The 44,642-nt window shown below is 59.8% G+C and carries 39 protein-coding genes, 1 other RNA gene and 2 pseudogenes (1 of these 42 cut by a window edge); 27 read left to right on the forward strand and 15 right to left on the reverse strand.

The genetic code is table 11. The features are described from left to right. The 7 genes and pseudogenes from cyoA to GWQ29_RS18760 all read left to right on the forward strand — a co-directional run. Positions 1-172 carry the 3' portion of a cytochrome o ubiquinol oxidase subunit II gene (cyoA, locus tag GWQ29_RS18730; protein WP_080937866.1) on the forward strand. It extends 854 nt beyond the left edge of the window, so the window shows 172 of its 1,026 coding nt (coding positions 855-1,026); the start codon falls outside the window, past its left edge; the stop codon is at positions 170-172. A 3-nt stretch (positions 173-175) separates the two neighbouring features. Next, on the forward strand, positions 176-2,152 hold the full coding sequence (gene cyoB, locus GWQ29_RS18735) for a cytochrome o ubiquinol oxidase subunit I (protein WP_113720184.1): 1,977 nt from the start codon (positions 176-178) through the stop codon (positions 2,150-2,152). A 4-nt stretch (positions 2,153-2,156) separates the two neighbouring features. Beyond that, positions 2,157-2,771 carry a cytochrome o ubiquinol oxidase subunit III gene (locus GWQ29_RS18740; RefSeq protein WP_005312702.1) on the forward strand — a complete coding sequence of 205 codons (615 nt, stop codon included), beginning with the start codon at positions 2,157-2,159 and terminating at the stop codon, positions 2,769-2,771. Further along, on the forward strand, positions 2,772-3,104 hold the full coding sequence (locus GWQ29_RS18745) for a cytochrome o ubiquinol oxidase subunit IV (protein ID WP_005312705.1): 333 nt from the start codon (positions 2,772-2,774) through the stop codon (positions 3,102-3,104). 11 nt (positions 3,105-3,115) lie between these two features. After that, a complete protein-coding gene (gene cyoE, locus GWQ29_RS18750; protein WP_219597586.1) occupies positions 3,116-4,009 on the forward strand; it encodes a heme o synthase in 894 nt (297 codons plus the stop codon). Positions 4,010-4,022: 13 nt separating this feature from the next. Then, positions 4,023-4,124: pseudogene (locus GWQ29_RS18755) on the forward strand (protoheme IX farnesyltransferase); the annotation flags it as partial. 166 nt (positions 4,125-4,290) lie between these two features. After that, positions 4,291-5,652 carry an MFS transporter gene (locus tag GWQ29_RS18760; RefSeq protein WP_058394266.1) on the forward strand — a complete coding sequence of 454 codons (1,362 nt, stop codon included), beginning with the start codon at positions 4,291-4,293 and terminating at the stop codon, positions 5,650-5,652. 78 nt (positions 5,653-5,730) lie between these two features. Here GWQ29_RS18760 and GWQ29_RS18765 read toward each other — a convergent pair whose 3' ends face one another. From GWQ29_RS18765 to GWQ29_RS18780, 4 genes are all read right to left on the reverse strand, one after another. Then, the gene (locus tag GWQ29_RS18765) at positions 5,731-7,449 is read right to left on the reverse strand and encodes an alpha/beta fold hydrolase (protein ID WP_275920056.1); all 1,719 of its coding nucleotides are present in this window, start codon (positions 7,447-7,449) and stop codon (positions 5,731-5,733) included. A gap of 480 nt (positions 7,450-7,929) precedes the next feature. Further along, positions 7,930-9,033 carry a YdcF family protein gene (locus GWQ29_RS18770; RefSeq protein ID WP_096118830.1) on the reverse strand — a complete coding sequence of 368 codons (1,104 nt, stop codon included), beginning with the start codon at positions 9,031-9,033 and terminating at the stop codon, positions 7,930-7,932. Positions 9,034-9,318: 285 nt separating this feature from the next. Next, positions 9,319-10,539, reverse strand: coding sequence for an alpha/beta hydrolase (locus GWQ29_RS18775; protein ID WP_275920057.1), 1,221 nt, complete (start codon positions 10,537-10,539; stop codon positions 9,319-9,321). Positions 10,540-11,023: 484 nt separating this feature from the next. Further along, on the reverse strand, positions 11,024-12,931 hold the full coding sequence (locus GWQ29_RS18780; RefSeq protein WP_275920058.1) for a PTS fructose transporter subunit EIIC: 1,908 nt from the start codon (positions 12,929-12,931) through the stop codon (positions 11,024-11,026). Positions 12,932-13,639: 708 nt separating this feature from the next. Here GWQ29_RS18780 and GWQ29_RS18785 point away from each other — a divergent pair. Further along, positions 13,640-13,789, forward strand: a complete 150-nt coding sequence (locus GWQ29_RS18785; RefSeq protein ID WP_021138017.1) for a hypothetical protein — start codon at positions 13,640-13,642, stop codon at positions 13,787-13,789. Positions 13,790-14,018: 229 nt separating this feature from the next. Here the strand turns inward: GWQ29_RS18785 and manA are convergent, their stop codons facing one another. Continuing rightward, on the reverse strand, positions 14,019-15,218 hold the full coding sequence (gene manA, locus GWQ29_RS18790; RefSeq protein ID WP_275920059.1) for a mannose-6-phosphate isomerase, class I: 1,200 nt from the start codon (positions 15,216-15,218) through the stop codon (positions 14,019-14,021). 132 nt (positions 15,219-15,350) lie between these two features. On the opposite strand from manA, the gene GWQ29_RS18795 reads away from it, so the two are divergent. Further along, complete coding sequence (locus GWQ29_RS18795) at positions 15,351-16,226, forward strand: AraC family transcriptional regulator (RefSeq protein WP_275907336.1); 876 nt, start codon at positions 15,351-15,353, stop codon at positions 16,224-16,226. Positions 16,227-16,427: 201 nt separating this feature from the next. Next, entirely contained in the window at positions 16,428-17,681 is a 1,254-nt protein-coding gene (icd, locus tag GWQ29_RS18800; RefSeq protein WP_005312750.1) for an NADP-dependent isocitrate dehydrogenase, read from the forward strand. Positions 17,682-17,749: 68 nt separating this feature from the next. On the opposite strand, the gene GWQ29_RS18805 is transcribed toward icd, so the two are convergent. The 3 genes from GWQ29_RS18805 to dsdX all read right to left on the reverse strand — a co-directional run bounded on the left by GWQ29_RS18805 (position 17,750) and on the right by dsdX (position 20,953). Then, positions 17,750-17,926, reverse strand: a complete 177-nt coding sequence (locus GWQ29_RS18805; protein WP_005312753.1) for a hypothetical protein — start codon at positions 17,924-17,926, stop codon at positions 17,750-17,752. Between the two features lie 340 nt (positions 17,927-18,266). Beyond that, positions 18,267-19,598 carry a D-serine ammonia-lyase gene (locus tag GWQ29_RS18810; RefSeq protein ID WP_275920060.1) on the reverse strand — a complete coding sequence of 444 codons (1,332 nt, stop codon included), beginning with the start codon at positions 19,596-19,598 and terminating at the stop codon, positions 18,267-18,269. Positions 19,599-19,615: 17 nt separating this feature from the next. Further along, positions 19,616-20,953 (reverse strand): D-serine transporter DsdX, encoded by a 1,338-nt coding sequence (gene dsdX / locus GWQ29_RS18815; protein WP_275920061.1) that lies wholly within the window; start codon positions 20,951-20,953, stop codon positions 19,616-19,618. A 226-nt stretch (positions 20,954-21,179) separates the two neighbouring features. Between dsdX and dsdC the strand changes: the two genes are divergently transcribed. Further along, positions 21,180-22,124 (forward strand): DNA-binding transcriptional regulator DsdC, encoded by a 945-nt coding sequence (gene dsdC, locus GWQ29_RS18820; RefSeq protein WP_113722040.1) that lies wholly within the window; start codon positions 21,180-21,182, stop codon positions 22,122-22,124. A 235-nt stretch (positions 22,125-22,359) separates the two neighbouring features. On the opposite strand, the gene ssrA is transcribed toward dsdC, so the two are convergent. Both ssrA and smpB read right to left on the reverse strand, forming a co-directional pair. After that, positions 22,360-22,719: a transfer-messenger RNA gene (gene ssrA / locus GWQ29_RS18825) on the reverse strand. Between the two features lie 122 nt (positions 22,720-22,841). Beyond that, positions 22,842-23,330, reverse strand: a complete 489-nt coding sequence (gene smpB / locus GWQ29_RS18830) for an SsrA-binding protein SmpB (RefSeq protein ID WP_005312834.1) — start codon at positions 23,328-23,330, stop codon at positions 22,842-22,844. Positions 23,331-23,669: 339 nt separating this feature from the next. On the opposite strand from smpB, the gene GWQ29_RS18835 reads away from it, so the two are divergent. The 3 genes from GWQ29_RS18835 (at position 23,670) to GWQ29_RS18845 (ending at position 28,330) form a co-directional block, all read left to right on the forward strand. Beyond that, entirely contained in the window at positions 23,670-24,104 is a 435-nt protein-coding gene (locus GWQ29_RS18835; RefSeq protein ID WP_005312837.1) for an SRPBCC family protein, read from the forward strand. Beyond that, complete coding sequence (locus GWQ29_RS18840; RefSeq protein ID WP_275920062.1) at positions 24,097-24,444, forward strand: RnfH family protein; 348 nt, start codon at positions 24,097-24,099, stop codon at positions 24,442-24,444. Before GWQ29_RS18835 ends, GWQ29_RS18840 begins: the two co-directional genes overlap by 8 nt. 91 nt (positions 24,445-24,535) lie before the next feature. Further along, complete coding sequence (locus GWQ29_RS18845; protein ID WP_275920063.1) at positions 24,536-28,330, forward strand: DEAD/DEAH box helicase; 3,795 nt, start codon at positions 24,536-24,538, stop codon at positions 28,328-28,330. A 44-nt stretch (positions 28,331-28,374) separates the two neighbouring features. Here GWQ29_RS18845 and GWQ29_RS18850 read toward each other — a convergent pair whose 3' ends face one another. The 4 genes from GWQ29_RS18850 to GWQ29_RS18865 all read right to left on the reverse strand — a co-directional run bounded on the left by GWQ29_RS18850 (position 28,375) and on the right by GWQ29_RS18865 (position 33,301). Beyond that, positions 28,375-29,010, reverse strand: a complete 636-nt coding sequence (locus GWQ29_RS18850) for an NAD(P)H-binding protein (protein WP_275920064.1) — start codon at positions 29,008-29,010, stop codon at positions 28,375-28,377. A 61-nt stretch (positions 29,011-29,071) separates the two neighbouring features. After that, the gene (locus GWQ29_RS18855) at positions 29,072-29,410 is read right to left on the reverse strand and encodes an outer membrane protein assembly factor BamE (protein WP_011898937.1); all 339 of its coding nucleotides are present in this window, start codon (positions 29,408-29,410) and stop codon (positions 29,072-29,074) included. A gap of 218 nt (positions 29,411-29,628) precedes the next feature. Further along, on the reverse strand, positions 29,629-30,252 hold the full coding sequence (locus GWQ29_RS18860) for a DUF1566 domain-containing protein (protein WP_275920065.1): 624 nt from the start codon (positions 30,250-30,252) through the stop codon (positions 29,629-29,631). A 1-nt stretch (position 30,253) separates the two neighbouring features. After that, complete coding sequence (locus tag GWQ29_RS18865; protein WP_275920066.1) at positions 30,254-33,301, reverse strand: DUF1566 domain-containing protein; 3,048 nt, start codon at positions 33,299-33,301, stop codon at positions 30,254-30,256. 221 nt (positions 33,302-33,522) lie between these two features. On the opposite strand from GWQ29_RS18865, the gene GWQ29_RS18870 reads away from it, so the two are divergent. The 13 genes from GWQ29_RS18870 to GWQ29_RS18930 are packed head-to-tail and all read left to right on the forward strand — an operon-like array spanning position 33,523 to position 44,368. Beyond that, positions 33,523-33,726: a Flp family type IVb pilin gene (locus tag GWQ29_RS18870; protein WP_005312855.1), complete on the forward strand. Its 204-nt coding sequence runs from the start codon at positions 33,523-33,525 to the stop codon at positions 33,724-33,726. Next, a complete protein-coding gene (locus GWQ29_RS18875; protein ID WP_275920067.1) occupies positions 33,723-34,139 on the forward strand; it encodes a prepilin peptidase in 417 nt (138 codons plus the stop codon). Before GWQ29_RS18870 ends, GWQ29_RS18875 begins: the two co-directional genes overlap by 4 nt. Positions 34,140-34,147: 8 nt before the next feature. Continuing rightward, positions 34,148-35,038: a Flp pilus assembly protein CpaB gene (cpaB, locus tag GWQ29_RS18880; RefSeq protein WP_275920068.1), complete on the forward strand. Its 891-nt coding sequence runs from the start codon at positions 34,148-34,150 to the stop codon at positions 35,036-35,038. Positions 35,039-35,057: 19 nt separating this feature from the next. Then, complete coding sequence (gene flpC / locus GWQ29_RS18885; protein ID WP_275920069.1) at positions 35,058-36,455, forward strand: type 4 pilus assembly secretin FlpC; 1,398 nt, start codon at positions 35,058-35,060, stop codon at positions 36,453-36,455. Positions 36,456-36,466: 11 nt separating this feature from the next. Further along, entirely contained in the window at positions 36,467-37,015 is a 549-nt protein-coding gene (locus tag GWQ29_RS18890) for a pilus assembly protein FlpD (protein ID WP_159165922.1), read from the forward strand. Positions 37,016-37,018: 3 nt separating this feature from the next. Next, positions 37,019-38,143: a P-loop NTPase gene (locus GWQ29_RS18895; protein ID WP_275920070.1), complete on the forward strand. Its 1,125-nt coding sequence runs from the start codon at positions 37,019-37,021 to the stop codon at positions 38,141-38,143. Next, positions 38,143-39,456: a CpaF family protein gene (locus GWQ29_RS18900; protein WP_275920071.1), complete on the forward strand. Its 1,314-nt coding sequence runs from the start codon at positions 38,143-38,145 to the stop codon at positions 39,454-39,456. The genes GWQ29_RS18895 and GWQ29_RS18900 overlap by 1 nt, the downstream gene beginning before the upstream one ends. Continuing rightward, positions 39,453-40,334, forward strand: a complete 882-nt coding sequence (locus tag GWQ29_RS18905) for a type II secretion system F family protein (RefSeq protein ID WP_275920072.1) — start codon at positions 39,453-39,455, stop codon at positions 40,332-40,334. The genes GWQ29_RS18900 and GWQ29_RS18905 overlap by 4 nt, the downstream gene beginning before the upstream one ends. Before the next feature lie 3 nt (positions 40,335-40,337). After that, on the forward strand, positions 40,338-41,222 hold the full coding sequence (locus GWQ29_RS18910) for a type II secretion system F family protein (RefSeq protein ID WP_275920073.1): 885 nt from the start codon (positions 40,338-40,340) through the stop codon (positions 41,220-41,222). 19 nt (positions 41,223-41,241) lie between these two features. Further along, entirely contained in the window at positions 41,242-42,006 is a 765-nt protein-coding gene (locus tag GWQ29_RS18915; protein WP_275920074.1) for a tetratricopeptide repeat protein, read from the forward strand. Beyond that, entirely contained in the window at positions 42,003-42,476 is a 474-nt protein-coding gene (locus GWQ29_RS18920; RefSeq protein ID WP_275920075.1) for a TadE/TadG family type IV pilus assembly protein, read from the forward strand. Before GWQ29_RS18915 ends, GWQ29_RS18920 begins: the two co-directional genes overlap by 4 nt. Further along, entirely contained in the window at positions 42,473-42,985 is a 513-nt protein-coding gene (locus GWQ29_RS18925; RefSeq protein WP_275908626.1) for a pilus assembly protein FlpK, read from the forward strand. Before GWQ29_RS18920 ends, GWQ29_RS18925 begins: the two co-directional genes overlap by 4 nt. After that, positions 42,986-44,368, forward strand: coding sequence for a VWA domain-containing protein (locus GWQ29_RS18930; RefSeq protein ID WP_275920076.1), 1,383 nt, complete (start codon positions 42,986-42,988; stop codon positions 44,366-44,368). 38 nt (positions 44,369-44,406) lie between these two features. Here the strand turns inward: GWQ29_RS18930 and GWQ29_RS18935 are convergent. Continuing rightward, a pseudogene (locus tag GWQ29_RS18935) lies at positions 44,407-44,642 on the reverse strand (IS4 family transposase); the annotation flags it as partial.

Below are 44,642 nucleotides of genomic sequence, written 5' to 3' on the forward strand. Positions count from 1 at the left end.
GGGCCACGGAGAGCATAAAGGGATGACGCACGGCGAGACCATGGATCACACCACCATGGATCAGCAAACAATGAACCATGACGCCATGGCGCATGACGCACAAATGGATCATGCCGGGCATATGACGATGCCGACGGATGACAACTCTGTGAAAGCGGGATCCGAGGAATAACTGATGTTTGGAAAATTAACGCTCGATGCCATTCCGTACCATGAACCCATCATCATGGTGACTGTGGCCGGTATCATTCTGGGTGGCCTCGGCATTGCCGGGCTGATCACCTATTTCGGCAAGTGGCAGTATCTGTGGAAAGAGTGGTTCACCTCGGTCGACCACAAGCGTCTGGGGGTCATGTATCTGATCCTCGGCATGATCATGCTGCTGCGCGGCTTTGCCGATGCGGTGATGATGCGTACCCAGCAGGTGATGGCCTCGGCCGGTGGCGATGGCATTTTGCCACCCCACCACTACGACCAGATCTTCACCGCTCACGGTGTCATCATGATCTTCTTCGTGGCCATGCCGCTGGTAATAGGTCTGATGAACATAGTGGTGCCGCTGCAGATCGGTGCCCGTGATGTGGCCTTCCCCTTCCTCAACAACATCAGCTTCTGGTTCACCGCCGCCGCCGTTGTGTTGATCAACGTCTCCCTGGCGGTCGGCGAGTTTGCCCAGACCGGCTGGCTGGCGTATCCGCCACTCTCTGGTCTGGAATACAGCCCGGGTGTCGGGGTGGATTACTGGATCTGGAGTCTGCAGATCTCGGGACTGGGTACCTTGCTGACCGGCGTCAACTTCTTCGCCACCATCATCAAGATGCGTGCCCCCGGCATGACCATGATGCGTCTGCCGGTGTTCACCTGGACTGCCTTGTGCGCCAACATTTTGATCATCGCTTCCTTCCCGATCCTGACCGTCACTGTGGCACTGCTCACCGCTGACCGTTATCTCGGCACCCATTTCTTTACCAATGATATGGGTGGCAACATGATGATGTACATCAACCTCATCTGGGCCTGGGGCCATCCCGAGGTATATATCCTGGTACTGCCAGTGTTCGGGATCTTCTCGGAAGTGGTGGCCACCTTCTGCAAGAAGAAGTTGTTCGGTTACACCTCGCTGGTGTGGGCGACCATCGCCATTACCGTGCTCTCCTTCATCGTCTGGTTGCACCACTTCTTTACCATGGGGTCCGGCGCCAACGTGAATGCCTTCTTCGGCATCACCACCATGATCATCTCCATCCCGACCGGGGTGAAGATCTTCAACTGGCTGTTCACCATGTACCGTGGTCGCATCGAGTTCACCTCGCCCATGCTATGGACCATAGGGTTCATCATCACCTTCACCATAGGTGGCATGACGGGGGTACTGCTGTCAGTACCGGCTGCGAACTTCGTGCTGCATAACAGCCTGTTCCTGATCGCCCACTTCCACAACGTCATCATCGGCGGCGTGGTGTTTGGCTGCTTCGCCGGTATCACCTACTGGTTCCCCAAGGCGTTCGGCTTCACCCTGGACGAAACCTGGGGCAAGCGCTCCTTCTGGTTCTGGATTGTCGGCTTCTTCGTGGCCTTCATGCCGCTCTACGTGCTGGGCTTCATGGGCATGACCCGTCGGGTCAGCCAGCAGCTGGATCCGGCCTTCCACCCCTGGCTAGTCGTGGCCGCCGTGGGTGCCGGCCTTATTGCCATTGGCGTCTTGTGCCAGGTGATCCAGGTGGTGGTCAGTATCCGTGACCGCGAGAAGAATCGCGATCTGACTGGCGATCCCTGGGGTGGCCGTACCCTGGAGTGGGCGACCTCTTCACCGCCGCCCTTCTACAACTTCGCCATCGAGCCGACCATCACAGGTCTGGATGCATTCTGGGAAGCCAAGCAAAACGGCACCGCCTATCAGCAGCCCAAGCAGTATGCGCCGATCCACATGCCCAGGAACACAGGGGCGGGTGTCATCATCGCAGGCTTCAGTGCCCTGTTCGGCTTTGCCATGATCTGGCACATCTGGTGGATGGCGATTGCCGCCTTCGTCGCCATGATTGCCACCTGGATCATCCACAGCTTCAACGATGATGTGGACTACTACGTGCAGGTTGACGAGATCGAACGGATCGAAGGTCAGCATTTTGCCAACATCAACAAGGGGGCGTGACGCCATGGCGACCGACGTTCTACATCACACTCACGAGGGTGCCCATGACCATGGGCACCATGATGCCGGAGCCAACAAGGTATTCGGTTTCTGGATCTACCTGATGAGTGACTGCATCCTGTTTGCATGTCTGTTTGCAACCTATGCAGTCCTGGTCAACGGCACCGCCGGCGGCCCCAGTGGCAAGGATATTTTCGAACTGCCGTTCGTGTTTGCCGAAACCATGCTGCTGCTGTTTAGCAGCATCACCTTCGGCTTTGCCATGCTGGCCATGAACAAGGGCCGTGCCGCTGCCGTCAATGGCTGGCTGCTGGTGACCTTTGTGCTGGGCGCCGGCTTCATCGCGATGGAAATCTACGAATTCCATCACCTGATTGCCGAGGGTTATGGCCCGGATCGCAGTGCCTTCCTCTCCGCCTTCTTTACCCTGGTTGGCACTCACGGCATCCACGTGACCAGCGGCCTCATCTGGCTGATCGTCATGATGGTGCTGGTAGCCAAGAAGGGGCTGACTGATCGCACCCGTTCCCGTCTGATGTGCCTGAGCCTGTTCTGGCACTTCCTGGACGTGGTGTGGATCTGCGTGTTTACCGTTGTCTATCTGATGGGAGCAATGTAAATGAGCACTCATAGCGTTGACAATCATGGCGCCAGCCACGGCAGTGCCAAGAGCTATCTGATCGGCTTCGTGCTGTCAGTCATACTGACCGCCATCCCGTTCTGGATGGTGATGGACGGGGGCTTCACCCACCAGACCATGCTGATCACAGTGGTGGCCATGGCGGTGGTGCAGATCTTCGTGCATCTGGTTTACTTCCTGCACATGAACACCTCGTCCGAGGAGCGCTGGAACCTGGTGGCACTGGTGTTTACCGTGCTCATCATCGCCATCGTGGTCGTGGGTTCCCTGTGGATCATGTACAACCTCAACATCAACATGATGGTTCACTGAGCAGGTTGGCAATGATGATGAAGCAATACCTGCAAGTGACCAAGCCGGGCATCATCTTCGGTAACCTCATCTCGGTTATCGGCGGATTCCTGCTGGCGTCCAAGGGGAGCCTGGATGTGCCCCTGTTCATCCTGACCATGGCCGGTGTCTCACTGGTGGTGGCCTCCGGTTGTGTGTTCAACAACTACATAGACAGGGACATCGACTGCATCATGGAGCGTACCAAAAACCGCGCTCTGGTGAGGGGGCTTATCGCCCCCGGCGTCTCGCTCTGGTATGCGAGCGCGCTCGGTGTTGCGGGCATTGCACTGCTCTACTGGGCGGCCAATCCGTTGGCCGCCTTGCTGGCGGTGCTGGGCTTCATTGTCTATGTGGGGGTCTACAGCCTCTACATGAAGCGCCATTCTGTCTATGGCACCCTGGTTGGCAGCCTTTCGGGTGCCGCGCCACCCGTCATCGGCTACTGCGCCGTGAGCGGTCAGTTCGACTCGGGGGCCCTGATACTGCTGGCGATCTTCAGCCTGTGGCAGATGCCGCACTCCTATGCGATTGCCATCTTCCGCTTCAAGGATTATCAGGCGGCCAACATTCCGGTACTGCCGGTGGTGAAGGGCATTTCGGTGGCCAAGCACCACATCACCCTCTACATCCTGGCCTTCATGGTGCCGACCCTGATGCTGTTCCTCGGCGGCTACGCCGGTTACAAGTATCTGATCGTGGCCACTGCGGTCAGCGTCTGGTGGCTGGGCATGGCGCTGTCGGGTTACAAGCAGGCGGTCGATGACTCCCTCTGGGCGCGCAAGCTGTTCATGTTCTCCATCGTCACCATTACTTGCCTGAGTGTGATGATGTCGGTGGACTTCCAGCCGGACGCGACGCCGGTATTGGTGAGCATGCTGCCGTGATCCTGACGCGGACATGTTCTCCATCGTCGTCATCATCTTCACTTGCCTGAGCGTGATGATGTCGGTCGACTTCCAGCCGGACGCCGCGCCCGTGCTGGTGAGCATGCTGCCCTGATAGTGTGAACTGCACCCCTAAATGCATGAAATCCAGAGCCGGGAACCTTCCCGGCTCTGTTATTATGAGGCCCGCCCTCTGGGGCACATTGTCGGCTTTTTCGGGTGTGGCGTGCCTTGTCATCCGCCCCTTTTCTCTTCTCTCTCTTTGACCTATCGAGGCCATCATGAATGATTTCACCATGACGAGGGGCGAGCGCCGCGCCACCTGGGCGCTCGGCTCCGTCTTCTCTTTGCGCATGCTCGGCATGTTTATGGTGCTGCCGGTGCTGACTACCTATGGCATGTCACTGGCCGGCGCCTCCGAAGCCCTGATTGGTCTGGCCATCGGCATCTACGGCATGACCCAGGCGTTGTTCCAGATCCCGTTCGGCCTGCTCTCTGATCGCATCGGCAGAAAGCCCTTGATCGTCGGCGGCCTGCTGATGTTTGCGTTGGGCAGCGTGATCGCGGCACTGACTCACTCCATCTGGGGCGTCATCCTCGGCCGCGCCTTGCAGGGCAGCGGTGCCATCTCGGCCGCCGTCATGGCGCTGCTGTCAGATCTCACCCGTGAGCAGAACCGCACCAAGGCGATGGCTTTTATCGGGGTGAGCTTTGGCATCACCTTCGCCATTGCCATGGTGACGGGCCCCCTGATTACCCATGCGCTGGGGCTCTCCGGCCTGTTCTGGCTGATAGCCTTGCTGGCCCTTGGGGGCATTGGCATCACCCTCTGGCTGGTGCCGACCCCGACCAGTCATCTGCTCAACCGCGAGTCCAGCATGGTCAGGGGAGGGATGCGCACCGTGCTCACCAACCCGCGCCTGCTCAAACTCAACCTCGGCATTTTGTGCGTCCATACCCTGCTGATGTCGAGCTTCGTGGCGTTGCCGCCACTGCTGGAGCAGGCCGGTCTGCCCCGCGACAGTCAGTGGCAGGCCTATCTGTTCACCATGCTGGTCGCCTTTGTGAGCGTGGTGCCGTTCATCATCTATGCCGAGAAGCACCGCCAGATGAAGCGGGTATTCCAGATCTGCGTGCTGGTGATGCTGATCGCCGAAGTGGTGCTGTGGCAGGCCGGGTTGCAGCTGTGGGGCCTGCTCGCCGGGTTGCAGCTCTTCTTTATCGGTTTCAACGTAATGGAGGCGCTGTTGCCATCCCTCATCAGCAAGGAGTCCCCCCCCGGTTACAAGGGCACCGCCATGGGGGTCTACTCCACCAGCCAGTTTATTGGCGTGGCTCTCGGTGGCAGCCTGGGCGGGCTCTTTTATAGCCTGGGAGGCGGTGCACTGGTGTTTGGTTGCTGCGCCCTGCTGGCCCTTATCTGGCTCGGTGTGAGCCTGACCATGCAGGAGCCCCCCTATGTGAGCAGCCTGCGCATCGTGCTGCCGGAAGGTGTGGAGGCGAGTCCGGCGCTGGAGCAGAAGATCCGCGCCTGCGATGGGGTGAGCGATGTGATGCTGGCCAGTGCAGAGCGCTCTGTGTACGTGAAAATCGATGCCAAGCGCCTCACTCGCCAGGATCTGGAGCAGTTGATCGCCGCCTGATCTCTTTGTGCCATCAATAAAGAAGCCCGCCAATTCGGCGGGCTTCTTGTTTGGTTTTTTGTGGGTCAGGGCAAGTGCTCAATCAGCCTTGCAGCTTTGCTCCCGCACCAGTGTTTGCCTGTCGCCCAGCAGCAGGGTGCTGAGGGCCTGATTGGCACATTGGACACTGCCCAGCTGAACATGGAAGTTGCTCTGCTCGACTCTGACCAGACGGGCCACCTGCCCAAAGGCGGCCTGCATCTGGCGCGTATTGCTGAAAGGGGTTATAGGGTCATACTCTGCCCCCAGTACCAGTGCCAATGATCCAGCTGGGAGCGCAATCTCTCCGGCGTCCACAGTGGGAACTGGCTTGCGGGGATAGGGCCAATCTGCACAGGCATGGAAGCTGTTATCCAGCATAAAAGTCCCCGCACCCTGGAAGCTGGCATCTTCCGGATCCAGATCCTGCCAGCGGTAAGATTGGCCGTTGTCGGTGCAGTGAATGGCGGAGAAGAAGGGACCGCCCATGATCTCCTCGTAGGGATTGTTCCCCTCTTGCTCTTTGGCGAGACGAGCCAGCAGTTCGCTGGCATCGTCCTGCAGCCAGAACGCCAGCTGGTCGTAGCCCTCTTGCCCGGTGAGCGCATCTCCCATGACCGCCTCCCACTGCTTGTGATCCAGAGTATTGCCTTGGTTATCGACATACTGGCCCTTGTCGCGCACCTGCCGGGTCACCTCCACGCTGCGTTGCAGCGCCTGGGCGCCAAAGCGCCAGTTGAAGACTCGGCCCGCATTGGCGGCATCCTCCCGGAAGATGGCCGGATAGCGATCCTCGCTCGGAGACATGGAAGAGTCGACGATCACATCGGCCACGTGGTTCGGGTAGCGCTGGGCGTAGAGAGCTGCGAGGCGGGTGCCGTAGGAGAAGGTGAGGGGGGTGATCTTGTCATGCCCCAGGTGTTGGCGCAGGCGATCCATGTCCTGCACTATGGCCTGGGAGCCCAGATGGGGTGCATAACGACGAAATGGCTCGTCGCAGCGCTCCTGTATCAGTTTGCTGAGAGCCTTGCCGTGATCGCCGCTATTGTTCAGTGCCGGCAGGGCGCCCTTGTCCCGTTCAATGAATAATCTGGCGAGCTCGCTTGGGGTCATGTCAGGTTTGACGCCGTTTTTGTCTTTTAGCAGGCAGCTTCTGAGCTCGTGTCCGAGTGCACTGTAACCAGCCCCTCTGGGGTCCATGGTGACGATATCGTAATGTCTGAGAATGTCAGGATCGGCACTGCGCAGCATGTCGAGCAGGGTACCAAGATCCGGGGTGGCCGAGGTGGGGCCGCCCGGGTTGAAAAAGAGGGTGCCGCGATAGTCGCCGCTGGCGCGGTAGTGCACATAGAAGAGATCGATAGTGTCACCCTTGACCTTGCGGGTCTCCTGCTTGACCTGACCCAGGTTGGTGCCGTTTGACCAGGAGGGCGTCGAGAACCGGGTTGTGCTATCTGACCAGGAAGGGGATGAGAAGCGAGTCGTGTTGCCGGAGAGGAAGGAGCTTGCTGTGGTGGGCGCAGGGCGCTTCTCCCATTTGGTCTGTTTGACATCGACCCACTCCTTGTCGTAATCCAGCGGTACTGTCAGGTAGTGGCAACTGAGCTGACTGGCGATGTCATCTTGCTGCCACTCTTGCTGCAATTGGCGACAGATGACACCTGTGTCATAAGCGGCGGTGATATGTTGCCCCTTGAAGGGAGGCTCCTCTTTCTTTTCCAGTTCGCAGCCCGCCAACAGGGTGGGTGCCAGTAGAGAGATCATCAGCGTGTATTTCATCGTTTGTTTCCATCGTATTGCCTGAACAAGCGGATGGTAAGCGAATGAACAAGATGAAATGCAGTGATTAATTGTGTGAAAATATTGCTGTTGTTTATATCAAAAGTAAATGAAAGGCATTAAATAAGAATATAGATAGTAACTGTTGTGTGCGGAACCATTATTTTCAATTTTATCACCCCTGCGCTATTAATTTAAAATGTGTAATTAAACAACAACTTAGGTTATTTTTTTTGGGTTTAGTTACCTTGTCTGCCAGGTTGCCAATATAGTTTTCAATATAGGCGACTTGATGATAGCCGCTATCTGCGGCTGCTGTTGCAGCCTGTATTTTGGTTGCCTTTTCGCCACGCTGGCGGCTTCTTGCTTTGGATGATAAATAATATAATAGTGAGCTGTCGCCATCCGGGCGAGAGCGGACCAAATAACAATGCCCACTCATGAAGTGGGCATGTTTATTTTCTGGCCGAGTGCTGGCTATTAGCGCTCCAGCAGGGGGGCGGAGCGGTAACTCCAGAGGCCATAGGTGCGCAGCGCATCGCGGTAGATGCCGAGCAGTTCGCTGTCGCTCACCTTGGCCAGTGCCGAGAGCGGCTTGTCCGGGTAGCTGACGCTGTCTATCTGGATCCCGGCGGGACCGCTCTGCCAGCAGGCGATCTCCAGCAGGGTCTGGCCGCGGCGAACGTGGCTGGCCGAGCTCACCAGGGTCGCATACTGGATCTGGTGACGGGCCAGGGCATAGCCGCTGTAGAGGGCATTTTCCACCGTGCTGGTGGCGTAGTTCTCCTCAATGATGCGCGAGCGATCTACCCCTTTCTTTACCAGCCAGTCGGCCATCAGCTTGCCTTCGGTCTGGCGGTTCTGGGGCACGCCACCTGTCAGTATGATCAGCGCAGACGGATTGGCCTGGGCCAGGGAGCGGGTGGTCTCCAGCCTGCCCAGCAGGATCTCGTGCATGCTGCCATCCGGGTTGAGGGCATACCCCAGGGTGACGATGGCTTGCCGCCCCTTTTTCTTTTCCCGGCCCTGACGCTCCTTGAGCGGAGTGGCATTGACTCTGTCTATGGTGTCAAAGATGCGTTTCAGATCGGCGGCGCGGCCGCTGTTGAGCTCGCTCACCCGCTTGAAATAGTCATCAGCCTTGCCCTGATTGCCTTTGAATCGCTGCCAGGTGGCGAGATAGGTGTTCAGATCCAGATCGTCCGGCGCCGTGCTGAGACCCTGCTCGAACAGTGTGATGGCCTTGTCCACGTTGCCGTTGTAAATCTGGGCGTTGGCTGCCGAGATCAACAGGTCGGTGCGGTAGGGTTCGAGCTGATAGGCCTGCAGCAGCAGTTCTGTGACCTGCTCCATGTTGCTCGGCATCTTGGCGGTGAACCCGGCAGTGGAGATGCGAGCCGGCGACTTGAAGACCTGCCAGGCATCCGCCAGCAGTTGATCAACCACCTGGCGCTTGCTGATGTACTGATCGTAATTTTGCTCCTTTTGCAGGGAGCGCACAGGGGCCGCCCAGGCATCGGAGGGGATAAACACTGGCAGCGCCAACAGGCTGGCCAGAGTCAGGGCAATCGCATTTTTCTTCATCATGGCGTTCCACCGAGGGTTAAGGGCACCAAGCCATTCCATCACCCGTAGGGGCTTTTTCAATAAAAACATCAACTTGGTGATTGCTTACTCTACTCCCTTTCAGATGAAAAAAACGTGAACCGCTTCGGTTATCGGGGGATGGGCTGTGGTGGTGCGGTCAAAGAGAGCAGCAAGGTCTGTGATGCAGAGCAAGAACCAATACCCATGCAGATACCGGGGCAGGGTGTGCTTGTCACCTGCCCCCCGACGTTTTGCCGGGGGGACGTGCTGTCGGTGCCGAGGTCACTCCGGCTTCGCGACCTTGTCGAACCAGGCTTTCCACTGGGGGACTGCGGTGGCGAAGGTGCCGCGATGGGTGGTCGGGCCGGTCGAGATGGCCTCGACGTTCTGGTTGCCCGATCCCATGGATTGGGCATACATCATCGCCATGCGACCGACTCCCGGTGTGATTGCCTCATCGGTTTCCCCGTAGTAGTTGCGTACCGGCGACTGTATGACCCAGCGGTAGGCGTGTGCTGAGCCGATCAGCTTGCCGAACGCCGAGTTGGCAAAATAGTGAGGGTCGAAATAGGCAGGGCGGATCAGCTTGTGCAGATCCGTGGTGATGTCGGACGGATTGAAGGGCTCTCTGTCATAAGCCTTCTTGGCAATGTCGTAATACTCGTCGGTCAGCAAGGAGCGGGCGAGCCCGGGTATGCCGTAGTAATGCTCGTAGGCAAAGGATGAGAGGATCATGATGCTGTTGAGCCAGACGGCATCGAACTTGCGCGGGTAGACCAGAAAACCCTGCATCAAGGCGTATACATCCAGCGGTGCGCTGGCGGTGGCGGCGCCGTCGACCTTGACCCCGGCCGCTTCGAGTTTCTCGAGGAAGGCCATGGTCACGAAGCCCCCCTGTGACCAGCCCGCCAGAAACAGCTTGTCGCTGACGATCTGCATGTGGGCGAGCACGGCGCGGCTGGCCATCAGCAGATCAAATGTGGCCTGTTGATGGCTGCCCTTGACCATATAGCCTTCAGGCTCGGTCGAGGTGCCGAGGCCAAAGTAGTCGGCACCGATGAGCAGGTACCCCTGACCCGCGAACTGCGCGATCATCAACTGGGTTTCCGGTGACTGATCGGCAAAGGAGGGCACCTCATTGTGACCATAGACGGTGCCGTGCTGATAGGAGACGGTCGGAAAGTCCTGGCCACCGGTGTCAGGCACAGCCAGCAGGCCAGAGGCCACTGTGGGTTTGTTGCCCATCTCGGGGATGACGGAGTGGTAGCTGATGCGATAGAGGCGCACGGCATTGCGTGCGGGTGTATACGAGACAGTGATGCCGGCAAAGGCCGGTGTGTCACGGGTCAGGATCTTGTTCAGCTGATCTTGATCCCAGCGTGCAATCAACTGGTATTGGATGCCTGACGTTACCTGAACCGGCTCGCTCTGTTGGGCGAACGCCGGTGATACGCCTATGTGCAAAAGCAGGGTAAAAATACCGAGACGAATCCAATTTCTCATCCTGAAGACTCCATTTTCCAGTAAAGATACGCAATGTGGCGCTGTTCATTGCCCGGCTTTCTGCGTCTGCAGGGCCTGGGTGTGCCAGCGTGAACACAAGGCAGAGACAGAGCCTGACCACCGTCAGTTTATTCCTGTTAGCCAGCCCAGTGTGATCCATCCGCGCCATGGATGCGACCCCCTTGAGGCTTGATTGCTCACTGCTCATGTCAAGGGCGAAGCCCGAAAGGGACAGCTGCGCGTGGTGATAATCGGTTCCCGATCATCCAATGGCCTGTTTGTTGATGGCACCCGGCATCTGGAGGGGGGGCGACTCACAATACAAGGCGAGGCCTGCCTGGTCAGGCTGATGCACGCTTCTGCAGATGGGGGCGATGATATGGCGGTTGGCGCTTCACTCCTGCGTTGCATTGAAAATGTAGGGATTGAAATAAACGGAGGGGCCCTCGGCCCCTCCTGTTGCACACCAGATAAGGGGGCCTCGTCAGGCCACTTTGCTGCCTGCCAGGGTGCGGGCCAGCAGCCCTTCCGGGTTGTGGATGGCCTCTCTGGTCTTCACATCGATAACCTCGATATTGGCGAAGCGCTCCCGGTTCTTGATGGCCACATCGTGGGCCAGGATGACACAGCGAGCGTTGGCTACGTCCTTGGCGCTAATGCGGTTGATGATGCCGTTGGCGCCCTGGGTCTCTACTTTCAGCTTGATACCTGCCTTGGCGGCCGCCTTTTGCAGGCTCTTGGCGGCGAGGAAGGTGTGGGCCACGCCGGACGGGCAGGCGGTGATGGCGAGCACGTCCGCTTCCCCTTCCGCTTCGATGATCTGATAGCCGCTATCGTCGGCTGTCACTGTCTCATCCTCGGTGACCGGCTTTTTCAGCAGGTTGACGATAAGGGCCGTGGTCAGGGCGCCGAGCACGGTTCCCAGGATATAACCCATCTTGCCTTCCACCACTGGTAGCACTATCCAGCCGCCCCAGGGGGCATGGTTGATGCTGTGCATCATGAAGCCTGTGATGTTGCCGACGATGCCGCCCGCGACGATTGCCGGAATGACGCGCACCGGGTCGGCGGCAGCAAAGGGAATGGCCCCCTCGCTGATGCCTATCATGCCCATGATGGCGGCCGCCTTGCCCGCTTCACGCTCTTCCTTCTTGTAACGACGCGGCGAGAGCAGGGTTGCCAGCGCCATGCCAAGCGGTGGCACGCAGATGGCGATACCGACCCCGCCCATCAGCCAGGGCTGGGTGTTGACCTGGGTCTGGGCGAACAGGGTCGCCACCTTGTTGACCGGGCCGCCCATGTCAAAGGCGGTCATGCCACCCAGGATGGCACCCAGCATCACCTTGCCGGAGCCCGCCATGCTGGAGAGCCAGTGGTTCATCCCCTCCATCATGGCGGCGATGGGCGCACCTATCACCCACATGACGATACCGCACACCAGGAAGGTACCGATCAGCGGATAGATGAAGATGGAGCCGAGCGAACTCATGGAGTCCGGTAGCTTTATTCGCTTGAGCTGATTGACGATGAGGCCGGCGATAAAGCCCACCAGGATGGCGCCGAGAAAACCTGTGTGGAACTGCTGCACCGCTATCCAGGAGCCGATCATGCCGGGCGCCAGGCCCGGTTTGTCCGCCATTGAATAGGCAATGTAGCCGCCGAGCACGGCGGTAAAGAGGGTGAGCCCCGCTATCCCCATGTCGGCCATGTCCTTGAGCACGCCTGCCTCGGGCACGGCGCCCTTGCCGCTCATCATCACCGAGAGTGACAGCAGCACGCCCCCTGCGACGATGAAGGGGATCATGTGGGAGGTGCCAAACAGCAGGTGCTGCTTGAGGGTATTGAGCTGGGCCTTGATGCTGCGATCCTGGGGCTCGGGCGCTTGGATTCGCGGTTGAGCTGTTGCCTCGGCGCGTACCGGCTGCTTGCCGGCTACGCTGGCAGGCGCCGTGGCCGCCAGCAGTGACAGCACTTCGGCCTTGCTGGTGGCTGCTTGCATCCGGGGGATAAAGCCGGGCTCCAGCAGCTTGGTGGAGAGCTCGGCCAGCACCTCGATATGGTGATTGGCGCCGCCCGCCGGGGAGGCAATCATGAAGAACAGTTTGGAGGCCAGCCCATCTTCGGCGCCGTAGTCGATCCCCTGCCGGCTGATGCCGATGACGATGGCGGGCTGCAACACGGCTTCGCTTTTGGCGTGGGGCAGGGCAACCCCCTGTTCAAAACCCGTGTTGTCGAGGTTTTCCCGTGCCCAGAGGTCGCGTACGAACTGATCCTGATTGCCTATCTTGCCGCAGGCTTTGAGCCGGGCGGCCAGTTCGACAAACAATCCCTGCTTGTCGTTGGCCGCTATGTCGAGGCAGATCAGTCCTTCATCTATCAAGGTGGTGAGCATAGGTGTCTCCTGGCTCTGCGAGCCCTGGTGATATGAGTAACGAATGGAGCAAACGATTGACCTGCCTATTGTTTCGCCCAAGCTATGTCACCGAAATCGGATATATGTGCCCTTTACTGGATTTTTGTGTCAATGCCCCGGCCCTGTGAGCAGGCTCGCACTTTGATTGTCAGGTGAGAGCTGGGCTGAATGGATTTAAATCTGTTTAAAAACAAGTACTTGATTATTTCTCTGGAATGATGGGCAAGAGGCGTTGCGGCTCCGCCCTCTTGCAAAAGGGGAGGTTGGGACGGGGTTTTGAACCCTTTAACCGTCTCTTGAATGTGAGCCGTTTGGCAAAAGTGCTGCCGGGGAGGGGGATCTTCTTTTGCCGTCTATGTCTGTATTGGCAAGCCGGGGCAAGGAAAGGAGGCCAGGCACAAGCTGTCGCAGAGGATTGGCCTCTTTGGGTATATGCATAGACCCTTGATATTGCAGCACAATCTGGGTGGGCAGAATGGTCATCTGCCAGCTTGGGGAGCATGGGCTGCATGGCTTCATAAGAAGCTATCACCCATTTTTTAGATTGGTTTAGAGATAATCAATCGTTTATTTCGTTGGGCAGTTATGGGGATCGGGGTGTCTGACTAGGTGAGCAGGTTGGCCAATAGCGCCGTCAGCCAGTCTTAACCTTGTCATGCTAACCCAATGATGTAAGGAGACATTCTGATGGAAACACTTGACCAGAAGATCGACACCATGCGTGAAGAGTTCAAGCAACAGGAGCTCAAGCAGGCCCACGACAAGTGGCAAGCCAGAGTCGATGAACTGCAACAGATACGGGCAGGGGAACGGCAACCGGATGAACTGGATGAGTAGCCGCTGATCCTGTCACTGGCCGATAGCCAAGCCAGTTGTCATCGTCATCAAGCAGAAAAGTACAACCCCCACAGCCCGCAAAGGAGGTGGGGGTTTTTATTAGTCAGGTGGTACACGTCATGCAGGGCAGGCTAACGGTGAAGATGATTTCCAAAGAAAAACAACAAGGGCCATCAGTGATGGCCCTTGTGCGTTTATTCAGTCATTGAACCCGTGCCGGGTTCACGCCTTAGCAGCGGTTGCCGGCGCGGGCGACCCGGCCTTCGGCCAGCAGCTGGTAGTGGCCGGTGGCAGCAGGGATAAAAGCGGACTGACCCTTCTCGAGGCGCAGCATCTCGTCGCCCTGCTTGAGCGTCGCAGTGCCATCGATGGCAAACAGGATCTCGGCACTGGCGGTGGTGAGCTGATGCTTGCCTGCCGGATAGACGCTGAAGGTGAAGTCCGGCACCGGCACATCGAAGTGCTGTACGGCACCCTCTACGCGGGGGGCCAGCAGGATCTGGTCATCTGGCTTGGGCAGGCAGCGGGTGCAATCCAGCAGCTCGGCCACGTCTATGTATTTGGGGGTGAGACCGGCGCGCAGCACATTGTCAGAGTTGGCCATGATCTCGAGGCCGGTACCGCGCACATAGGCGTGGGGGGTGCAGGCATCGAGGAACATGGCCTGACCCGGCTGCAAGGTCACGACGTTGAGCAAGAGCGGCGAGAAGAGTCCCACGTCCCCCGGGTACTGGGCGGCCAGGTTGGTGATGAGGGCAAAGGTTTCTTCATCCTGATGTGCGCTGGCGTAGGTTAGCAGGCCAGCCAGTGCCTCATCTTTGCGCTCATCGCTGAGGATCAGCAGCTGGTGGAAGAAGTGCTGCAGGCCAGTTTCATTCCGTGACTGGCGCAGCGCCTCGGCCAGGTCGGTCAGCACTGGCAGCGCCATGCGCTCGAACAGCGCCAGGATGGCGGGAATGGCACGAAAGCCGTTCATCGCCTGATAGGGGGTGAGGGCAAACACCAGCTCCGGCTTGTGATTGGGGTCTTTGTAGTTGCGATTGCCCGCCTTGATGGGGATGCCAGCGGCTTCTTCTTTGGCAAAGCCCGCTTCGGCCTGGGCTTTGCTCGGGTGTACCTGGATGGAGAGGGCCTTCTCGGCGCACAGCACCTTGAACAGGAACGGCAGGCTGCCGAAGCGGGTGACGGTGGCCTCACCCAGCACGGCGGCCGGGGCGGCATCGATCACCACCGAGAGCTTCTGCGTACTGCCCGCCAGGGTCACCTCGGAGCAGCCGTTGGGGTGGGCGCCCATCCACAGCTCGGCCTGGGGTTTGCCCGTCGGATTGGAGATGCCAAACAGTGTGGTGAGGGAGTCATGGCTGCCCCAGTCGTAACCTTGAATCGGATTTTGCATTAACAAAAAAGAGGGCAGATCGCGACTGCTCATAAGGGATGCCTCATTTAGTGTGAAGAAAGTCGGGTGAAGAAAAGGGTGGCATTGCTGCTGTGGGCCGGACTATAACATGGGCGGTTGTGGCCGCAGCAACCGCTTGCCTCTCTCTATTTGATCAGGATCAGCATGTCACTTATCTTTAGCCAACTGCTCGATGGCGCCCTTCATGAGCAGGCCCCTTTCGAGCAGATCTGGTTTGCCCAGGATCAGGGGGTGCCGCCCGGTTTCAGCTATCAGGTCAACTTTCCCCGCCTCGAACTGGTGTTCAGCGGCGAATACCTCAACCAGGTCTGGGACAAGGAGCTGGGCTGCAAGGAGATAAGCGTACTGCCGGGACAGGCGCTCTACATACCGCCCAATGGCTGGAACAAGCCACTGTGGACCACGGACTGCTCGGTGTTGAGCCTGCTGTTTGGCAAGCGCCAGCTAGGTTTCAGTCTGGTGAGCAAGCGGCGGGAAGACCCCGATTTTTTCGATGTGCAAAAGCACAGCATAATGGCGCGGGCCGGTCATGTGATCGAACACATACTGGCGGCGCTCAACGTGCTGACCGAGGATCCCGGCCGCTCCCCCACCGACAACCACCTGTTGCAGGCGTTGCTCACCAGTGCCCGCCAGCTGCTGGCGGAATCCGCCGCCGAGCGGCCAAGAGGGGCAGACCTGTTTCATGGCATCTGCATCTATATCCAGGAAAACTTTCACCGCCCCATCACCCGCGACTCCATCGCCCACCGCTTCAACGTCTCGGCCAGCCATCTCTCCCACCTGTTTCGCGAGCAGGGCCACATGCGCCTGGCCGATTACATCAGCTGGGTGCGGATCGACAGGGCCAAATTCATGCTGAAAAAGTACCGCTTCCGCCTTGAAGAGGTGGCGAGCCGCTGTGGTTACAGCGATGTGAACTATTTTTGCCGGGTGTTCAAGCAAAAGACCGGGCTGACCCCCTCACAGTACCGCTCCCTGAGTCAGCCGCAAGGGCAGGGGGATAGGCTGGTGGTATGAGTCATGCCGCCGTCTGGGCCCGAGTACAACAGGGTTTGATGGTGCCGAATATATGCAGGGGCGAGCGAGCCGGTCGCATTGTGATCCAGTACTCGACTATGGTCTGACATGCGTGCTCGCCATTTGATTATGAAAACGAATGGGCTAAGATGGCCGCGCGCAACTTACAGATTGATAACAAACGGAAGTTAGGAGATGCCGATGGAAAGCAAAGTAGTTATCCCGACCCAGGGCCAGAAAATCACAGTCGATGCCAACGGCAAGCTGCAGGTTCCCAACCATCCGATCATTCCGTTTATTGAAGGGGATGGCATCGGTGTGGACGTGACCCCGGCCATGTTGAATGTGGTCAATGCTGCGGTCGAGAAAGCCTACAAAGGCGAGCGCAAGATCGCCTGGATGGAGATCTATACCGGCGAGAAGTCGACTCATATCTATGGCGAAGGTGCCTGGCTGCCGGCCGAAACCCTGGATTTCATTCGTGAATATTGCGTGGCCATCAAGGGCCCGCTGACCACCCCGGTCGGTGGCGGTATTCGCTCCCTCAACGTGGCCCTGCGTCAGGAGCTGGATCTCTACATCTGCCTGCGCCCGGTCCGTTACTACGAAGGGACCCCGAGCCCGGTCAAGCGTCCTGACCTGACCGACATGGTGATCTTCCGCGAAAACGCCGAAGACATCTACGCCGGTATCGAGTGGAAGGCGGACAGCGATGAAGCCAAAAAGGTTATCGCCTTCCTGCAAAACGAGATGGGCGTGAAGAAAATTCGTTTCCCCGAGTCTTGCGGCATTGGCATCAAGCCCATGTCCAAGGCCGGTACCGAGCGTCTGGTGCGTGCCGCCATCGAGTATGCCATCGACAACGATCGCGACTCCGTGACCCTGGTGCACAAGGGCAACATCATGAAGTTCACCGAAGGTGCCTTCAAGGATTGGGGCTATGCCCTTGCCCAGAAAGAGTACGATGCCCAGCTCATCGACGGTGGCCCCTGGTGCTCCTTCAAGAACCCGAAAACCGGCAAGACTATCGTGGTCAAGGACGTCATCGCCGACGCCTTCCTGCAACAGATACTGCTGCGTCCGGCCGAGTACGACGTCATCGCCTGTATGAACCTCAACGGTGACTACATCTCCGACGCCCTGGCCGCTCAGGTTGGTGGTATCGGTATCGCGCCGGGTGCCAACATCGGCGACGGTGTGGCTCTGTTCGAGGCGACTCACGGCACTGCGCCCAAGTATGCCGGTCAGGACAAGGTCAACCCGGGTTCGCTGATCCTCTCCGCCGAGATGATGCTGCGCCACATGGGCTGGGTCGAAGCGGCCGATCTCATCATCAAGGGCATGGAAGCGGCCATCGCCAACAAGACGGTCACCTATGACTTCGAGCGTCTGATGGAAGGCGCCACCCTGCGCTCCTGCTCCCAGTTCGCCCAGGACATGGTCGATCAGATGTAAGCGGTAAGACTAAAATGCAAAACCGGCGCCATGAGCGCCGGTTTTTTATCGGTGAAGAGTCAAGTGGCTTACTGCGCTTGCTCTGCGTGTTGCTGATAGCGCTGCTGCCATTTGCTGCTTTCGGCTTCGTCACCCTGGGTCTGCCAGAACTCGCAGATGGAGTTGGCGAGCTCGGATGCCATGGCGTGATCTCCATCGCGGCGACTCATCAGATATTGTCCCAGCCAGCTTTGATATTGTTTCATTGCCCGATCTCCTTATCTAAGGTGCCCTTGGGTGTTGCCCGTCTGGTAAAACAGCCTCTCGACTGCGACCAGACCTGACTCAACCAGGTCACTGTTTTTCTGCGCACCTCTGTTCGTTGTTATCACCGGATTGGGTAGCGATCTCGCCGGATAACGGTGCGAACTGGGCGCAGATGTCAAAAAACGGACCCTATCTTATCACAAAATAACCAACTTGGGGGGATTGGCAGCCGCAGGAGGAGACGTGGCGTGCTCATGTTCAAGGCAAAGGATGTGCCATCTTGCTGATCCATGAAGAGAAAAACCCGCCAGAGTGGCGGGTTTATCGGGTGAAAAAAGATCAAATTTTGGCGGTAGTCAGGTATTTTTCCATCTCTTCGGCGGGCACCATGCCGCCGCCGGTAGCCCATACCAGATGGGTGGCCCGGGCCAGGGTAGCGGTATCGAAGCCGCGATCCGCCGGCCATTCGCGATCGGCCGCGATGCGCCACGGGCCCGGCATGCCGGCCAGGGCAGAGGGTTCGAGTTTGATCTGCTCATGCCGCGCCAGCAGCCCCAGCAGGTCATACATCTCCTGATCGCTCAGGGTATAGAAACCATCAAGCAGCCGCTCCATGGCGCGGCCGACGAAGCCGGATGCACGCCCCACCGCGAGGCCGTCGGCGGCGGTGAGATTGTCGATGCCCAGATCCTGCACCGCAATATTGTCGTGCAATCCTGTGTGGACCCCCAGCAACATGCAGGGGGAGTGGGTCGGTTCGGCAAACAGGCAGTGTACGTGGTCACCGAACGCGAGTTTCAGGCCAAAGGCCACGCCACCCGGGCCGCCGCCGACGCCGCAGGGCAGGTAGACGAACAGCGGGTGCTCGGCATCCACCTTGATGCCCATCTCATCGAACTGCTTTTTCACCCGCTCGCCCGCGACCGAGTAACCAAGGAACAGGGTGCGGGAGTTCTCGTCATCGATAAAGAAGCAGTTGGGGTCGCGTTCGGCCTCCTTGCGACCTTGCTCCACCGCCACCCCGTAATCTTCGGCGTATTCCACCACTATGACGCCGTGTTCGCGCAGCTTGCGCTTCTTCCACTCCCGCGCATCGGCGGACATGTGCACTGTGACGGTAAAGCCGAGCTTGGCGCTCATGATGCCGATGGACATGCCGAGGTTGCCGGTGGAGCCCACGGCAATGCTGTACTGGCCGAAGAACTGGCGGAACTCTTCGCTGAACAGCTTGCGATAGTCGTCTTCTTCGCACAGCAACCCGGCCTTGATCGCCAGCCGTTCGGCGTGGGTCAGCACCTCGTAGATGCCGCCGCGTGCCTTGATGGAGCCGGAGATGGGCAGATGGCTGTCTTTTTTCAGCAGCAACTTGCCGGTGACCTCGACGCCGTAGCGCGCATTGAGCGTTGCCTGCATCGCCGGGATGGCGGCGATCTCGGACTCCAGAATGCCCTTGCTGGCGCGGGTCTCGGGGAAGGCGTCGCACATGTAGGGGGCGAAGCGGGCAAGCCGGGCGGAGGCATCCGCCACATTGCTGCCATCCAGCCCCACATAGGGCAGGCCAACCGCCAGCGTGCTGGCCTTGGGGTTGAACCAGGTCACGGGCTCGAGTGCGATCAGGGATTGCACCAGCGGGAATTGGGTAATGAGTTGTTGGACGTCGATGTTTTTCATGGGATGTCTCGGTCTTGTTACACGATATAGGAGAGCAGGAAGGTACCGGCCAGCGCCATCAGGGAGGCGACAAAGGTGGCGGTAGTGTAGTACTTGAGCGTTTCGTTCAGGGTGGCGCCGCAATACTGCTTGACCAGCCAGAACAGGGAGTCGGTCACCATGGTGCAGCCGATGGCGCCGGAGCCGATGGCCAGCGTCATGATCTCGGGGCTGATGTTCGGGTAGTGCACCATGATGGGGGAGACGATAGCGGTGGCGCCCATCATGGCAACGGTAGCGGAGCCCACGGCGGCGTGCAGCACGATAGCCACCAGCCAGGCGAGCAGAATGGGGTGCATATCCAGTTGTGAGAGGATAGTGGCCAGACTATCGCCCAGGCCACTTGCCTTGAGCACCCCGTTGAAGGCGCCACCCGCACCGATGATGAGCAGAATGTTGGCGATGGAGGAGAAGCACTGCTCGGTCTGGTTCAGCAGCTCTTCCATCTTCATGTGCTGACGGATCCCCAGCACGTAGTAGGCGGTGAAGGCGGCGATGAACATGGCGGTGATGGGGTTGCCGATGAACTCCAGCAGGGTATAGAGGCCGCTTGCGTGATCCATGTTGAGCTCGGCCACCGTCTTGGCCAGCATCAGCAGTATGGGCAGCAGCACGGTGAAGAGGGAGGCGCCCAGGGTCGGGAGGCTTGCCTCGTCGCGCGCCTCTATATTCGCAAAGGCGGCGGGCACCTCCTTGAACGGCACCCGTTTGCCGAGCAGCTTCAGAAACAGCGGGCCGCCCACCAGGGAGGCAAACAGCCCGACCGCGAGACCGTAGACGATGACGGAACCTATGTCGGCACCCAGCTGATTGGTGACGTAGAGCGCGGCCGGGTGGGGCGGCACTATGCAGTGCACGGCCATCAGGGCGGTGCAGAGCGGGATGGCCAGCGTCAGCAGCGAGGTCCTGGTCTTGCGGGCGATGGAGAAGGCCAGCGGAATGAGCAGCACGACTCCCACTTCGACAAACAACGTAATACCACACACCAGACCGACCAACACCATGATCACCTGAGGCGAGAGCCAGCGGCACTTCTGCAGGGCGAGACCTATGCGCTCCGCCGCCCCCGATACCTCCATCATCTTGCCGAGTATGGTGCCAAGTCCGATGACTGCGGCGAGAAAGCCCAGCGTGCCGCCTATGCCCTCTTCCATGGCGTTTACCATCTTGACCGGGTTCATCCCCATCATGGTGCCGACATAGAAGCTCGCCAGCAGCAAAGCCAGGAAAGGATGTACCTTGCCCTTCACTATGGTGAAGACAATCAGAATGATGCTAGTCAGCAAGGTACCGACGACCCACACTTCAGAATTCATACTGCGCCTCTATGTGTCATGAGTGATGATGTAGGCGCCTATTGAATGAAAATGACGGGCGGCTGACAAATGATGAAAATGGCGTCTTGAGTGATCCAGGTTGATGCAAAGGTGCCACATTCATCACATTTATCTTCTTTGATGAGGTTTGAGTTGTTTGGCTGCATCCAAAGGCGGGGTTTCTGGCTATCATCTGTGCGTTTTTTGGGGCGAAGAGGCGTGCCAGATGTATACCGAAGACAACTACGTATCGAGAAACAAACTGCTAAACGGTTATCAGCTATCCAAGCTGCATACCTTCGAGGCGGCGGCCCGTCACAGCTCGTTTGCCCTGGCGGCGGATGAGCTGGCGCTGAGCCCCAGTGCGGTGAGCCACAGGATCAGTGCGCTGGAAGAGGAGCTTGGTTTCAAGCTGTTCCAGCGCTTTCACCGCAAGGTGATGCTGACCGCAGAGGGACAAAGAGTCTTCTGGGCGCTCAAGTCATCGCTGGAGTTCATCAATCAGGAGATCCTGGAGATCAAGCATCAGGAACTGTCCGGTTCCCTGACCGTCTACTCCCGCCCCTCCATCGCCCAGTGCTGGCTGGTGCCCAGACTCGCGGATTTTTCTCGCCTGCATCCCCAGATCGATCTCAACGTCATGACAGGGAACGAGAACATCAATCTGCACGGCTATGGCATAGACCTGACGATCTATTTCGATGACAAACTCCCTGAGCGGCTCGCCATCCACCCGCTGATGGATGAGTACATGGTGCCGGTCTGCAGCCCCGAATATGCCGAGCAGCATGGGCTGCTGGACAATCCTGACCACTTGCCTCGTTGTCGCCTGCTGCACGACAGGCAGGCCTGGGGCTATGACTCGGACAGCGACGAGTGGAGCAGTTGGGCTCGCCAGTGCGGCATCTCCCTCGACGCCTGCCAGTCGAACATGGGGTTCGATCGCTCCGATCTCGCCATTATCGCCGCCATGAATCACGCCGGGGTCGCCATGGGCCGCAAGAACCTGGTGAGCAAGCGGCTGGCCAGACATGAACTGGTTGCCCCTTTCTCTGGCATGGAGGTGCGCTGCGAGCAGCGTTACTACATAGCAACCTTGCCCAACCGTCAGTGCCCCAAGATCCAGGCCTTTGTCGACTGGGTCTGCGCCCAGGCACAGGAGACACAATGAGCGGCAGGGCCAAGCGCCGTTTTATTCCTCGTCTGGCGTGCAGGATGGAGGGCGAATACCCGGCAAAAAGTGGTGCAGATGGCCGGCGCGGCGCCTGAGAGCGGGGGAATTTGTCTGACATCCCAGCGAGTTAGCCGAATACACTGCCAGTAAAGGCTCAATCGTTCGATACGGAGTGGAAACAGGATACAAATAAAAAGGGCCACTTCTTGCGAAGTGGCCCTTTCCAAACGTTTGGTGGAGCTGGGGGGATTTGAACCCCCGTCCAAAATTACTACATCCTCGGTACTACATGCTTAGTCACTCTTTACATTCGCCAACCCGCTGCGGAGAGACACGCCACGAATTGACTAGCTCGATTGGTTTTAATGCTTCCGCCCCGAGCAGGACTTCCACACGATCCTGTGAAGGATGACCTTCCGATTCCCTAGGACACAGGCAAGCTAGGGTAGAAGGGCTCTATGCAGGTTATTAAGCTGCTAGTGCGTAGTTTTCGTCGTTTGCGACTATTTTTTTGCGGTTTGTTAACGAGGCCTACCGCACCTCGGCATGCACCTTGGGTTTCGTGAATCTTGTCGAATCCAGAATCAGCCCCAAGTTGTCAAAAGCGATTGTACGCAAAAATCCTGTCATGGCAAGGCGTTGATAGCAATCGACCGGCCTTGGCCGGTCGATTGCTGGTTTATTGGACGCCGCGCAAGCGCTGGCGGCGCACAATCAGCCGCGATGCTTGTTCTTCATGATGCGGGCTTTCTCCCGATCCCATTCGCGGGCCTTGGTGTCTTCCCGCTTGTCGTGTTCTTTCTTGCCTTTTACCAGGCCGATCTCGACCTTGACCCAGCACTCTTTCCAGTAAAGTGCCAGCGGCACTATGGTGTAGCCCTGACGGGCAGTCAGGCTCTCCAGCTTGTCGAGCTCATGGCGGCTCAGCAGGAGTTTGCGGGTGCGAGTCGGGTCACATACCACGTGGCTGGAGGCGGCATTCAGTGGCAAGAAGGTGGAGCCGAACAGGAAGGCTTCGCCTTGCATGAAGATGACATAGGCTTCGCTGATGTTGGCCTTGCCCGCCCGCAGGGATTTGACTTCCCACCCTTGCAGGGACAGACCGGCTTCCACACGTTCTTCGATGAAGTACTCGTGACGGGCGGTTCTGTTGAGTGCAATGGTGCTGGACCCGGCTTTGTTTTTACTGTTCTTTTTGCTCATGACGGGCGCCTTTGGCAATGATTAGGAAGGCGCATTATACGTGGGTGGCGGCGGCTGTAAAACGCGCAACCGCTCAAGTGGCGGCTTTGTGAGCAGTTTCGGTGGTGATTTTGGCCGGGACGGTGATTTAGAGGTGGCGGCGGCGGTAAAACGCACAACCGCTTGAGTGATGGCATTGTGAGCAGTTTGGGTGGTGATGTTGGCCGGGACGATGATTTGTAGGTGGGTGGCGGCGGTAGTAAAACGCGCAACCGCTTGAGTGACGGCATTGTGAGCAGTTTCGGCGGTGATTTTAGCTGACAAGGTGATAAAATCGGCCCGATTGGATGAGGAAAACCCATGCCCCGTATTACTCGCAGTGCCCTGGTGATGTTCAGCGCCGAACAAATGTTCCGGCTGGTCAATGATGTTCACGCTTATCCGGAGTTTCTGCCCGGTTGTGTCGGCAGCCGCGTTCACGAAACCGGCAATGACTACATGACGGCCTCGGTGGATGTGGCCAAGGCGGGAATTGCCAAGACGTTTACCACTCGCAACCAGCTCGATGCCAACCGGCAGATAAAAATGGAGCTGGTGGACGGTCCCTTTAGCAAACTGGCTGGCTGGTGGACCTTTACGCCGCTGGATGTGGATGCCTGCAAGGTCGAGTTCGACCTCGATTTTGAGTTCACGTCCAAGTTGATCGAGCTGGCATTTGGCCAGATTTTCCGCGATCTGGTGGGTTCCATGGTGCTCGCTTTCTCCAACCGCGCCAAGGTGGTGTACGGTGTCTGATTTACTCAATATCGAGGTGGTGTATGCCCTGCCCGAGCGCCAGACGGTGCTGCGCATCCGGGTTGCCCCCGAGACGAGCGTGCTGGCTGCCATCGAGCAGTCCGGCATCGTGACCAGGCACCCAGAGATCGATCTGTCGGTCAACAAGTTCGGTATCTACAGCCGTCCGGTCAAGGGTTCCGAGTTGCTGCAGGATGGGGATCGCATCGAGATCTATCGTCCGCTCATTGCCGATCCGAAAGAGATGCGCAAGAAGCGGGCAGAGAAGGCCAAAGAAGAAGGGCGCGCCGATGTGGTGACTGGCGGCCGGCCCAATACCAACCGCAAGCGAGGGGAATAATGGCTCCCGTTTGTTCGTCATCACTCCCGGATTGACACCCGCAAGCCTCTGCTGTAACCACTGCAACCTCGATTATGTCAGGACTGCTGCCATGCAATTTACCGCTATTCATAACCAGCTGCTCTTTTATGTGGCAAACCACCATCAATGCAATGTGACTCAACTTGGTCGGTTCATGGGTCATACGCTCAAAGCGGCTGAGAGGACAGCATTGGCCGAGTTGGTCGATACCGAGATGATTCATCTGGAGCGAAACGGGATCTATACGTTGGCGACAGAGGGGTTCTGGTTTCTGCTCTATCTCTATTTCAGTCAGCCTCAGGCTCTCCCCGGTGACGTGCGCTTTTCCAACTGGAATTACATCGCCTATGCCAGGCTGTTGATGCAGGGAAAACAGGCAGTCTGGCATCAGCGTGAGTTGCGTGAGGCAGACAGGGAAGTGTTCGGCGCCATGGGCGCGACGCAAGTTTTTGGTTACCTGTCCCTCAAGTTACAGCAGGTGATTGCAAGATGCTGGCATGAGGAAGAGTTCCTCAATGGAATCCCTAGTTACTCTTGGGGAGAGTTGTGTTCGGAGGGGGATAGGCCAGTGATGGCAGATCAGCTCTCCTATATGCAGTTCGAGCAGGATTGTCTGCTGACGCTGCAGACGTCTGACTATCCGGGAGGTCCGAGCGAGCTTGTCGATTTGCTGCGTGGCTATAAAGGTGATGGGACCGGGCAAGCGGCCGCGTTGGAGCTGGCGTTGCTGACATGGCGTGTTCGTGCCAGCCAGAAGGGTTTTTTCCCCGGTGGTTTGACCGTGATTTGGTTCGGTCTGCTTGCAGTTGTGGGGGGAGATATCTTCAAGTGGCACAAGCAGGCGATGACATGGGCGAAAAAACAGCATCCCTGGCTGGTGGAACCCTTGTTGCTACTGGGCGAGAAAGGTCGGATGCCGCCCGCTATCTTGATGCGAGAGTGGCGTGGTCCTGTTGAGGCGTTTACTTCCCAACCTCACATAGCTTGGGGGCAACTGTGGCTGGTGCTCTGTTTGCTATGGCAGGCCCAGCAGTCAGGCGTTGATGTTGGTGAGTTGGTAACCTGGCAAGTAGAGCCCCTTTTAGCGGCGCCCCCACAGCACCTGTTGATGGCGCTGTGTCAGGATTTGCTGCGTCTGCTGCTGGATAAGTCAACGTCCCTTGGCATCTTTGCGATTCATCGCCCTGCACAGTGGGAGCGTTGGCTCGCCAGCTTGCCATCGCCACAGCAGGAAGTAGGTAAACGTGAACGGCTGGTGTGGCGGCTTGACAAGCGTGGCGACGAGCTGGTTTGCCGCTTGCAAAAGGAGAGTGTCAAAGGCGGCTGGAGCAGTGGTCGGGTGATTCACAACCTGTGGGATATCGACAACCTCTATCCCGAGGTGGCTGACGAGCAGGATCTGCGCATTGCTCATAGCATGCGGCATAACTACTACTGCGCCCCTGATCTCGGTACATTGCGGATATTGGCAGAACATCCCCGCCTGCAAACCAGTGATGGCACGCCCTTAGCCCTGCTGTTCAACTCACCACTGGTCACCATTGAAGAGCGTGAGGGTCGCTGGCAAGCGACCCTGATGAGCGACGGTAAAGCGGTATCGGTAACCAACCGCAAGAAAATTACCCCGATTGCCGCCGATCTGTGGCAAGTGGAGGCGGTGCCAGCCAAGGTGCAAGAGCTGTTGCCCCATCTTGCGCGCATGCCTGAACTGCCAGCCGAAGCGCTGCCTAAATTGGCAGATACCCTCAACAATCAACCCGAACTGGATTGGATCAGTGAGCATCCGGCGCTCTGCAGTCATACCCGGCTAAGCCCTTGCCCCATCGATGCGGTGATGTTGGCTGATTTGCAAAAAGAGACCCTGAACCTGCAGCTGGTTAACCAGTTGGCGGGGGGCAAGGCGATCCCCTTGGGGCTGGGGGCGGAATTCATTAAAGATTGGCAAGCCCCTCATCACTATTGGCAGCGGTCATTGAAGCAAGAGCGCGCCCTGACCAAAACAGTGGCCAAGGCGTTGGAATTGGTGGGCAAGGGCCCCTGGTCGCTGAGCGGCGTTGAGATGATCCCCATGCTGGAACGGTTCGCCGCCCTTGATGAACTGGGGGTTCGCTTGCAATGGCACAGCGACAGCCAGAGGATGCATCTGATTGGCGAAGAGGCGCTGACTCTGCGAATAGAGCAACAGCAGGAGTGGTTTGCCATCGACGGCGAATTACAGGTCGATCAGCAGCAGGTGCTCGATTTACGGCTGTTGTTGCGGCAAGTGGCCGGTGGCCGGCGCTATATCACCATTGAGGGTAAACAGGCTCAGCTGATGTTGAGCGAATCACTGCTGGCGCGGTTGACCACCTTGGCGGCGCTGGTGGATGACAAGCAGCAGGTCAGCCAGCGGCTGGCCTATCCACTGATGCACCTGCTTGAGCAGAGCGCGGTCAGCGGAGATGCAGGATGGCGCGGGCTGACCGACGCCTGGCGCCAGCAGGCCAGTTGTCCGGCCGAGCTGATGACATCGCTGCGCGATTATCAGAGGGTGGGGGTGCAGTGGATGGCCAATCTGGCACAGCACCGCTTCGGGGCCTGTCTGGCTGACGACATGGGGCTGGGCAAAACCATCCAGGCGTTGACCCTGCTTCGGCTTAGAAAAGAGCAGGGGCCTGCGCTGGTGATCGTGCCCACTTCGCTGTTGACCAACTGGTGTGACGAGGCGGCCCGTTTTGCCCCTGAGCTGACGGTACAGGTGCTCAATGAGCAGCAAGACAGGGGCGCAGCAGTGGCCAATCTGGGGCCGGGCTCCCTGCTGTTGACTACCTATGGGCTGGTGACCAGCCATGCCGAGCTTGGCGAGATTAAATGGGCCACCATAGTGGCCGATGAGGCGCAGCAGATTAAAAATGCCAGCACGGCGCGCGCCAAGGCGCTGTTCAAGCTCGATGGCGAGTTTCGACTCGCCTTGAGTGGCACTCCGGTTGAAAACCATCTCGGTGAGCTCTGGAGCCTGTTCAACTTTATTAACCCGGGTCTGCTTGGTAATAAAACCCATTTCAAACAGAGGTTTGGCAAGGCGAGTCGTGATCCGGCCCATCTTGCCCAGTTGAAAGGAGTTATCGCGCCCTTTGTGTTGCGGCGCCTCAAACGCGAAGTGTTGGCCGAGCTGCCAGAAAAAACCGAGATCGTTCATCACATCCAGCTCTCCGGGCCGGAACTTGCCCTGTATGAGGCGAGCCGGCGCGAAGCATTAAGCCAGATGGAGAGTGGTGAGGGGCACAACCTGATGTTGATGCTGAGCAACCTCACCCGGTTACGGCGGATCTGTTGTTCACCCGCCTTGCTGCTGCCCGATTGGTCGCAGCCACAGAGCAAACTGGATGCGGCGATGGAGCTGGCGCTGGAGGCCATCGACAACGGTCACCGGATCTTGATTTTCAGCCAGTTTGTCGATCTGCTGACCCTGCTGCGTCAGCGTTTGGCCGATGTGGCGCTCGATTACTGCTATCTCGATGGCAGTTGCAACACCAAGCAGCGGCAACAGGCGATCGCACGTTTTAAAACCGACGCGATACCGCTCTTTTTGATCAGTTTGAAAGCGGGAGGCACCGGGCTCAACCTGACTGAGGCCGATACGGTTATCCATCTCGATCCCTGGTGGAATCCGGCGGTAGAAGATCAGGCCAGCGATCGGGTTCACCGGATGGGTCAAACTGAGCCGGTCACCGTCTATCGATTGGTGTGCGAGCAGACGGTGGAAGAGAAAATTGTGGCGCTGCATGCCCAGAAGCGGGAGCTGGCCGAAGGCGTGTTGGGCGATCAGCATCAGGTGGCACAGATCGATGCTGAGGTGATCAAAAACCTGTTATCGGCGAACTGATATCTCTGGCCGCGTCTTTCAGGATGGGTATTGAGGAGCAGAGCTTAAAGACGTTGCAGGCGCTCGTTTTCCACCAGTTCGATACCATGTTCCTGCTGGCTGAGCACTATCATGGCGTGGGCGACCTGGCTGGCGTCAATGGCGCGCCAGCGGCGCAGCTTGCCGATGAGCAGGGGACGCAGCAGCGGATAGAGTGCCTGAAAAAATTGCTCGGAACGGCGCGGTGGCTGGCGGTTGCCGAGCAGCATGGCGGGGCGCACTATGGCAAGCCGTTGCCAGGATTGCGCCAGCAAGGCCTGTTCCATCTGCCCCTTGGTGCGGGGATAGAGGGCCGGTGAGCGTGGGTTGGCTCCCAGACTCGAGACGACAATGAGGCGTTGACAGCCGTGGCGGCGAGCGAGCTTGGCAAAAGCCAGCACATAGTCGTGGTCGACCCGACGAAATGCGTCGTCAGAGCCTGCCTGCTTGCGGGTGGTGCCCAGGCAGCAGAAGGCGATGTCGACAGGGGAGGGCAGGTCCAGATCCGCCAGTTGTTCGAAGTCGGCTGGCAGCCAGTGATGCCGGGGCTGGGGAGCACCCGCCTTGCGACAGAGCAGGGTCAGTGAGTGAGCGGGATCGAGTTGGCGGACAAGGGCTGTGCCGATCAGTCCGCTGGCACCGGCAATCAGGATCTGGCTCATCAAGCACTCCTTGCGAACGAGATAAAACAAAACCGGCGCTGGGCCGGTTTTGTGAATGCGATCAGAGCGGGGTGTGGAAGGCCGCTGGTAACGGGAAGTCGCCGGTGACCGTGGCCAGCTTGTCGTTGGCGAAGGTCACGGTGAGCTCTTTGCGCTCTTTTTCGCCGCGCCCCGGCTGGAATTCATAGAGGTAATACCAGGTGTTCGGGTCAAAGCCATCGCGCAGCATGGCGGAGCCCAGCACGAACTCGACCTGTTCGCGGGTCATGCCTTGGCGCAGTTTGTCGACCTGTTTTTGTTCCACATAGTTGCCCTGGGGAATATCAATGCGATAGACCAGGCTGCAACCGGACAGGGTGAGGGCGGTCAGGGCCGCGGCAATCAGGTGTTTCATCCGCATATCGAGTTCAGATCATCCATTCAAGTCTTTTACGCTGGCCGAATCATACCTACTCCCTTGGCGGAAGTAAAAGCCATGGAAAAAATAGCCAGAGGGCGCCTGGCCCTCTGGCCGATGGGATCACTCCTCAACGGTGGGGATGGGGCGGACCAGTCGCAGCATGACGCTGGATAATCCTACTCCGCCAACGTTGAAGGTTTCCCCGCTGCCGGCAAAGTTCAGAAAGTCGTATCCCTCCCCCCCCCCGAGCTGTCTGAACCAAAGGCGATGTTAGCCAGTGCCCAGAGTTGTTGTTCAGCTGCGCGGCATGCAGTTTTGACATCATCGGGAACCTCGATCCACTGCTCGGCTACCTTATCCCACTTGGGCGCTGCGTCAGCACACAGAGTTTCTTTGTCTGCCGCTATCTGTGATTGGAGGGATGTCGCAGGGTAACCTTGTGCCGCATAAATGGCCGGCTGGCACTGGTTGTTGTAGAGGGTAAACAGTTCCTTGATGTCGGGGGCCCGCCAGGGTTGTGCGGGTGTACCAAGCCGGTCGTTGGCTTGCTTGATAACGCCCATCAAGGGATTGTCTTCAACGTTGGCGCGGGTTGAAATAAACGCGGGTGTGCCTTCGCAGCCGGTGCCATCGGTACTGGCGTGCTGACCATAGGGGCAATAGAGCCACTGTAGACCTGTGGCTCTGTCGTTGATCACGTTCAGCTTGCCCTCGGCCGTGTCGACCTGCTCGCTAACGAAACGGTTGTGATCGTCCTGATAGCCAGGCAGACACTCGCGGGCCTGGCTGGTGACCGGCAACAGGGTGGCGATCAGCAATAGGGGGGGGAAATAGCGGTGCATCTTATTCTCCTGTGACCTTGAAGCCATCGCTGACCAGCATGACGTAATGGGGTTGATACTGGCGGGCGATACTGCCTCTGAGGTCAGAGCCTGGCCGTACCTTGTAGGCATCCGGCCCGCCATCATCCTGGCTCCAGGTGCCGACCGGGCGACTCACTGGCATGACATCTGCCGTCCAGAAGCCGTAAAAGATACCTTCCAGCTCGTTCCATTTGCCGTAGGTGTATGTCAGGCCGGAATAGAGCGGGAAATAACGGGTATCGAGCGCTATGGGGTTCTCTTTGGTCAGGGTCATGATGCCGTAGAACTCCTGCTGGCTCGGGGCGCGCCAGTTATCCAGGCCGCACAGCTTGCTCTGATTGACCTGATTGACCTGACGCTTCAGGTTGCAGCGGCTTCTATCGCTGGCCAGGGTGCCACTTTGCGGGTCATAGCAGCTGCCGTTGAAGGCGTTGTCGCTCTGGATATCGTCATAGGCAAACAGGCTCTTGTCATCGTGCAGGGAGGATTCCCCATCCTTGTGTTGCACCTTGGTTTCCCATACCAGTCCGCTCAAGGCATCGACCACGCAGGCGAAGGGCAACTGTTTGTAGGAGAGGTCTTGCCGTGGCAGGGGTTGTCCCTGGCTGTCCAGCTTGATGTAGCGAGCGCCAAGCCCCCCATCCTGATTGCTGTTGACGGCCTGACCGCTCAGAGGATCGCAGCGATTGTCCAGATCCCGTCCCCGCTTGCCGTCATCGTCTCCCATGCTGTGGGTGATGCGGGTATCGGCCACATGCAACTGGCCCGTCCGATAGTGGAGGGGGGCGCTGATGGTGCCGCCTTCGCTCATCACTCTTATCTGGTAGTCCTGATAGCGAGGGAGACCCTTGAGCGTGATGCGAGTCTGCTGGCTGATGCCTTGCTGTTCGGCGTTTTCAATATGCTCAAACGGGGTTTTCCCCCAGCCAATCCGATACTGACTCGCCCCCTCCTGGGGTTGCCAGCCGAGGGTGACCCAGTGGCTGCCATCCTGATCACGGCCCTGGCCCAGAATGGCCAAACCGATCACTTGATCTGACAACACCTCGCGCTGACAGACGGGGGATAGGGGGCTGTTGGGGTAGGGGGTGACCCAGCTACCCGGTGTGCTGGTACCGGGATAGAGAGGTGCATCGCTTTCCGAGTTGCGGATCAGACCGGCCGCCGCCTTGATGATGTGGGAGATGTTCTTGTCTGGATTGGCATTCAACAGGGGGCCCAGCCCGCTATTGTCGGCGATGGCGGATTCCAGTTTGAACAGGTCCGGTATCAGATTGTTGCGGGACACGGTTGAATATTCATTGGCCATGTTGATCTCCAGCCAGCTCAGCAGTTGCTGGCGAAAATCAGTGCCCTCGATCAGGTTGACGGGCTGCTGCCAGAGCTCCCCCTCGGCCTGCAGGGCGACCATGGCTGCCAGCAGCTCAACCTGATGCCTCGGCAGTGCCTTGAGTTTTTGATCCAGCTCCGCCAGGGTCCAGGCTTGCCAGCCCAGGAAAGAGCCCATGCCGGCACTGAGTGTGGTTTTGAGCAGCAGGGCTTGCTGGGCCGTGCTGGTATAGCCCACTTGCAGGCGCGGGAATTCGCTGGCGGTGAGGATGCCGTCCCGGTTGCCGTCCTGCTTGACCAGTTCGCACAGGGATCCGAGTACGGATCGCAACTCCACCTCGCTCTTCTCATCCTGTACCACCAGGGTGAGGGTGTCCTGCATCAGGTCGTCGCTGGTCTCGCTCTCGCCAGGCTGGCAAGTGGTGAAGGTATTGTTGAGGTCCGGCAGTGCGAGGGTGAAGCTGTACTGGTTGCCCTGTTTGACGGGCAGACCGTCAAGCACCTGGCCATCCAGGGCCCTGACGGGGAGTCGCTGTGGCCGTATTGGGCGTTCCGGTTTGAAGTAGTTCTGGTTAAGGCCATCGTGATTGGGCTTGGCGCCTATCTCTACCATGACGGTCGGCTCACCAAGCCGCGAGGGGAATATTCCCTGCAGGGTCAGCTGTCGATGAGGGTAGAAGGTGGCGTGCAGCTGATAGGCCGGGGTGCGGGTGTCGAGGGCCGCCATGGCTTTGAACGCAGTAGCCAGCATGGTCTTTGTATCGACAGGCAGTGCCGTCCCTTGCTGGACGGCATAGTTCAACAGCCCTTCTTGCAGATCAGCACCTGGCTGAACTTGCGGGTAGGCGACCAGGTGCTCGGCCAGCTGGGTGATCTCGCTGACCGGGAGGGGAATGTCGCCATCGAGTACCAGTTGCAGCAGTGCGGTCAGCTCGCGGGCCATGCCGTGATTGAGCTGTGGATCGCTGACCAGCAGGGCAGTGACATCCTGCCTGCCTTCCCGTTTTTGCAGTGCCGTGGTGAGGCTCTGGTATGCCAGCAGCATGGGGGAGAGGTGTAGATGGGGTACCTCCTGCTCGGTGATGATGCCATCCCCATTTTGATCCTGTTTGAGCAGTTGCTCCAGCGAGGGCAGCTGACTGCTGAGGATAGGCGCACTCTGCTGGCGGTTGCTGGCGGTCAACCTCAGTGGTTTATCCTGAGGCCACTGGCTCAGCTTGAGTTTGAACCCAAAGCTGCCGTCGGCCAGGGCGCTCTGAGTCACGCACACCTTGTCGGCGCAGAGCTGGATATCGAATTGGGCTCCCTGCTCGTGTGTGATGGAGAGCGCACCCGCCAGATCCAGGCTGGTGGGCTTGGTGGCGGGATCAGGTGCCTTGTCCGGTTGATCCGGTGGTGTAGGCGGGGTCACAGTACCTGTGTTGCCTGTGTTGCCTGTGTTGCCTGTGTTGCCTGTGTTGCCTGTGTTGCCGCTTCCGCTGTTGCTCCCTGAACCCGTGCCGCTGCCGTTGTTCCCGGTGTTGTTGTCCGATGGCGGGGTCACGGGATCCGGGGGGGTAGGCGTGGTTTGACTGCTGCCGTTATTACCGCTGGTGTTGCCGTTGTTTCCTTCCTGATCCGGGGTACCCAGCTCGGCCTTGCATGCCAGCAAGGTTGCGCAGCAGAGGGCCAGGATCAGGGGTCGCGTTGTCCTGAACAAAATTGACTCCATTATTGTTGTATAGGTGAATAAGCTGCTGAACCAGTCTCTTCTTGCGAGTTGAACGATTAGTGCAGATTTTTTTGCTGTTAAAAGTGTCAAAAACGAAAATTCACTCTGCGAATTATTTCATTTGATGATAATGATATTGATTCTCGTTTGTGGTCTCAATATCATATTGTCGCTGTTTAATTTCAGGCATAAAAAACAGGGACAATAAAATGAAGATGCGAGTTTGGGATTACCTTGGGGACTATCTGAAGGATGACACCGGCGCCACGGCGATCGAATACGGCATTCTGGCGGCGGGGCTGGCGGCCGGGATCCTCGCCATCTTCGGCTCGGACGGGATCTTCATCACGGCCTTGAAGGAGAAGTTCACCGCCATAGTGGCGGGGTTGAACATGGATGCCGCGGGCAAGTGACAGCGCTCGGGCAGTGGCTGGCCATATTGATGGCGTGCTGGTGTCTGGTCAGCGACTTGTTTGAGCGGCGTGTCCCCAACCTGGCTGTGCTGGTACTGGCACTCTGGGCGCTTTGGCTGCTGCCGTTCAATCCGCTTTCGTTGACCCTGGCCCTGCTGACACTGCTGCTGGGGCTGTTTGCCTATCACAGGGGCTGGTGCGGGGCCGGTGACAGCAAGTTGCTGGCGGTCTGTCTCTATGGTGCATCCGGACGCTGGCCCGAGCTGCTGCTCTGGATGGCGCTCTCGGGTGGCGTGCTCAGCCTCATATGCCTGGCTTATGCCCGTTTCCGGCCATCTCCTGAGCCCGTCACTGTGCCTTATGGATTCGCCATTTTGTGGGCGGCGAGTCTGACCACTCCTCTATTTATGTAGTCACACCTATGAAGAAACTCCTCTCTCTTATCGCTGCACTGCTGGTGCTGGCGGCGACGCTGGCTGCCTTCTGGCCGGTTGAACCTGCGCCGCAGAAGACAGTTCCACAGCGAGACCTGACATCGGAATCGACAGCTTCCGACAGGGTCGCCCAGGTGCTGGTGGCCGCCCACAGGGTACAGGCCGGCTCCTTTATCCATCCCGAGGATCTGGTCTGGCAAACTCTGCCCGCCGCCGAGGAGATGAATCTGCCGGGGCTCTTCCTGTTCGGTTTTACCGATACCAAGGCACTCAAGGGAAGTCTGGTCACTCGTACCCTGGAGTCGGGGCAGATGGTCTCGTCTGATGATCTGGTGCGCCCGGAGCAGAGCCACTATCTCTCCGCCATGATGGCGCCGGGGATGCGGGCTGTGACCCTGGCGCTGGGGCGGGAGGCGGCCAGCCATGGCCTGATCCGGCCCGGCAACCGGGTGGATGTGATCCTCACCAGCAAGCATGCCCGTCAGCACAATGCGCAAGGGGCCGAGGTGACCAGCAACCAGTCGGCGGAGATCATTCTGACCGACATCAAGTTGTTGGCCATCGATGCCCAGGTGACCGATATCGCCGCGCTCAACGGCACTGCGGCGGCGCAGGACAACTTCGATCAAGTGGCCGTGACCTTCGAGCTGGCCCCGCGGGCGACAGCCCGTCTGCTGCTGGCCCATCGATTGGGAGAGCTGGCACTGGTACTGCGCTCGGCCCAGGGTGCCCCTGCGGGCAGCGAGGCTGTTGCCCTGCCTGAAGGGAGCCTGATATGGGCCGAGCAGGTGGCCAGTGGCCAGAACCCGAGGGCCATTCCGGGTCACGGAGTCCGGATCAGTTATGGCGACGGCAACGACCGTAACCGCCAACCTTAATCAACCCAGAAAGGACACGATGTTGCGAACATTCGCCATGGTGCTCGCCCTGCTGCCGTTATGGGCAGTGGCGGCAGAGAGCCTGACTCTCACCCCCGAGCAGTCCACCCTGCTCAATTTCGATGAACCCGTGCTGGATGCCTTCGTCGCCAACTCGGAGTTGGTGCGGGTACACAGCCCCTCTGATCAGCAATTGCTGATCTATGGTCGCAAGGTTGGCCGCACCGATCTGGTGGTCACCGCGCAGGATGGCCGCACCCTGGGTCACTACCGGGTGCAGGTGGTGGCGGATCTTGCCCCCCTCAAGCAACTGGCCAGGCAGCACTTTCCCCAGAGCCGACTCACCTTCAGCGAGTCTGGCGGCGCCATAGTGGTGGCGGGGGAGGTAACCAGTCCGCTGCAAGCCCACGAGATCCTGGCCATGGTGGAGGCGTTCGCCAAAGGCATTCAGCCTCAGGGAGTCCCCTCTGGCCCAGTCGCCCCCGCTCAGCCTCAGAGCGGCAATCAGGATGAGGGGGCGGCGGTCGCCGGTGGTGGCAGCGGGCAATATGCAAACGTCATCAACCAGTTGCGTCTAGCGGGCTCGGATCAGATCAACATATCGGTGCGCATCGTCGAGATGCAGCGCACCACCAGTGAACAGCTGGGATTGCGCTGGAGCGCCATGGGGGAGTACTTGCAGCTGGGTGTCTCGCCTGGCAACCGTTTCCCCAAACCCGCCGAGCGGGGCAGTTGGGGCGGCAAGAAGGATGTGGTCTACATCAACGCCATCATAGATGCACTGGTGGAGAACAGCCTGGTCAATGTGCTGGCCGAGCCGAACCTGACGGCCAAATCCGGTGAGGCCGCCACCTTCATGTCCGGTGGCGAGTTCCCCTTCCCGGTGGGCAATGGGGATAACGGGCCCGAGATCGAATTCAAGAAGTTCGGCATCTCGCTGGAGCTGACTCCCACCTTGCTCAACAACAACCGCATCAGCCTGACGGTTTCACCCGAAGTGTCGACCTTGAGCCGCGAGAACAGCGTCTCCATCGCCGGGGTTGTGGTGCCGGGCATAGAAACCCGTCGCACCACCACCACCATAGAGCTGGCGGATGGCCAGAGCTTCGCCCTGGCGGGCCTGGTGCGTACTCATCGCAACCAGAGCAACGAGGCCTTGCCCTTCCTCGGCGAGATCCCCGGGCTGGCCCCCTTCTTTGGCAGCAACAGCTTCAAGAACCAGGAGAGCGAACTGGTGATCATCGCCACCGCCCGCCTGGTGCAGCCCACCAGCGATCCCCTCTCCCTGTCGACGCCGCTGGATCACTATCGGGCGCCGAGCCGGTTCGAGCGGCTGTTCTTCACCGACATGGGGTCAACCGAGCGACCTGGTGCGCAAGCGACTCGCCTGTTTGGCAACTACGGCTACAGCTACTGAGGGAAGTGACCATGTTAAGAGAGACACTGTTGCTGGCCCTGGCGTTACCGCTGATGGCCTGCACCACCCAACCCCCTGCCGCCACCCTCAAGGATCAGCTGCAGTTCCGGGTTGCCCCGTCGCAACTGCAACAACAGCTGCAATGGCAACTGGCCCCGCTGGCCAACCGGCTGGAGGCAGGATCCCTGCACCTGACGATCACGGGCCCGCAACCCGGTAGCCGGGAGCCAACTCCGGAAGCTCTGCGCCAGCAGTTGGCCCAGTGGCTGGCGCTGGAGACCCGCCTCACCTTCATCCCGGCGACCCGGCAAGCGTATGAGGTCGAGCTTGACGCCACCTTGCAATCCGACACCTGCCGCTATGCCAGAGGCGTATCTTTGGCATCGCCCGGCGCTTGTCTGGTACTGCGCAACCAGTATCGCGCCCAGAGTCATGGGGAGCACTGGGCCCGCGGCGCCCGCTATGACGGCAGTGGCAGCGCCCTCGATGCCGGTGCCGTGCAGCGCCTCTATCAGGGCAAGGCCAAGTCGGCCAAAAAACAGCAGACGACAGGGGAGTAGTGCATGAGTGAACAAGCCAAACAACTGGTGGCTGTCACCCGCCAGCCGGCCCTGCATGCCGGGGTCGGCCTGGTGCTGGCCCAGCTGGCCGAGGTCGAAGCCCGACAGATCCCGGGCTCCCTGGCCGAGGCCAGGGCCTACTGCCTGGCGCAAGGGGCCCCTGATATCCTGCTGGTGGAGGTGGAAAATCCACAGACGCTGGCGGCCGATCTGGCCGCCCTTGCCGAGTGCTGCCCGCCCCAGATGCGGCTGGTCCTGCTGGGGGAGAGGGGGGACGTGACCCTGTTCCGCTGGCTTATTTCGGTGGGAGTGGATGATTACTATCCGGCGCCGCTGGATCCCGATGCCCTGCGTACCGGCCTGCTGCGTCTGCTGGGGGGGCCGCTAGTGACCTCACTGCGCAAGGGGCGGGTGATCTGCGTGGTCGGCGCCGCCGGTGGCGTGGGCACCAGCACTGTGGCTGCCAATCTGGCCATGGCGCTGGCCGATCAGCATCACCGTCAGGTTGCGTTGCTGGATCTCAACCTTCATCACAGCCGTCACCCTATTTTGCTGGGTAGCGACTATGCCCCGCCCGGTGAACAGTGGTGGCAGGCTACCGATCGGCTCGATGGCACCCTGCTGGCCCACACCGCCCATCAGCTTGGGCCAAGGCTCTTCCTCTTCTATGACGAGGGGCAGGAGCTGGTGCTCGGTGCCGAGCAACTGGTGGCGGCGGTCAACGTGATGGCGGAGCACTACAGCACCCTCATTATCGATGTGCCGGATCTGCGCACTCATGGGCTGCGTGCCTTGCTGCAAGAGGCGGACGTAGTGCTCTGGCTGCACGATTTCAGTCTGGGGGCACTGCGGCTGCTGGGGCAATGCCCGCAAGGCGGGCAGGCCCAACGCCGCTTGCTGGTGGGCAACCACTGCCGTGGCAAGGAGGGGCGGGTGCCGGCGCAGGAACTGGAGCGCGTCTGTGGTCAGCCCCACGCCGCCGTGCTGCCCTATGATCACGGTGCCTTTGTGCGTGCCGAGCGTGCCGGACAGCCGCTCATCCAGCAAAAGAGCAAACTGGCTCGCGCCCTGACCTTGCTGGCGGGTGAGCTGGTGGGGGCTCAGGTCACAGGGCGAGGGCGGCGCTGATGTTCGGACAAGCCAACAGCCGACTGCCGTCGGTGCCAGGGGCGCTGCTCACCCTGTCTGATGCCGCGCGGGAGGCCTTCTACGAGCTGGTTGAACCCTCGGTGGCCGCCACCTTGCCGCGCGCCGCGCTGCTGGAGCGGGTCACCCGTGCCCTCGCGCAGCTCTCGACTCGCCGCATGTTGCCCTATAACCGTCAGGAGCTGACCCTGCTTGCCCGTCAGCTGGTGGACGAGATGGTGGGCGTGGGGCCGCTGCAACCCCTGCTCGATGACCCCGAAGTCTCGGACATTCTGGTCAATGGCCCGGACAAGGTCTATGTGGAGCGGCACGGCAAGTTGACCCTCTCCGGGGTGTGCTTTCGCGACCGTCAGCATGTGTTCAACGTGGCGCAGCGGATCGTCAATGCGGTGGGGCGGCGGGTGGATGAGTCCACCCCCATGGTGGATGCCCGACTGGCCGATGGCAGCCGGGTCAACGTCATTGCGCCGCCTGTCGCCCTGTGTGGCACCACCATCTCCATCCGCAAATTCCCAAGCAGCCGCCTGACCCTGACCCATCTGGTGGAGAAGGGGGCCCTGTCCTATGCCATGGCCCGCTTTTTGGGGCTGGCGGCGCGCAGTCGCTTCAACGTGCTTATCTCGGGGGGAACGGGGTCGGGCAAGACCACCTTGCTCAACGCCCTGAGCAAGCACATCAACGACGACGAGCGGATCATCACCATAGAGGATGCCGCCGAGCTCTCCCTCGATCAGCCCCACTGGGTGCCGCTGGAGACCCGCAACGAGAGTGCCGAGGGCAAGGGAGAGGTGAGCGTACGCGCCCTGGTGCGCAACGCCCTGCGGATGCGGCCGGATCGCATCATTCTGGGGGAGGTGCGCGGCGCCGAGGCGTTCGACATGTTGCAGGCGATGAACACCGGCCATGACGGCTCCCTCTGCACCCTGCACGCCAACACCCCGGAAGATGCCTTGTTGCGGCTGACCAACATGTTGCAAATGGGGGCTGAGCGGCTCTCCGAGCAGATCATCCAGGCCCAGATCACCAGCGCCGTGGATCTGGTGGTGCAACTGGAGCGGATGCGTGACGGTCAGCGCCGTATCACCGCCATCAGTGAAGTTACCTCGCTGGAAGGGAGCCAGATCAGGATGCAGCCGCTGTTTCGCTTCGTGCTGGAATCCGAGCTGCACGGCAAGCTGCAGGGGCGCTTCATTGCCCATCCCCTCTCGGCCGGAGTAGAGGAGAAAGCCCGTCAGGCGGGTTTGCTGACCGAGCTGCATGACTGCATGGCGGGTGCCGGGGAGCCGGTGTCATGAGCACGCTCATTCTGGTGTGTCTGGGCTGGGGACTGGCCTGCCTGCTGCTCTGGCAATGGCAGAGCCGACGCGAAGCCTGGCAGCAGCAGTGCCAACGCTATGGCCAGCCCGCGCAACACAAGGGGGCACGGCCTCTGCCCCACTGGTATCAGCAGATGGTGACCATGGTGGGCCAGGATCAGTTGACCCGCTGGACCTGGCAGGGCCCGGCTGGGGCGGCCCTTGCCTGCGTCTTGCTGGTGGCCAATGGCATGCCGTTCTGGCTGGCACTGCTGCTGGCGGTGGGCGGGGCTCTTTCCCTCGGACTGGTGGTCTATCAGCAGCTGCAACAGCGGGCGCTGGAGCGGTTTCGTGCCCAGTTGCCCGAGGTGATAGACGGCATGATACGGGCGCTGCGGGTCGGGGCGCCATTGGCGGATATCTTCAAGCTGGTGGCCTGCCAGCAGCACGGCCTGATGGCCCGGTTGTTTGGTCAGATGTACGACGAGTTGCAGGTAGGCCAGCCGGTGGCGCAGGTGATGCAACAGGCGGCGAGCCGGGTCGCGGTGGCCGAGTTTCAGTTTTTGACCATAGTGCTCAGCCTGCAACAGGAAACGGGCGGCCGCCTCTCGGAGGTGCTGGCGCAACTGGTGGAGACACTGCGTGCCCGCCAGACCCTGGCGGCCAGCATCCAGACCATCACGGCCGAGAGTCGCAATGCCGCCAAGGTGCTGGCAGCGCTCCCCGTCATCATCTTGCTGGTGCTGTTCACGACCGGGCGGGAGCACTTCACCTACCTGATGACCACGGCCAGCGGCCAGTGGGTATTGGGATATGTCTCCATCAGCGTGGCGGTCGGGCTCTGGCTTATCCGTCGCCTCACCCGTCTGCAGGGGTAGCCCATGACTGTCATGCAACTTTTCGGATTGGCGCTGGCCTGTCTCGCGTCGGCGGCGGTCGTTGGCTGGCACGGTTACCGACAACAACAGCAGTGGCAGGCCCAGAGCCACCGCTATGGCCCTGCCCGTCAACGCAGGGATGCGGCGCGGGACTGGCTGGCCTGGTGCGGTCGCGGTTACCCGGTCGGCCCCCGGGAGCAGGCCCGCTTGCAGCAACTGCTGGCGCAGGCGGGGATCTTCTCCCGCCATGGCTTTGACCGGCTCAGGGCGGCCAAGTTATTGGGTGGGCTGGGAGGGGCTCTGGCGGCCTTGCTGTGGCGTCTGCTGGCGGCACCCGCCGACGGTTTCACCCTGATGTGGGTGCTGGTGGCCTATGTGGTGGGGGCCGGTGTGCCCGAGCGCTGGCTGCAGTGGCGTGCCCGCAAGGTGAAGAGTGCACAGCAGAAGGTGGTGCCCGATGCCATCGACCTGCTGGTGATCAGCGTCGAGGCCGGGCTGGCGCTGGATCGGGCGCTGCTGCGGGTGGGCCACTATCTGGGGGCGCTGGAGCCGGGCCTGGCCCGCCAGTTCCTGCGCACCTATGCGGAGATCCAGATGCGCGGCGATCAGGCAAGTTGTCTGGCGCGGCTCGCCTGGCGCACCGGTTTGCCCGAGCTGGACAGGCTCGCCAACACCTTGCAGATGGCCCAGCAGTACGGTTCGCCGCTGGCCGAAACAATGCGCACCATCAGTCAGGAGGCCCGCCAGATGCGGCGGCTGGCGCTGGAGGAGCAGGCAGGCTCCTTGCCGGGCAAGATCACCCTCATCCAGATGGCGCTCATCATGCTGCCCATGTTGGTGCTGATCATTGCTCCCACCCTCAATTTGTTGATTAACAGCCTGCGCTGAGCAGGCCACAGGATTTGAAATGCGATCACGACTTCATTGTGTGTTGCTGCTGGCCCTGCTCGGGCTGGCAGCGTGCAGCAACCACAGCAATACCCGCCAACAAAGCCAGAGCAATGGCATGGCGGTGGCCAAGGCGGCGTTCGATTCTGCCCAGTATGACAAGGCAGAGCGGCTCTATCAGGCCTTGCTGGCTGACGATGCCACCCTGGAGGAGGCGCAGCTGATGCTGGCCCGTACCCGTTATCAGCAAGACAAGAAGCAGGCAGCGCGTGATGGCTTGCAGCAGTTGCTGGACAAGGGGGGCAAGCAGGGGGCCCAGGCCGCTCACTATCTTGGCAAGTTTCTGCTGGATGATGGTCTGAGCGCCGAGGCTGCACTGGCCTATCAGCAGGGATTGACGCTGGCCGGACTGAACCGGGACGAGCGCGCGCGACTCAGCAATGGCCTGGGGGTGGCCAGCTTGCAGCAGGGGGCCTTTGGCAAGGGACGCCAGCAGTTTGAAGTGGCGGTGGCGGCGGCCCCCGACGAACCGGATTATCGCGCCAACCTGGCGCTGGGCTGGCTGATGGAGGGCAACAAGGTGGCTGCCCGTCTGGCATTCGAGCCGCTGCTGCATTACCAGAACCTGCCACCCAGGGTGGAGATGAATTATGTCCTGCTGCTGCTGGCGGAGGGCAATGAACCCCAGGCTCGCCTCATACTGTCGCGTTTTCTTAGTGCCAGCCAGCTGGAGCACGACATCAGGCTGCTCAAGGCGCAACTGGGACGGGGGACGGGGGCGTGAGACGCGAGCTCGGTGTGGCCAGCATAGAGCTGGTGATCATCTTGCCGCTGCTGCTGGCACTGCTGTTGCTGGTGGTGGATGTGCTGCGGGTGCATCTGCAATACAGCACCCTGGAGCATGGCTTGCGATCCGTGCTCCGTGAGCTGCAGGCCGAATCTGCGGCAGGGCGTATCCCGTCGGCTGACGGGATCCGCCTTCGCTTGCAACAACGGGGGCGAGGGGAGCTGGACGGCGTGACAGTGAGCGTGAAACCTCATGTATCGCTGGAGGCCATGCTGGGCCAGGAGGAGGGGAGCCCGGATCCTGCCAGCGAGATCCGCCTGCCTGCAGATCCCGTGCTGGAGGTGACGGCCAGGGTCCGCCCCCGCCTACAGCTCACCCCGAGCTGGCTGATTGACGCTCGCGAGCTCAGCTATCAGAGCACCCTCTTGTTGCTCACCGACCGGCTGCCGGCCGGAGGGGCAGGATGAGTCGCTGCGCATGTCGCCATCGGCTCCCGGCGTCGGGTCCTGGCACCATGGGGGGCAGCATCAGCATAGAGGCGATGATGTTGATTCCCGTCTTGCTGGCCCTGCTCAGTTTTGGCAGCGAGGCACTGCAACTGCTGCGCCTCGAGCAACGCCTGCACAATGTGGCCTACAACGTGACCCAGATAGTGACCCAGCAGGGGACGGGGCAAAACGCCGCCGCCGTGTCGCAGCTGGCCTTCTATCAGCGCTTCGTGCAGGGCCAGTTGTCCGCTCTGCAAGAGGGGCAGGCCGCCCTGACCATAGAGCAGTACAACAGCGCCAATGGCGAACTGGTTCCCCTGCTGCAGGGCACTGGCTGCGCCGGCCAGGGCAACTGGCCGCAATTGCGGGTGGGCACCTTGATGCGGGTGACCCTCTGCTATCGCCTTGGGCAGGGGGAGGGCGGCATGTTCAGCCGGTTCTGGGCGGGCCGCACCCTGGTCACCCACTTTATTCAGGAGATCCATTGAATGGGACTGCCCTTGCGCCAAGGGGGCGGGCTCTCTCCCGCCTTTGCCCTTATGTTGACAGGCGTGCTGGCGCTGACCGGCGTTGTCATCGAACTGGTCCGTGGCTACAGCGGCCAGAGTCTGCTCAGCGCCGCCGCCGATGCGGTGCTTTACTCTGCCGCCGACAGTGACACTGCCGCTGAGGATGCCGTTGCTCTGGTGCAGGCCAATCTGGCGGGCCGCCCCTTGCAGGTGGCCCCCCCCAGCTTGAGCCAGAGCGAACAGGGATCCCGGGTTATTCTGCAGGGGCATGTACCCGCACTGATGGATCTCTCGGCCATTGGCGAAGGGGGTGACATGCCGGTGGCGGCGGCGGCCCGTGCCAGCAGTGCCCGTACCCGTATTGAGATTGCCCTGGTGCTGGATGTGTCCAACTCCATGTCCGGGGCGCCGATGAAAGCGATCAAGCAGGGGCTGACAGAGTTTGGCGAGGTGCTGTTTGGCCGCGAGCGGCGCAATCAGGACAGGGTTGTCAGCATCATCCCCGCCACCGGACTGGTCAATATCGGGGATCATCCTGAACTGTTTCATCCAGAGAGCCTGGCATTTCCCTTCGGGTTGCAGACGCTGGCCCATGAGCGAGGCTGGAGCAATTTGCTGACCCGTGACGTACCGGGGCGCCAGCGCAAGGCCTTCTGTGCCCGCCTGCCTGAGCATGTGGACGGCATAGACCGGCTGGCGGAACTCACCCCGGGCTGGATCCGCAAGCTGGAGCAGGCTCCCGTTGGCGAGACGCAACCCAGGTTGCACTACAGCACCAAGCCGCCAGCCATCAAGCAGTATGAAGATGGCACTCCCCTGCGGGCATTCGCCCCGAGGGAGAACCCCCTGGAGCGTTACCTGGAGAACCGGCGTGACAAGCTCGGCATCTTCGATGATGCCGACTGTGGGGTGAGCCCCATTCAGGCGCATCTGTCGACCCGGGCCGAGTACCGCCAGGCGCTCGATACCCTCTACGCCGCCTTCAACACCAATACGGCTGAGGGCGTGATGTGGGGCTGGCGCCTGTTGTCACCCCAGTGGCAGGGGCGCTGGGGACGGGGGGCAGCCGAACTGCCGCGCCCTTACGGACAAGCGGACAACCGCAAAATCATGGTGCTGTTCTCGGACGGCGAACACATGGGGCCCGAGGCGGCGCTGCGGGATCGCAAGCAACTGCTGCTGTGCCGGGAGATGAAACGCAAGGGGATCCAGGTCTATACGGTGGCATTCGAGGGAGATGCCCGCTTCGTGGCGCAGTGTGCCAGCGACCGTTCGCAGGCCTACAAGGCGACCAGTGGCAACATTCGCACCGTGCTGACCCGATTGGCCAGCGCCATCAACGATGTGGTGCTGACGAAATAGTGTGAAAAGAGGGGCCAGATCAGGCTAATGCCAGTCAGTTAAGCCTGACTGGCATTGTTTTTATTGGCTTTTTTTACACTGTATTTCTGTGGCCTTGGCTTCACGCAGCGGGGGTAACTTCGTTCCCTTCGTGCCGGCAGCACAAATTGCCCCGCCTGTTTATCCAGCTCTGCCACCCGCTTCGGAATAATCCCCGGGGACATGTACGGCATGCAACTCAGTTCATGGATGAGGTACACCGATGCCATATGAAAGCTCAGCTGACTCGCCGTGT

Origin of the sequence: Aeromonas sp. 2HA2 (assembly GCF_029237345.1) — a bacterium.
GTDB lineage: Bacteria > Pseudomonadota > Gammaproteobacteria > Enterobacterales > Aeromonadaceae > Aeromonas > Aeromonas salmonicida.

Bases quoted from the DNA above. Each gene is read 5' to 3' on its own strand.
- GWQ29_RS18855 (WP_011898937.1), bottom strand. From the start codon at position 29,410: ATGCGGATGAAACACCTGATTGCCGCGGCCCTGACCGCCCTCACCCTG.
- cpaB (WP_275920068.1), top strand. From the start codon at position 34,148: ATGAAGAAACTCCTCTCTCTTATCGCTGCACTGCTGGTGCTGGCGGCG.
- manA (WP_275920059.1), bottom strand. From the start codon at position 15,218: ATGAGCAGTCGCGATCTGCCCTCTTTTTTGTTAATGCAAAATCCGATT.
- GWQ29_RS18895 (WP_275920070.1), top strand. From the start codon at position 37,019: ATGAGTGAACAAGCCAAACAACTGGTGGCTGTCACCCGCCAGCCGGCC.
- cyoB (WP_113720184.1), top strand. From the start codon at position 176: ATGTTTGGAAAATTAACGCTCGATGCCATTCCGTACCATGAACCCATC.
- GWQ29_RS18905 (WP_275920072.1), top strand. From the start codon at position 39,453: ATGAGCACGCTCATTCTGGTGTGTCTGGGCTGGGGACTGGCCTGCCTG.
- GWQ29_RS18900 (WP_275920071.1), top strand. From the start codon at position 38,143: ATGTTCGGACAAGCCAACAGCCGACTGCCGTCGGTGCCAGGGGCGCTG.
- GWQ29_RS18910 (WP_275920073.1), top strand. From the start codon at position 40,338: ATGACTGTCATGCAACTTTTCGGATTGGCGCTGGCCTGTCTCGCGTCG.
- GWQ29_RS18930 (WP_275920076.1), top strand. From the start codon at position 42,986: ATGGGACTGCCCTTGCGCCAAGGGGGCGGGCTCTCTCCCGCCTTTGCC.
- GWQ29_RS18760 (WP_058394266.1), top strand. From the start codon at position 4,291: ATGAATGATTTCACCATGACGAGGGGCGAGCGCCGCGCCACCTGGGCG.
- GWQ29_RS18810 (WP_275920060.1), bottom strand. From the start codon at position 19,598: ATGAAAAACATCGACGTCCAACAACTCATTACCCAATTCCCGCTGGTG.
- GWQ29_RS18860 (WP_275920065.1), bottom strand. From the start codon at position 30,252: ATGCACCGCTATTTCCCCCCCCTATTGCTGATCGCCACCCTGTTGCCG.
- GWQ29_RS18785 (WP_021138017.1), top strand. From the start codon at position 13,640: ATGGAAACACTTGACCAGAAGATCGACACCATGCGTGAAGAGTTCAAG.
- GWQ29_RS18925 (WP_275908626.1), top strand. From the start codon at position 42,473: ATGAGTCGCTGCGCATGTCGCCATCGGCTCCCGGCGTCGGGTCCTGGC.
- cyoE (WP_219597586.1), top strand. From the start codon at position 3,116: ATGATGATGAAGCAATACCTGCAAGTGACCAAGCCGGGCATCATCTTC.
- GWQ29_RS18780 (WP_275920058.1), bottom strand. From the start codon at position 12,931: ATGCTCACCACCTTGATAGATGAAGGACTGATCTGCCTCGACATAGCG.
- GWQ29_RS18795 (WP_275907336.1), top strand. From the start codon at position 15,351: ATGTCACTTATCTTTAGCCAACTGCTCGATGGCGCCCTTCATGAGCAG.
- GWQ29_RS18765 (WP_275920056.1), bottom strand. From the start codon at position 7,449: ATGAAATACACGCTGATGATCTCTCTACTGGCACCCACCCTGTTGGCG.
- GWQ29_RS18890 (WP_159165922.1), top strand. From the start codon at position 36,467: ATGTTAAGAGAGACACTGTTGCTGGCCCTGGCGTTACCGCTGATGGCC.
- flpC (WP_275920069.1), top strand. From the start codon at position 35,058: ATGTTGCGAACATTCGCCATGGTGCTCGCCCTGCTGCCGTTATGGGCA.
- GWQ29_RS18915 (WP_275920074.1), top strand. From the start codon at position 41,242: ATGCGATCACGACTTCATTGTGTGTTGCTGCTGGCCCTGCTCGGGCTG.
- GWQ29_RS18835 (WP_005312837.1), top strand. From the start codon at position 23,670: ATGCCCCGTATTACTCGCAGTGCCCTGGTGATGTTCAGCGCCGAACAA.
- GWQ29_RS18745 (WP_005312705.1), top strand. From the start codon at position 2,772: ATGAGCACTCATAGCGTTGACAATCATGGCGCCAGCCACGGCAGTGCC.
- GWQ29_RS18770 (WP_096118830.1), bottom strand. From the start codon at position 9,033: ATGAAGAAAAATGCGATTGCCCTGACTCTGGCCAGCCTGTTGGCGCTG.
- GWQ29_RS18740 (WP_005312702.1), top strand. From the start codon at position 2,157: ATGGCGACCGACGTTCTACATCACACTCACGAGGGTGCCCATGACCAT.
- GWQ29_RS18870 (WP_005312855.1), top strand. From the start codon at position 33,523: ATGAAGATGCGAGTTTGGGATTACCTTGGGGACTATCTGAAGGATGAC.
- GWQ29_RS18775 (WP_275920057.1), bottom strand. From the start codon at position 10,539: ATGAGAAATTGGATTCGTCTCGGTATTTTTACCCTGCTTTTGCACATA.
- GWQ29_RS18805 (WP_005312753.1), bottom strand. From the start codon at position 17,926: ATGAAACAATATCAAAGCTGGCTGGGACAATATCTGATGAGTCGCCGC.
- GWQ29_RS18845 (WP_275920063.1), top strand. From the start codon at position 24,536: ATGCAATTTACCGCTATTCATAACCAGCTGCTCTTTTATGTGGCAAAC.
- smpB (WP_005312834.1), bottom strand. From the start codon at position 23,330: ATGAGCAAAAAGAACAGTAAAAACAAAGCCGGGTCCAGCACCATTGCA.
- GWQ29_RS18850 (WP_275920064.1), bottom strand. From the start codon at position 29,010: ATGAGCCAGATCCTGATTGCCGGTGCCAGCGGACTGATCGGCACAGCC.
- dsdC (WP_113722040.1), top strand. From the start codon at position 21,180: ATGTATACCGAAGACAACTACGTATCGAGAAACAAACTGCTAAACGGT.
- icd (WP_005312750.1), top strand. From the start codon at position 16,428: ATGGAAAGCAAAGTAGTTATCCCGACCCAGGGCCAGAAAATCACAGTC.
- dsdX (WP_275920061.1), bottom strand. From the start codon at position 20,953: ATGAATTCTGAAGTGTGGGTCGTCGGTACCTTGCTGACTAGCATCATT.